A 57,238-nucleotide genomic window follows, 5' to 3' on the forward strand; every position below is an offset into this window, starting at 1 on the left:
GACGCTCACTCACCGCCTACGACCACTGACACCCCTTGGAATTTGTCATCTAGGCTCGCCCCGTGACCACCCCGACCGAGACCGCCGACCCCGAGGCCGTCGTCCGCGCCCTCGCCGCCCGCGCCCGAACGGCCGGCCAGGATCTCGCCCTGGCCACCCGTGCCACCAAGGACGCCGCGCTGGCCGCCATGGCCGAGGCGCTGATCGACCACAACGACGAGATCCTGGCCGCGAACGTCGAGGACGTCGCCCGTGCCGAGGCCGACGGGACCGACCCCGGGATCGTGGACCGGCTCCGCCTGACGACCGAGCGGCTCGAGGCGATGGCCGAGGGGCTGCGCCAGGTGGCGGGTCTCCCGGACCCGGTCGGGGAGGTCGTCCGGGGGAGCACCCTGGCCAACGGGCTGGAGCTGCGGCAGGTGCGGGTGCCCTTCGGTGTCGTGGGGATGATCTACGAGGCGCGGCCCAACGTGACCGCCGACGCCGCTGGCATCTGCCTCAAGTCGGGCAACGCCGTGCTGCTGCGGGGGTCCTCGAGCGCCGCGTCGTCCAACGCCGCCATCGTCGCCGTCCTGCGACGAGCCGTCGAGGCGGCCGGGCTGCCCGCCGACTGCGTCCAGCTGGTGCCGGCCGACACCCGGGCGACGGTGAGCGCGCTGATGCGGGCGCGCGGCCTGGTCGACGTACTGATCCCGCGAGGGGGAGCGGGGCTGATCCAACGGGTGGTGGAGGAGTCCACGGTGCCGGTGATCGAGACCGGGGTGGGCAACTGCCACGTGTACGTCGACACGGCTGCCGACCTCGACCAGGCGCTGTCGATCGTGCTCAACTCCAAGACCCACCGCACGAGCGTCTGCAACGCGGCGGAGTCGCTGCTCGTGCACGCGGATCTGGTCGAGGACTTCCTGCCGCGAGTCGTCGTGGCCCTGCAGGAGGCCGGTGTGACCGTCCACGGCGACGCGGCGACGGTGTCCCTGGCCGGGGTCGTGCCGGCCACCGACGAGGACCACGCCCGCGAGTACCTCTCCCTGGACATGTCGGTGGCGGTCGTGGCTGACGTGGAGGGCGCGATCCGGCACGTGCGGCGGTTCTCCAGCGGTCACACCGAGGCGATCGTCACCCGGGACCAGGCCACCGCTCGGCGGTTCGTGGCCGCCGTGGACTCGGCGGCCGTCGTGGTCAACGCCTCGACCCGGTTCACCGACGGTGGGGAGTTCGGCTTCGGCGCCGAGATCGGCATCAGCACCCAGAAGCTGCACGCTCGCGGACCGATGGGACTGCCCGAGATGACGTCGACGAAGTACGTCGTGACCGGCGACGGCCACGTCAGGTGAGGGCGGCCGCGGACCCCGGGTAGGGTCACCGCGTGGCCGAGCATCAGGGACTGTCCGTGCACGCCGACCCCGCGGCTGAGCGGCTCTGGACCGGAGCCACGATCATCACGTTTGTGCGCACGATCGCCTCCTTCGCGCTGTGCCTGGTCGGGGTCTGGCAGGAGGAGCTGGTCTGGCTCGTCGTGGGGCTGGGCGTCTACTGGGTCGGGGACATGGCGGACGGCGCCTACGCCCGTCGCTTCGACTGCGAGACGCGGATCGGCGGCGTGATGGACATGCTGTGCGACCGGCTGAACTGCGCCGCCTTCTACCTCGGGTTCGCCGCCCTGCAGCACGAGATGATCCTGCCGGTGGCGGTGTACCTCTTCGAGTTCATGGTGATCGACTTCTTCCTGTCGCTCGCCTTCCTCGCCTGGCCGATCCGCAGTCCCAACTACTTCTACGTGGTCGACGCGCGGATCTACCGCTGGAACTGGTCCAAGCCGGCCAAGGCGGTCAACTCGTCGCTCTTCGCGGTGCTCCTCCTGATCACCGGCTGGTGGTGGTTGGGCCTGATCATCGCCAGCGCCCTGGTGGTGCTCAAGTGCGTGTCGCTGAAGTGGCTGCTCGAGCTCGGGCTGCCTGTCCCGGAGCGCGCCCCCGCATGATCCTGCTGCTGACCACCTTCGTGGTCGCGCTGGGGTCGGCGTTGCTGCCGTTCATCAACATCGAGATCTACCTGGGTGGGATCTCCGGTGCCTCCGGGGTGGCCGACGTGACCGGCTGGGGTGCCGTGGGGATCGCCTTGGTGGCCAGCGCCGGCCAGACCGCGGGCAAGGTCGTCTGGTACGAGGTCGCTCGCCGCGGCATCGACACCGACTGGGCCCGCAAGAAGCTGTCCAACAACAAGCTCCAGGCCGCTCACGCCCGGTGGACCGAGCGGATGGAGGGGCGGCCGTGGTACGCCGGGGTCGTCATGCTGCTCGCGGCGTCGGTGGGGATCCCGCCGTTGCTGGTGATGGCGGTCGTGGCGGGCGCCCTGAAGATGCCGCTGTGGGTCTTCGTGCCGACGGTGTTCGTAGGTCGAGCCGCGCGGTTCTACCTGATCCTCGTGGGCGTTGACCTCCTCTTCCACTGACCCGTATACGCTGAGCGCCATGTCGCTGAGCTTGATCACCACCGCAGTCCTCCGTGCCTCCGAGGAGGCCGGCGACCCGGCCGTTCCGCCGTGGGTCATCGGCGCCATCGCCCTCGGCATCCTGCTCGCCCTGCTCCTCGGTCTGATCGCGTTCGGTGGAGGACGCGAGCACAGCTAGTGGTCCGTCAGCCCTCGTGACCCACCGTGCGATTGCGCGACGCCGGATCGGCGTCATGGGAGGCACCTTCGACCCCATCCATCACGGACACCTGGTCGCGGCCTCCGAGGCTCAGTCGTGGTTCGACCTCGACGAGGTCGTGTTCGTGCCGACCGGGCGCCCGTGGCAGAAGTCGGACCGCGTGGTCTCGCCGGCCGAGGACCGCTACCTGATGACGGTGGTCGCCACTGCGGCCAACCCCCGCTTCCGCGTCTCCCGGGTCGACATCGACCGAGACGGTCCGACGTACACGATCGACACGCTGCGCGACCTCGCCGTCGAGCTGCCCGATGCCGATCTCTACTTCATCACCGGCGCCGATGCCCTCGGCGACATCTTCAGCTGGCGCGATGCGGAGCGGGTCTTCGACCTGGCCCACTTCGTCGGCTGCACCAGGCCAGGGGCCGAGCTGGATCCCGCGACGGTCGACCTCATGCCGCACGACCGGGTCACGCTGCTGGAGATCCCCGCCCTGTCGATCAGCTCCACCGACTGTCGCCAGCGACAGCGTGAAGGCCGGCCCGTCTGGTACCTCGTCCCCGACGGGGTCGTCCAGTACATCACCAAGCACCGCCTCTACCCCATGGAAGACTCCTGATGACCGCCACTGACCATGCCCTCGAGCTCGTGCACGCCGCGGCCCGCGCCGCGGGCGACAAGCTCGCCCAGAAGATCATCGCCTTCGACGTCAGCGAGCAGCTGGCGATCACCGACGCCTTCGTGCTCGCCTCGGCCACCAACGACCGCCAGGTGAAGGCGATCGTCGACGAGGTCGAGGACAAGCTCCGAGAGATCGGTGCCAAGCCGATCCGCCGCGAGGGCGAGCGCGACGGGCGCTGGGTGCTCATCGACTACGGCGAGATCGTGGTGCACGTCCAGCACGAGGAGGAGCGTGACTTCTACGCCCTCGAGCGCCTCTGGCGCGACTGCCCGGTCATCGAGCTGCCCGCCGACGTCGCGGGTCCCGCTTCGCCCTCGGGAGCGCCTGACGGTGGTTGAGGTGCGAGCGAAGCGAGTCTCGCAACCTCGCACCCTGATCCTGCTCCGCCACGGCCGTACCGCCTGGAACCACGCCGGGCGGGTGCAGGGCCAGCTCGAGGTCGATCTCGACGATGTCGGCCGGGAGCAGGCCGAGCGGGTGGCCGACGTGATGGCCACGCTCTCACCCAGCCTGCTCTGGTGCTCCGACCTCGCCCGGACGCGCCAGACCTGCGCTCCGGTGGCCGCAGCGACCGGCCTCGTGCCGACGTACGACGCTCGCCTGCGCGAGTTCTTCTTCGGCGAGCGCGAGGGCCTGACCCACGGGGAGTACGCCGCGGCAGCCCCGGAGGAGTTCGAGCAGTTCCGGCGGGGGCACTACGACGCGTGTCCGAGCGCTGAGCGCACCTCCGCGGTCGAGATCCGGACGACCACCGTCCTGGGCGAGCTCCTGGCCGTCACCGAGCCCGGGGGGACCGCCCTGGCCGTCTCGCACGGCGCGGCAATCCGGGTGGCCACCGGTGCGCTGCTGGGCTGGCCGGACGACGCCTTCCACACCTTGCGGGGCCTCGACAACTGCGGATGGGTGGTCCTCCAGGAGCACCTGGACCTCCACGGGGTCGGCGCGCTGCGGCTGGTGGCCTACAACCGCACGGCCTGACACCCCGTTGATGGGGGGCGATTTCGCTTCGCGCGACGCGTTGGCTAAAGTACTCCGAGTTGCCCCACGGGGCAGCGGTTCGGGGCTGTGGCGCAGCTGGTAGCGCACCTGCATGGCATGCAGGGGGTCAGGGGTTCGAATCCCCTCAGCTCCACCGAGAGAAGTGCAGGTCCGAGGCGGTTTCCGGTCATCACCGGGGACCGCCTCGGACATTTTTGGGGCCAGGTCGGTCACCGATCGGTCACGGGACCGCGCAGGTCGTGCAGCCGCGTCCGGCGCACGCCGACCTCCCCTGGTCGGCCGGTGAGCCGTTTCGTGCCGGCGACCGCTGCCCGGCTCGGCAAGACCCAGTTCTAACCGTGCGCCACGTTGGCGCGGGGGTGGTCCACGGGGGCGCTGCGGCGCAGCTCCTCGGGGAACGGTGCCGGCCAGTGGTCGTCCTTGGTGACGGCGGGGAAGACGCGGTGCACGACGAGCCCTTCGTCGGTCTGCTCGCGCCAGGCCAGGCTGAAGGTCGTCTCATCGCGTTGGATCGGGGCATCGAGTGCCACCCGTCCCGGGTCGATGTCGTGGGCGATCAGCCACCTGGCGACGGCATCGCGTCGGGGCTCGTCGAGCTGCTCGAGAGGGCGGTGCAGGGTGAGCTGCGTGTCGGTGGTGTCGACGTCGTTGTCGAGGTGTGGGGGACCCTCGGTCATTGAGATTCCTGTCGATTGAACTCTGAACAGGTCAGGCCCATGTTGAATCACCGCGGCGGACCCGAAACGCAGATCGTGTGGTAAATCGGTGGCAACCCGAGTTGCCCGCTCACGAAGTGACCTACCCCACCCTCATCGGTCTAGTCCAATGGTCGCGGGGAGGCCGAGCTCCTCGGGGCCGCCGAGGGCGTGAGACCCGCGCAGGCCCGGAGCTGTTGGCGGACGTCGGCGAAATCCTCGACCGCCTGGCCCGCGATCGGTCGCGGGATGCCGGCGGAGTCGATGACCGCGGGCTCCCACTCGGACTCGGTCACGGTCGCGCGGCCCGCTCGTGAGGTCGGCGGGTCGACGGTCAGCGTGAGCACGCCCGTGGACGAGGTGTCGGGAGTCTGGGTGTACCAGAGGTAGTTGCCGAGCCCGTAGGCCACGTAGCCCTCGGTGCGACCGCCGAGGTAGCCGTCGCCTTGCAGGCGGTGGGCGTGGCTGCCGACGACGATGTCGGCGCCGGCGGCGACCACGCGTCGGGCGAGGACGCGTTGGGACTCGTCGGGGCACCGCTCTCCTTGGATGCCCCAGTGGAGGTAGACGAGAACGACATCGGCCGCGGCGTCTGCTGCGGAGACGGCCTCGAGCAGGCGGCGCGGTCGGATCGCGTCCGCAGTGCCGGGTACGCCGTCGGCGGCGGCCCACTGGCCGGTGCGGTCTGCCGTGGGGTCCAGGTCGGCGACAGTGGCGCCGACGGTGGCCACGACCGTGTGGTCCACGGCCGTGAGCGCCGGGCGGAAGGCCTCGTCGATGTCGGCGCCGAGGCCGACGACGGCGAGAGGCGGCCGGGCCGAGCGCGCGGCGTCGATGGCGTCGAACGTCTCCGCCAGCGCGTCTCGTCCGAAGTCGAGAGCATGGTTGTTGGCCATGGTCGCTACGTCGACGCCGGCGCGGGCCAAGGCGTCGAAGGCCGTCGGCGGTGCCTGGAAGGTGAACCGCTTGCCCCGCTCCGGCTGACCGCCGGTGCCCACCGACGTCTCGAGGTTGACGACGGCCACGTCCGCAGAGGCCAGGGCGTCACTGACGGGCAGGTGGGTTCTCCCCGGCGCGTCGAGGAGGCGACGCACCGTGCCCTCGAAGTGCACGTCGCCGGCCACCGCGATCGTCAGGGGAGTCGGGTCGGGGAGACCCGGCACTGTTGCTGACCCGGACGGAAGGACGGGGGTCGACGGGGGAGCAGGCGGTGCTGGGGACGGAGCTGCCACGGGCGGAGTGCTCGACGAGCACCCCGCGAGGGCCACCAGCAGCAGGGGAGCGAGCGCCCGTCTCGCCGTCGAACCAGCCGCCAGCCGCATGGGGTCGACCCTACTCGTGGCCACGGCACCGAGCCGGGCCGTGGATCTGCTCGCTGGTCGAGACCGAATGTAAACACTCGGTTTCAAGAGGCCTCTTGAATGAGATTGTCAGGCATTCTGACGATTCGCTCCGAGGTGGTCATCCCGGGCGCACCACTCCCACCAAAGAATCGAGCTCATCAGTGAGGAACTCCCGCGTTCTCATCGGCGTGACCAGTCTGGCCGTCGCCGCGACGACGGTGCTGGCCGGGCCATCGGTCTCAGCCGAACCGGGCGAGGCGCCTGCCACCCAGCAGGCCACCGCCGAACCGCCGTCCCCGACCAGCGGTGGTCGCGGAGCCGGCACGGCCACGGCCGTCGAGCCGCTCAGCACCGCGCAGCTGATCCGCCGGGCAGCCGAGACAGCCGTCTCGGGCGACCCCATCGTGATGCCGCAGTCCTACCCGTACCAGCCCGACCTCAGGATCTACCGCGACAACGACGACGACGCGGCGCACACCGCCGAGCTGCTCGGCCACCCCGACCTGGCGCCCCGCCTGCTGGACCTGATGTCACGCAGCGACCGGATCTCGACCCAGGTGGTCGGCCAGTCCAGCGAGGGGCGCGATCTGTACCTCGTGACTCTCACCGCTCCGGAGACGGCGGAGGAGACCGCCGAGCAGGCGGCCTGGAAGAACCTGATGAAGGACGACCCGGACGCTGCCGCGGCGAGCACCGAGCTGCTGAACAACTACAAGACCCCGATCTGGATCAGCAACAACATCCACGGCAACGAGTGGGAGGGGACCGACGCCGCCATGCAGTACGTCGAGTACCTCGCCACGGCGCCGCTCGTGGAGGTCGGCAGCATCCTGGCCAACAACCGGGTCTACTTCTCGCTCTCGCTGAACCCCGACGGCCGCACCAACGCCACCCGCGCCACCGCGATCGGCCTGGACCCCAACCGCGACATGATCACCAACGCGACCCCGGAGACGAAGTCGTTCATCCGGACCGCCCAGGCAGTCCAGCCCATCTACGCCGCCGACTTCCACGGGTACACGAGCGTGCTCCAGATGGAGCCCTGCGGTCCACCGCACGGCTCCAACTACGAGTACGACCTCTACATGCCGCACAACTATGCGCTCGCTCTCAAGGTCGAGAAGGACGTCGTCGACGCCGAGATCCCCGGCAACACCTACTTCAACGTCGACACGCGCCGGGTCGTGTCGGAGAACACCGGGCCGGAGACCGCCCATATCAAGATCCCCTACCGCGACACCCCCGACGGGTGGGACGACTTCCCGCCGATCTTCACGGCCCAGTACGCGGCGTTCTACGGCGCCGCCTCGGCCACGGTCGAGCTCCCCCTGAGCCGCGGAGCCGGCGGCGGTCGCCAGAGCCCGGAGCGTGCCGTGGTCAACACCGCGGTCGCCGTGCGGACGATGAAGAGCATCGTCGGCTACATGAACGTGGCCGGCCACGCCAAGGACATGATCAAGGGTCAGATCGAGGTCTTCCGTCGGGGTAGTGCCGGTGAGCCCAAGCAGGCTCTGACTCTGGACGACGTCGACGGCGTGCCCGGCCCGACCGAGTGGAAGCCGCTGTGGGACGTCGCCGACGACCAGGAGCCGGTGACGCTGCCGCGCGCCTACGTCATCCCCACCGGCGAGGGTCAGCGCTCGAGCAGCGATGCCTCGAGCCTGGTCGAGCAGCTGCTGACGCACGACGTCGAGGTGAGCACGCTGGACGCCGACGCCACCGTGGACGGGACGACGTACCCCGCTGGGTCCTACGTCGTCGACATGCACCAGCCCCTTCGTGGGCTGGCGAACGTGCTCCTCGACCTCGGCGAGGACATCTCGGCCAAGGTCCCCTCGATGTACGACATCTCCGCGTGGAGCTACTCGTACACGTGGGGCGCCACCGTCGACAAGGTCGGTCTGACCGAGGACGGACCGATCGGCGCCACCACGCCGATCGTGGAGGTCCCCGTGGATGCATCGGTCCCGACCACGCCCGGCTACCTGACCTTCGACGTGGCCGGCGTCTCCGACTACGAGGCCCTCAACGCCATCCTGGAGGAGGGCGCGCCGGTCTCGATGCTGGCCGACGGGTCGGCCGTCGTCGGGCCCGAGTCGTACGACGTGGCCGCAGCGGCGGCCGCAGAGTTCGACATCGCCATGGAGCCTGCGACTCAGGCGGACCTCGCCGCGCTGGGCTCGGAAGACACCAAGGCGCTGACTGACCTCACGATCGCCTACTCCGGCAACCAGGACGACTACCTGTCGCTGACCCAGCTGGGCTTCGACGACCTCGTGCCCGTCTCCCCGTCGAGCCTGAACTCGAGCCCCGAGGTGCTCGACGACGTCGACGTCGTCTGGGTCGGAGGCACCTTCAACCCCGGTGTCGGATCCGTCGGGGAGTCTGCGCTGTCGGACTTCCTCGACGACGGCGGCGCCCTGGTCGGCAAGGAGGGCGGCAACGGCAACACCGGCCTGTTCGGCTTCGCGAGCCGGGTCGGTCTGATGAGCGGTACCCGCATCGACGGCAACCGCTCGGGCAACGGCATCGTGGCGGTCGACACACCCGCCGGGTCGGTGCTCTCGCCGTACGCCCAGGACTACGCGTTCATCTACCCGGCCTACTCCTACGCCGACCTGGGTGAGGGCACGGTGGTCGAGCAGACCTACGACGCCGAGACGCCGTACCTGGCGGGTCACTGGCGCGCCACGAACGACACCAACGGTCCGGAGTCGGCGGCGGGCAACGCCGCGGCCGTCTCGGCCACCGACGAGGAGACCGGCGCCAAGGCGTTCGTCTTCGGGACCTCGCCGTTCTTCCGCACCCACCCCAAGGGCGGGCTGAGCTCCGCGGCGCGGGCGCTGTTCTGGGCTGCGCCTGAGGGAGACCCGGTGCTGGCTCCGACCGACACCGGTGTGACCGTGGCGCCTGTCGAGCCGGTGACCTACCCGGGTGCAGCGACTGTCGAGGTGACGGTCGCAGCAGGTGACGGCACGACGCCCGGCACCGTCGAGCTGGTGGCTGACGACGACGTGATCGGCACCGCGGAGGTCGCCGACGGGACGGCGAGCATCCCGGTCACCGGACTCACCCCCGGGACCACGGAGTTCGTCGCGGAGTTCACCCCGAGCTCTGCGACCTTCACGCCGTCGGCGAGTGACGTGGCCAGCATCGAGGTCGCCAAGGCGAGCTCGACGCTGAAGCTGAAGGCGAAGAAGGTCGCCAAGAAGGGTCGCAAGGTGCGGGTGACGCTGTCCCTCACCGTCCCGGACGTCTCGACTCGCGGCAAGGTCACGCTGATCGACAACGGCACGAAGCGTCGTGTGGTCACCGTGGAGTCCGGCGCGGTCAAGGTCGTGACGCTCAAGCTGGGCAAGGGCAAGCACAAGCTGCGCGGCGTCCTGGCCGCCACGGGCCTGGTGAAGCGCTCGACCGACCGGACGCGGATCACGATCCGCTAGCCGCCACGCGGTCAGCAACCGCCCGTCAAGGGGCCGGCACCCTCGGGGTGTCGGCCCTTTCGGCGTGCCCTACCGCCTCCGCCAGCTCGCGGTGGCGAGCACACCAGCAAGACTGGCCCCATGTCCCGGGACTCGCTGCTTCGACTGCTCGCCGACCCCCCGAGCCTTCCCGTCGCCGCCGGACTGGAGCAGGTGACGGCGGCACTGACCGACAATGGGGCCGCCGTGGTCCAGGCGCCGCCGGGCAGCGGCAAGACCACGCTGGTGCCACCGGCGGTCGCGCTCGCGGTAGCCGGACGGGTCGTGGTGACCCAGCCACGACGCCTCGCCGCCCGCGCGGCGGCGGCGCGGCTGGCCCACCTCCTCGGCGAGCCCGTGGGTGAGACCGTCGGGTACGCCGTCCGAGGCGATCGACGTGGGGGACCGGCCACGCAGGTCGAGTTCGTCACGACGGGGGTGCTGCTTCGTCGCCTCCAGCGCGACCCCGAGCTGCCCGGGATCGGGGTCGTGATCCTCGACGAGGTCCACGAGCGCCGGCTCGACGCCGACCTGACCCTCGCCCTCCTGGTCGACGTGCGCCGCCACCTGCGCGAGGACCTGCCGATGGTCGCGATGTCGGCGACTGTCGAGGCCGAGCGCACGGCCCGGCTGATCGGTGGTGACCGCCCGGCGACGGTGGTCACCGTCCCCGGCTCGCTGCACCCCGTCGACGTCCGCTGGGCGCCGCCACCTCCCGGCGTACGTCCCTCCGACGACCGGGGGATCACACCGGCCTTCCTCGACCACGTCGCCTCCACCGTGCGTCGGGCCCTGGCAGCGACGAGCGGAGACGTGCTCGCCTTCCTGCCCGGTGCCCGCGAGGTCGACCAGGTCGTCCGACGCCTCCAGGGCGAGCCGGACATCGACGTCCGACCGCTGCACGGCCGCCTCGCCGGCGCCGATCAGGACCGGGCCCTCACCCGGGGTCCGCGCCGTCGCGTCGTCGTCTCGACCGCCGTGGCCGAGTCGTCGCTGACCGTCCCCGGCGTCCGCGCCGTCGTCGACGCGGGCCTGTCCCGGGAGCCACGCACCGATCACCGACGTGGACTCGCCGGTCTCGTGACGGTGCGAGTCAGCCGAGCCTCGGCCGAGCAACGCGCCGGTCGCGCCGGACGTGAGGGTCCGGGGGCCGCCTACCGTTGCTGGACCGCGTCCGAGCACCCCCACCTGCTTGCCCACCCGTTGCCGGAGATCACGACCGCCGACCTCACGTCCTTCGCCCTCGAGGCAGCGGTGTGGGGCGCCCCGCGCGGCGAGGGCCTCGCCCTGCTCGACCCACCGCCGCCGGCTGCTCTCAACGCGGCGCTCGGCATCCTGATCGACCTCGACGCCGTGGGCCGCGACGGAGCCGTCACCGAGCGCGGGCGCGCGATCGCCCGTCTGGCTACCGACCCACGCCTGGGCCGTGCGCTGCTGTCCGGCGCCCCCCTGGTCGGCGCCCGGCGGGCCGCCGAGGTCGTGGCCCTGCTCGCCGAGGACGTGCGCGCGCCCGGAGCCGACCTCGTGGCCGCCTTGCGGGGCCTGCGGGCCGGGGGCAGCGGAGGGGAGTCCGGTGCGTGGCGGACCGCCGTACGGCGCCTGCTCGGCTCCTTGCCCGATGACGTGCGGGCGCACCAGGGGGAAGGTTCGCTCGGTGACGACCTCGCGGTGGGTGCGGTGGTCGCCCTGGCGCACCCTGACCGCATCGCCCGGCGGCGTCCGGGATCGCAGTCGTTCCTCATGGTCTCCGGGACGGGGGCGGTCCTGCCGGGCGAGGCGACAGCGCTGAGTGGGATCGAGTGGCTGGCGATCGCCGATGCCGACCGCCGTCCCGGTGCCCGGGAGGCGCTCGTGCGGTCCGCGGCGCCGCTGGAGGAGTCGCTGGCCCTCGAGGCGGCGGCCGGGCGCTGGCAGGAGGTCGACGAGGTGCGCTGGAGCGAGGGGCGGATCATCAGTCGGCGCGTCACCCGGCTGGGCGCGATCGAGCTGAGCAGCGGCCCGATCGCCGACCCGGACCCCCTGGCCGTCGCCGCCGCCGTGAGTGACGGGCTCGCCCGCGCCGGGCTCGGGGTGCTGCGCTGGACCGACGGCGCCGCTGCGCTGCGAGCGAGACTCGCGTTCCTGCACTGCACGTTCGGTGAGCCCTGGCCCGACGTCGGCGACGAGGCACTGCTGCGGGGCGTCGAGACCTGGCTCGGCGCCGACCTGGCGCGCGTGCGCACCACCGCCGACCTGCGCCGGGTCGACGTCCACTCCGCTCTCCGGCGGCTGCTCCCGTGGCCCGAGGCGGGTCGTCTGGACGAGCTCGCGCCGGAGCGGCTCGCCGTGCCCAGCGGGAGCACCGTGCGCCTCGACTACGGCCCGGACCAGCCGGTGCTCGCCGTCCGCGTCCAGGAGATGTACGGCGCCGCCGCGACGCCGCGGATCGCGGACGGCCGGGTGGCGGTGCTGCTCCACCTGCTCTCGCCCGCCGGCCGGCCGGCCGCGGTCACCGCCGACCTCGAGTCGTTCTGGACGACCGGCTACCCCGGCATGCGTGCCGAGCTTCGCGGCCGCTACCCCAAGCACTCCTGGCCCGAGGACCCGGCGACCGCGGCGCCGTTGAAGGGCACCAAGCGCCGCGGCTGATGCTCCACCGCCCTCAGCTGACCGACAGCTCCGACCAGTCGACGTTCGCGGTGCGCTCCTGATACTCGCTCACCCTGCCCGGCCAGTTGGTCGTGATCCGCGGACCGTCGACGTACCAGCTCTCGCAGCCGGTCCACGCGGTGTCGGCGAGCCGGGTCTGCATCTCGGTGTCGTAGGCGTGGTAGACCTCCTCGCGCACCTCGACACGCCGGGCATCGGAGTCGGCGAGGCGCCGTGCGACCTGGGCGACGTAGGCGGCCTGTGCCTCCATCATCCCGATGATCGAGCTGCCGCCGAGGTTGGTGTTGGGGCCGTAGATCGCGAAGAAGTTGGGGAAGCCGGGAACGGCCAGACCGAGGTGGGCACGAGCGCCTCCCGACCAGGCCTCGTGCAGGTCGGCGCCGTCGGCCCCGGTCACCTCGATGTCGGCGAGGAACGCGGTGGCGGCGAAGCCGGTACCCCAGATGATCACGTCGGCCTCGTGGAGCGCACCGGTGTCGTCACGCACGCCGGTCGGCTCCACGGCGGTCACGCCGTGGGTGACGACCGCGACGTGGTCGCGGTCCAGGGCCGGGTACCAGTCGTTGGAGAAGAGGATCCGCTTGCAACCGATGTCGTAGTCGGGCACGAGCTTCTTGCGCAGCGACGCGTCCTTGACCTGACGGCGCAGGTGGAGCTTCCAGGCGGTGCCCATCGCGGCCAGCAGCGCCTTGGACCAGCGCACCTGTCCGCCGAGCGCGGCGTTGAGGAGCTCGGTCAGCTTGAAGGTCGTCGCCCGCTCGATCGTGAGCAGCCGCGGCCAGCGGTCGAAGGCGCGGTGGTGGCGCGGGCGGTACTCCTGGTCGGGCTTCGGCACGACGTACGGCGCCGAGCGCTGGAAGACCGTCATCTCGGCCACCCGGTCGACGATGCCGGGCACGAACTGGATCGCGCTGGCACCGGTGCCGATCACGGCCACCTTCTTGCCGGCCAGGTCGATGTCGTGGCGCCACTGGGCCGAGTGGAATGCGGGGCCGGCGAACGAGTCGGCGCCCGGCAGCCGCGGGATCACCGGGTTGGACAGCTGGCCCACCGCGGAGACGACGAGGTCGGCCTCGTACGTCGTGCCCTCGGACGTGGTGACGGTCCAGGTGGCGCCGTCCTTCTGCAGGACGCACGAGCTCACCGAGGCTCCGGTGACGACGAGGTCGGTGAGGCCCTCGCGCTCGGCCGACTCGCGCAGGTAGGCGAGGATCTCGGGCTGCTTGGAGTAGCGACGACCCCAGGCCGGGTTGACCGCCCACGACCACGAGTACAGCGGCGACGGCACGTCGCAGGCGGCGTCGGGGTAGGTGTTGTCGCGCCACACCCCGCCGACTCCGTCGGCACGCTCGAGCACGGTGATGTCGGTGACTCCCTGCTGGCGCAGGGCCCGGGCGGCACCCAGCCCCCCGAAGCCGGCTCCGATGATGATGACGCGAGGGCCTGATCCACGTGCGACGCTGCTCATGACTCGAACCTAGGCGCTGGTCCGGGGCCGGGGCAGGCCCGCCTGGTCGGACGGTTGATAATTCCGGACATGTCCTCGTCGTCGCCGCGGCCGCAGCGCCTGGACCCGGTCGCCGAGGACTGGGACTTCCCTCGCTCCTCGACAGGCCTACGGGTGCTGCTCGCCTTCGCTCGCGAGGCCGGGCTCTCCCCGCGCGCGACCATGGTCGGGACCGGTCTGGATGCCGGGGACGTGCTCGCCACCGGTGGTCGGGACCGTGCCGTCGAGGTCACGGCGGCGCAGGAGTTGCGCGTGGTGAGGACCCTGCACCGCACGCTGGGCGACGTCGGTGCACTCGTGGGCGAGCGCTACGAGGCCGCGACGTTCGGTGCGTTCGGCTACGCGATGCTGGCCAGCCCCACTGTGCTGGACGCGATGTCGGTGGCGGTCAGCTTCATCGACCTGAGCAACGCGTTCGCTCTCCCTCGGGCGGAGATCCAGGGGGACCGCGTGGTCGTGACGGTGTCGGGGGACGGGCTGCCCGGCGACGTGCGCCGGTTCCTCGTCGAGCGGGACGCCGTCGCGGTCCGGCGCGTGCTCGAGAGCCTGGTGCCGGGCGGGGTCGGCTCGACGCTCACGTGGGGAGACTCCGCGGCGTCGATCGAGTTCGGCGCCGATCAGCTCGATCGTCCGCTGCCCGAGCGGAGTCCGCAGCGGCGGGCTCTCGCCGAGCAGGTGTGCGGCGACATCGTCGGGGCCAGACGGGCTCGCACCGGACTCGCCCAGGACGTGCGAGTCCTGATCACCCAACGCCTCGAACGCGGGGCACCCATGGACGAGGTCGCCTCCGCCCTGGCCGTGAGCGAGCGGACGCTGCGCCGACGACTACGGGTCGAGGGCACCGGATACCAGGAACTGCTCGACGAGGTCCGTTCCTCGATGGCCTCGGCCCTGCTCAACGGTCGATCGACGATGCCCGTGGCGGTCGTGGCGGCCCGACTCGGGTACGCCGATGCGGCGGCTCTCGCGCATGCGCGGGCGCGCTGGCGCCGTACGGGACGAGCGTGAAGGACTGCGGACGGCCAGTCGTCGGACGCCGTTCACCTCACGGCAACCGTGGACACTCCGAGGCTCAATATTTTCGCCGACATGACCCCCCTTGAGCCCACGACCGAACGTCGTCTCATCCCCCTGACCCCCCTCTCCCCGAGCGGCCCGCACGGGTCACGCAGCAACATGACGTGCTTCTTCCGGTGCGGCAACGCGTGCGACCACCCCGAGCCCAACCGGACCGAGAACGGTCACATCCAGGACGAGATCGCCAAGGCGGTCCAGCGCCGCACCGTGCTCGGCGGCGCCGCCGCGGGTGCCGGTGCGCTCGTGCTCGGAGGACTGCTGTCACCGGCCGCCGCGGCCACCGGCACCACCGTGGTCACCGGACGTCCCGGAGGCTCCGTGGACGCGCGCGCGACCAAGCCGGACCTGGCCAAGGCGACCTTCCGCCCGGTCAAGCCCAACAGGCGGGATGCGGTGGTGACGGCGCGCGGCTACACCAGCTCCGTCGTCATCGGCTGGGGTGACCGCGTCGTACCGGGGGCCCCGCGCTTCGACGCCTACAAGCAGACTCCCGAGGCCGCGAAGATGCAGTTCGGCTACAACTGCGACTACGTGGGCGTGCTGCCGCTGCGCGGCGACCACGCACTGCTCGTGGTCAACCACGAGTACACCGACGAGAACATCATGTTCCCCGCCGACACCTACACCGACGCCGAGATCAAGGCGATCGCGATGAGCAACCACGGAATGTCGGTCGTGCGGATCAAGCGCGGCAAGGCGCCCGGTTCGTGGAAGCAGGTCAAGAACCTGAAGAAGTGCCCGGAGAACAAGCGATACCACATCGAGACGCTCTTCAAGCTCGACGGACCTGCTGCTGGGGACGAGCGCCTGCAGACCTCGGTCGACCCGACCGGCACGCGCGCCCGTGGCACGCTGAACAACTGCGCCGGGGGGACGACCCCGTGGGGCACTGTGCTGTCGGGTGAGGAGAACTTCAACCAGTACTTCGACGCCTCCGATGGTCTCGACGAGCGCTACACCGCCGAGTACGCCCGGTACGGGATCACCGGAAGCGGCCGCGGCTGGAGCGAGGTCGACCCCCGCTTCGACCTGACCAACGAGCCGCACGAGGCGCACCGCTTCGGGTGGATCGTCGAGATCGACCCGATGAACCCCAAGGTCACCCCGCGCAAGCACACGATGCTCGGACGCTTCAAGCACGAGGGCGCCAACATCATCATCTCGAAGACCGGGCACGCGGTCGCCTACATGGGCGACGACGAGCGCGGCGACTACCTCTACAAGTTCGTCTCGGCGAAGAAGTTCGACGCGCGTAAGTCGCGCAAGGCCCACCGCCACAACAAGGAGCTGCTCAGCCAGGGCACGCTCTACGTCGCCAAGCTGCTCGGCGACGGCTCCGAGGACGGTCTGTACGACGGCACCGGCCGCTGGATCAAGCTGACCACCGACACCGAGTCCTTCGTGCCCGGCATGTCGGTCGCCGACGTACTGATCTTCACGCGCCTGGCCTCGGACCTCGTCGCGCCGACCAAGATGGACCGTCCGGAGGACGTCGAGCCCAACCTCGTCAACGGCAAGGTGTACGCGGCACTGACCAACAACTCCAACCGGGGCAGCGCGGCGATGCCGGTCGACGAGGCGAACCCTGTCGGCAGCTCGATGGTGCGGGCCTCCCTCGACGCTCCGCTCACCGAGGCCTCGGGCAACCGCAACGGCTACGTCCTGGAGATCTCGGCCGTCGAGGGCAACCACTCGCGCAACGACTTCACCTGGGACCTGATGCTCGTCTGCGGCGATCCGTCGGCGGCCGAGACCTACTTCGGCGGGTTCGACAAGTCGAAGGTCAGCCCGATCAGCTGCCCCGACAACGTCAGCTTCGACAGCGACGGCAACCTGTGGATCTCCACCGACGGCAACGTCCTGGGCTCCAACGACGGCATCTTCCGAGTGCCGGTCTCCGGGCCCAACCGGGGCCAGGTCCTGCAGTTCGTCACCATGCCGCTGGGCGCCGAGGCGTGCGGGCCGCTCATCACCGACAACAACCGGTCGCTGTTCTTCGCGGTCCAGCACCCGGGCGAGATCGACGGAGCGACGTTCGAGAGCCAGGCCAGCACCTGGCCGCACACCAACGACTACCCGCGACCCGCCGTCTGCGTCGCGTACAAGGACCGCTGAGCACGTCGGGCGGCCGGGGTGATCAGGTGATGGTCATCCCGCCGTCGACGGCGAGGGTCTGCCCGGTGACGTAGCCGGCCGCGTCGGAGGCCAGCCACACGATCGTGGCTGCGAGCTCCACCGGGTCGCCCTTGCGTCCCATCGGGATCCGGGCGCCCATCGAGTCCAGGTAGCCGTCGGGGTACTGGTCGGTCATCTCGGAGGTGAAGAAGCCGGGCGCGATGGCGTTGACGCGGATGCCCTTGCGCCCGGTCCACTGCTGGGCCAGGTCGCGCGTCATCCCGATCAGGCCCGCCTTGGAAGCCGCGTAGGCGGCCTGGGGGAGTCCGGCCGTGGTCAGGCCGAGGACCGAGGAGATGTTGATGATGCTCGAGCCCGGCTGCATCACGCGCCCGCAGGCCTGGGCCATCCAGTAGCAGCCGTTGAGGTTGACGTCGATGACCTGACGGAACTCCTCGGGAGTCTCGCGGGTGGCCGGGACCGCCGTACCGATGCCGGCGTTGTTGACCAGGATGTCGACGCGGCCGAACTCCTCTATCGCCAGCGCCACCAGGTTCGAGCAGGAGTCGGGGTCGGCGACGTCGGTGGCCACGGTCAGTGCACGACGCCCGGCGCCCTCGACGAGCGCCGCGGTCTCGGCGAGCCGGTCGACGCGGCGCGCCCCGAGTGCGAGGTCGGCGCCCGCCTCGGCCAGGCTCTGGGCGAAGGCGACACCCAGGCCGCTGGAGGCGCCGGTGACGACGGCTACCTTGCCGTCGAGACGGAACAGGTCGTTGACAGTGTGTTCAGGCATGTCCTGATCGTAGGGTGACCCATTCCGAGCTGACCCTGACCTCCCACGGCGACGCTCCGTCCGCGTGGCACCACCGAGCCGGGAGCGAGGCGTGGACGACTCCCGCCGGGCGCCCGTGCGTCGTGATGGCCCACGGCTTCGGCGCGACCAAGGACGCCCGTCTGACGCCGTTCGCCGAGCGGTTCGCCGCGGCCGGCGACACGATCGCGCCGCCGTCCGCGGTGGAGCGGGTCGCCCGCAGGGCGCGGGGGCGGGTCGAGGTCGAGCGCTTCGACGTCGGCCACTTCGACATCTGCGTCGGTGAGGTCTCCGAGAAGTCGGTCGCCGCCCAGGTCGCCTTCCTCGACTCCGTGCTCACGCGCTAGCATGTGCTCATGAGCACGCCCACCCTGCTCCTTGGACAGCCGCGCTGATCACTCGTTGATCGCGCGGCCACCCCTCCATGCGAGGGGTTTTTTCATGTCCAGAGCACGTACGTCCCAGATGCAGCGCCCGAGCAGGAGAAACCGATGGCCGAGCAGCCCGCCAACGCCGAGCAGTCCACCGCAGAGCAGCCCACGTCGTACGACGCCGCGGCGATCGAGCAGAAGTGGCAGCAGGTCTGGGACGACCTCGACCCGTTCCGGGCCGACGACGCCGCGGTGGCCTCGGGCGAGAAGCAGGGCCGCTACGCGCTGACGATGTTCCCCTACCCGAGCGGCGACCTGCACATGGGTCACGCCGAGGTGTTCGCGCTGCACGACGTGATCGCGCGCTACTGGCGCTTCCGCGGGTTCGAGGTCCTCAACCCGATGGGGTGGGACTCCTTCGGGCTGCCCGCCGAGAACGCCGCCATCCGCAACGACGAGCACCCGGCGACGTACACCTACGCCAACATCGAGACCCAGGCGGAGTCGATGCGCGCCTACGGGCTGTCGTTCGACTGGTCGCGACGCCTGCACACCTCCGACCCCGAGTACTACCGGTGGACGCAGTGGCTGTTCCTGAAGTTCCGCGAGCGTGGCCTGGCCTACCGCAGGAAGAGCCCGGTCAACTGGTGCCCCAACGACCAGACCGTGCTGGCCAACGAGCAGGTCGTCGACGGCGCCTGCGAGCGCTGCGGTGCCGTGGTGACCAAGCGCGACCTGACGCAGTGGTACTTCAAGATCACCGAGTACGCCGAGCGTCTGCTGGCCGACCTGGACACCGTCGCCGACGACTGGCCGAACCGCGTCGTGGTGGCGCAGCGCAACTGGATCGGGCGCTCCGAGGGCGCCCACGTGGACTTCGCCGTCACCGGTCGCGACGAGCCCGTGACGGTCTACACGACGCGCCCCGACACGCTGTACGGGGCGACGTTCATGGTCGTCGCGGCGGACGCCGACCTGGCCGCCGAGATCGTCAGCGACGAGCAGCGCCCCGCCTTCGAGGCCTACCGCGACGAGATCCGCAAGGCCTCCGACATCGACCGCCTGGCCACCGACCGGCTCAAGAGCGGAGTCGACCTGGGAGTCACCGCGACCAACCCGGTCAACGGCGAGGAGGTGCCGGTCTGGGCCTCCGACTACGTGCTGGCCGACTACGGCACCGGCGCGATCATGGCGGTGCCCGCCCACGACCAGCGCGACCTGGACTTCGCCCGCGCCTTCGACCTGCCGGTACGACGTGTGGTCGACACCGGGGAGGAGAACCCCGAGGAGAGCGGCGTCGCGACGGCCGGTGACGGTGCCTACGTCAACTCCGGCCCGTTGGACGGGATCACCGACAAGGCGGCCGGCATCGCGACCATGATCGAGGTGCTGGCCGAGCGCGGCACCGGCACGAGCACGGTCAACTACCGGTTGCGCGACTGGCTGCTGAGCCGCCAACGCTTCTGGGGCTGCCCGATCCCGGTGATCCACTGCCCGTCGTGCGGCGAGGTCGACGTACCCCTGGACCAGCTGCCCGTCGAGCTGCCCGAGCTGAAGGGTGCCGACCTGAAGCCCAAGGGCGTCTCGCCACTGGCGGCCGCCGAGGACTGGGTCAACGTCGACTGCCCGTCGTGTGGCGGTCCGGCCAAGCGGGACAGCGACACGATGGACACCTTCGTCGACTCGTCGTGGTACTTCCTGCGCTTCACCTCGCCCGGCTTCACCGAGGGTCCCTTCGACCCCGAGAAGCTGGCGACCTGGGGCAACGTCGACCAGTACGTCGGCGGGCTGGAGCACGCCGTGCTGCACCTGCTGTACGCCCGCTTCTTCACCAAGGTGCTGCACGACATGGGCATGCTGGACTTCGTCGAGCCCTTCCAGCGCCTGCTGGGCCAGGGCGTGGTCATCAACGAGGGCAAGAAGATGTCCAAGTCGTTGGGCAACGGCGTCAACCTCGGCACCCAGCTGACCGAGTTCGGCGTCGATGCCGTGCGTCTGACGCTGGTCTTCGCGAGCCCGCCCGAGGACAACATCGACTGGGCCGACGTGTCCCCGGCCGGCTCGCAGAAGTTCCTCCAGCGGGCGTGGCGGCTGAGCGGCGACGTCACCTCCGAGCCGGGAGTGTCGTACGCCGACGGCGACGTCGCGCTGCGCCGAGTCACCCACCGCACGGTCCACGACGCCGAGGGCCTGATCGAGTCGCAGCGCTTCAACGTCGTCGTCGCCCGCGTCATGGAGCTGGTCAACGCCACCCGCAAGGCCGTCGACTCCGGCGCCGGTCCGGCCGACCCGGCCGTGCGCGAGGCGGCCGAGGTGGTCGCGGTGCTGCTGTCGCTGGTCGCGCCGTACGTCGCCGAGGAGATGTGGGAGCGCCTGGGCCACCAGCCCACCATCAGCCACGCGCCGTGGCCGACGGTCGATCCCGCGCTGCTGGTCGAGGACACGGTCACGGCCGTCGTCCAGATCCAGGGCAAGGTCAAGGCACGGCTGGAGGTCGCACCCGCGATCACGGCCGCCGACCTGGAGTCGCTGGCCCTGGCCGACGACACCGTGGTCGCCGCGATCGCCGGCCGGGAGATCCGCAAGGTGATCGTGCGCGAGCCGAAGCTGGTCAACGTCGTCGTCTGAACGACCTGCGTCGGTGCTGGCCGAAAACGTTCCGCTGCGTCGATCCACGTGTCATCCTTTCCGGGCGCGGCGCCGCCGAGCGATGGCGGTGGAGGTATGCGTCGTGGGGTTGAACGTGGGTCGTCACCGAGCCGGGCTGGCCGTGGCGGCAACGCTGCTGCTCGTCCAGGGCTGCTCCGGCTCGGACGCGGATCCTGCTGCGGAGGCGGGTCCGGCTGCCGCAGGGGCGGCATCGTCCCCAGGCTCCGAGGCGGCGCCCCCGGGCACGGGTGCGCCATCGCAGAGCGGGGTGAGGAGTGACGGTCCGAGAGGCGCGACGTCGTCGCCCGGTTCCGGGGAAGGATCGACCGATCCTGGCCGTACCGCCCCACCGGGGACGCCCGACGAGGTGGATCCTCCGGGGGAGGGGCAGGTCGGAGCCGAGACCGTGAGCGGGACGGTCGTCTCGGCGACCGAGGGACGTGCGACGGTCCAGGCGAACCGCTCGGAGGTGGTGGTCGTCTGGGGTCCCGCCGTGGAGATCGTCCGACTCGGCTCACTGGACCGGAAGAAGATCAAGGTCGGTGCCTGCGTGCTGGCGCTGCCCCAGCGCGGCGACGGCGTGCAGGGCCAGGACTTCTCGGCCGGGCTGGTGCGGGTGCTGGCGAGCTCAGGACGGTGTCAGGGAGCCCAGGGCGGTGCTGACGGCCAGGACGGTCGCGACCCCGGTGGGTCGGTCACGATGGATGGTCCGGGAGTCGTCGGTGCCGTCACCGAGGTCTCCGGCACGACGTTGGTGGTGCGCCCGTCGTCGGGGCCGTCGGAGAGTCTGGTCACCGTCACCACGACGAGCCAGACCCGCTACACCAGCGCTGCCACGCAGGATGCCGCCCCGGCCGGCACCACGATCGAGGCGGGGGACTGCCTGACGGCGTACGGCGCCGCGAGCCCCTCGGGCGAGGGAGTCCGCGCGACCCGACTGCGAGTGAGCGACCCGGGCCCGGGACGTTGTCCCGAGGTGTCGGTGTCCTGAGCCGGGCACCGTACGGCTCAGGACACGGCCGGCTCCGGCTGCGGGGGAACGACGAAGGCGTTGTTGACCGCGTCCGACCCGTGCTCGGCCAGCTCGGGGAACCGGATGCCGGGCAGGAGAGCGACGTCGAAGATCTCCTCGACCAGGTCCTCGAAACGGATGAAGCCCACCGTGGCGCCGGTCTCGACGTTGACGACCCAGATGCCGCACTGACGGTCCTCGAGGCGAGCCGTCAGAGGGAGGCCGCCGAAGGTGTTGGCCTCGCGCACCTCGGACAGCCCGATGAAGGCAAGGGGGCCGGCGAACGCGAGCCCGCGGGTGAAACCGGGCAGCTGTGCGACGGTCTCCACGGTCCCGCTCGCGAGGTCCACCGTTGCCAGGCTTCCCTCGCCCGACTCGAGCACCCAGAGGCGGCCGTTGTGCCATCGCGGTGAGTGCGGCATGGAGAGGCCGGTGACGGCGATCTCGTTGGAGTCCACGTCGATGATGACCCCGCCGTGCGCCTTGTCAGCACGCCAGCCGCCGGCGGTGTCCGTCGTGCCCAGTGCGGTGACATGGGTGATCCTGTCGTCGCGCACCGCAAGCCCGTTGAGGTGGCAGCGGTCCTCCGGTGCCAGCGCGCTGATGAAGGACGGACGCCACCGGGGGACGAAGCTGTGCTCCCCGTCGAGAGTTGCCAGGCACGAGAATCGGGTGGCCACCACCCAGAGCTCGTCGCCGGCCCAGGCCACGTCGTGGATCCTGATGTCGCCGGTGTAGGCCGTGGAGCGTGGCACGAAGCAGGCGTCGTGGCGTCCGGGCGGCGAGAGCCGCTCGGTGAGCTGGGGGAGGTTCTGGTAGTTCATCACCTGGGTACGCGTGCCCACCGCGAGGCGACCCTTGCGGTAGGCGATTCCCATGGGACTCTCGAGCGGACGGAAGTGCGTGTTGAGCTTGCCGTCCAGCGCCCGCACGGCCACGAGCTTGCCGGTCTGGTAGGTCGAGGCCAGGAGGCTCGTGCCGAGGGAGTCGAGGAGCTCGGGCATGTTGGCCGTGTTGACGCTGCGGTACGGCGACGTCGGTGCCGGTGGAGCATCGTCCAGGCGGGGGCGCAGGGTGATCGGCGAGGTCAGCGCCGCGCGGCCGCGGCGCGCCGCGTCTGCGGTGGCGGGGAGCACCCGCTCCAGCAGGTCGGCGTGCTGGCGCCACTTGTCCGGCGCCGGCGGCGTCAGGGTGTAGCGCGAGAGGGGCAGCTGGTCGTCGAGCTGTCGGTCCCACGCGATGTCGAGGAACTGGCACAGGCGCTCGGTCTCGGCCTGCGGGTCGGCCAGGAACTGGTGATAACCCACCACCGCCCACTGCGTCTGTGGCAGGTGCTCCAGGTCCGTCAGCAGGATCTCGGAGGCCATCCGCCACTGCTCGGCGACCACCTCGGGCAGCTGGGCCCCGGCGAGCTTGCGCCACTCGGGGACGAGCAACAGCGACCACGGGGGGCCCTGCCACTCGGGCAGGTCGGGATAGGTCACGAAGCGCCGCGACTCCCAGGCAGCGATCATGCTGCTGAGACTCTCGGCCGGGTCGCGCTGCACGAACACGAAGCGAGCGTCGGGATAGGCGGCATGCAGGAACGGCACCCGCAGGGAGTTCTTGGGGGTCTTCTCGAGCAGGCGCAGGCCGGTCGCGCCGGGCTCCGGGGGTTGTCCGTTCCGGTCGCGGAGGCCGCGCAGGAAGTTGGCCTCGAGCTGCGAGATCACCTGTGGCTTGGCGTCCTGGAGCCCCAACCGGTTGCTGTCCCATCCTCGGGAGGCAGGGTGCAGGGCCTCGACGCTCTCGATGGCGGCGTGGCTCTCGTCGCCGATCGTCCACACCGAGGGGGACAGGGCCAGGGTCTCGAAGAGCAGCGTGGTGCCGGATCGAGGTGGTGCCACGATGAAGATGGGCCGGTCGAAGGGCCGCCGGCGACCTCGACGGGAACGAGCAGCACCGTCCATCGGGCGGCGTGCAGCCGGGGTCCCCGGCTGTTGGCCTGCCTGTTGGCCCGCGTGCGACTCCGGCTGGGGCGGCTCCGAGGCCGGCGGAGCCGCGAGTCCTCGCCCGGCGTCGCTACGCCGGGCGGTCTCGGTGCGGGGTCGGATGGCGGGCTCGATCACCACCTGTCGTGCCACGACGACCGGGTCGGTGCCGTTGTCCAGTCGCAGCTGGCCGGCGAACTGCGCGAGGTCGCGGGCGAAGCCGTCGCGAAGCGCCTCGAACTGCCCGACGGGGCCGTCGTGCTCGGCGGTCTCGGCCCACAGGGAGCGCCACTGGTGGACGAAGCGTCTGCACGCGTCGCCGAGGCGAGATGCTGTCGGGTGCTGTGCGTCGAGCCCCTTCAGGACCAGCTCCTCCACGTGCTGCTCGACCTCCCACGGAGTCATCAGCGAGGGGAAGTTGTGCCGCTCGATAGCCAGCTCGGGCACGGACCCGGGCACGTGCTGGACCAGGCGCGGCGCGAAGCCGTCGTTGCCGATGGCTGTCTCGAACGGGCGCGCGCCCTTGCCGACGAGATCCCAGAAGTGCGCGGAGCCCACGGTGTCGGCGACGAGGTGGATGCGACGGTCGCCGGTGTTGTTGACGACGTTGTGCGGTCGCCAGGTGTCGAAGATCCACGACTGCCCGGCCGGCATGTGCAGCGACTTGTCGGCGCAGTGGAACGAGATCGACTCACTGGTGAGGATCGGCACGTGGATCCGCACCCGCTCGGCCCAGTAGTAGTTGGTGTCCACGTGCAACGTCGCCTCGGTGTTGCCGTCCAGGCGCATCAGACGCGCCCGTCCGATGACGGTCTGGAAGCTGGCCAGCACCTGCTGCAGGTACTCGAGGTGCGCGAGGTTCGGTGTGGGAGCCATGGCACCGCGCGTCGCGTCGTTGAGGGGGTCGCCGTCGACGGCGAGAAGCGGGAGCGCCCAGTTGCCGGGGTTGCCCTGGGGATGCGGTCGCCAGGCATCCTCGGGCACGGCGAGCACCTCGGTACGCAGCCGCTCGGCGTCGAAGTCGAGAGGGAGCCGGATGAACTCAGTGTCCAGTCGCACCGGCACAGCAAAGCACCATCCGTGCCCGGCCGTGCAGGAAATGTTCATTATCGTCACGGCGAGTCGAACGCAACCTCGCGCCGTGACTAGACCGGTAAAATTTCATCCTTGTCGGACCTAGGCATTCGGTGTCACGATCCGTCCGGCTCGTCGCCTGTGACGAGACCGCAGGTGCCGGACTCGTCCGAGCCTGCCATGGGTAGTCACGGAGGAATGTCATGACGAGCAGGTCCATGCACCGGGCGAACGAGCGCAAGCGCGCGAAGCAGGCCAAGCGGGCGAAGGTGTCTGCCGCCACGGCCGGGTTGATGGCGATCGGCACCGGGGCACCTCTCGGAGCCATGGTCCTCTACGCCGCGCCCGCCGAGGCGGCCGGCTTCAGCGTCACGAACACCGCCGACGCCGGGCCGGGCAGCCTGCGAGCCGCCGTCGAGCAGGCCAACGCCGCCGACGGTGCCGACGTCATCACCTTCGACGCCGTGGTGAGCGGCACGATCGCCTTGACCAGTGGCGAGATCGAGATCACCGACGACCTGACGATCGACGGCCCCGGGTCCGGGACCCTGAGCGTCGACGCCGGCGGCGACAGTCGGGTCTTCAACGTCATCAGCACCCGCGAGTGCGTGCCGGACGGTGGGTTCTACTACGGATACCCGACCTACGACTGCACGTCCGACGGGCCGGTCGAGGCCGTGGTCATCTCCGGGCTCACGCTCGAGGACGCCGCCGCGCCGTCCACGACGTACGACTACTACGGCTACACCTACACGATCGAGGAGAACGGCGGGGCGGTCTACGCCAACACGTTCTTCTACGGCAGCGACGGCTACTACGACGCCCAGCGCTCGGCGCTGGTGATCGACGACGTCACCATCACCGACTCACAGGCCGCTTCGGGGGCTGCGATCTACGTGCGCAACGCCACGCAGGTCACGATGACCGACTCGACGTTCCGTGACAACGACAGCTCCCGAGGTTCCGGCGGCGCGGTGCGCACGCGTTCGACCCGTGGTCCGGTCACCGTGTCGGGCTCGCAGTTCGACGGCAACTCCGCCCGATTCAACGGCGGCGGGCTGGAGACCAGCTCGACCAGCGGTGACGTCACCGTCACCGACACGACCTTCACCGACAACGTTGCCTCGAGTGGTGGCGCGCTGTCGGTGGCGCGCACGTTCGGCAACGCCCTCGTCCAGGACGCCGTCATCTCGGGCAACAGTGCATCCGACGGCAGCGGTGGCGGTCTGATGCTCTACGGGCTCTACCTGTACAGCGGCGAGAGCAACACCGCGGAGCTGGTCGTCACCGACACGGAGATCTCGGGCAACACCGCCTACGCAGACGGCGGCGGCGTGGCGCTGAGCGGCCCGTACTCCTCGGTGCTGCGGAACTCGACCTCGTTCACCAGCACCACCATCTCCGGCAACACAGCCGTCGGGACGCCGCGCAGCTACGGCGGCGGCGTCTACATCCCGCCGGTGTCGCGGTTCGGTGACCTCGAGCAGACCTTCACCAGCACGACGATCGCGGACAACACGGCCTCACGCGGCGGCGGCATCGTCGCTGGGGACGGGACGAAGGTCCTGCAGAACACGATCGTCGCCGACAACGCACCGAAGGACCTGACGCTCACCACCACCTACGCCGACCCGTTCGAGCTGGACTTCACCTTGATCGAGAACCCGGCGCGCGAGTCGACGGCCGAGGTGACGGTGGGCTCCAGCATCATCGGGGCCGACCCCGAGCTGGGACCGCTCACCGACAACGGCGGGGGCGTGCGCACGATGGCGCCTGCCGTGTCCAGTCCGGTCGTGGACGCGGGAAAGGCGTTCGGGCTGGCGTCCGACGCCACCGGTGGACCGCGGACCGTGGACATCGCGGCGATCCTCAACGCCGCCGGGAGCGATGCCACCGACATGGGCGACGTCGAGGTGCCGGCCAGCGCTGCTGTCCTGGTCGCCAACACGACCGCACCGTCGATCGCCGGATCTCCGGTGGTGGGGTCGACGCTGACGGCGGCGGGAGGCGTGTGGAACCCGGCCGACGTGACGCTGACCTATCAGTGGTTGCGGGGCGGGTCACCGATCGCTGGCGCCACCGACTCGACCTACACGGTGGTTGCGGGAGACGTGGGATCCACGATCTCGGTGCGGGTCACGGCCAGTCGCACAGGCTTCGTCGCTGCCGTCGCGGACTCCAGCCCGACTGCCGCGGTCACTCAGCCTCCGGTCTCCAACACGGCCGCGCCGACGATCTCCGGGACGCCCCGGGTGGGAGCGACCTTGGTCGCGTCCGGCGGGACCTGGAACCCGGCCGACGTCTCGCTTGCGTTCCAGTGGCTGCGTGGCGGGACACCTGTCGCCGGTGCCACGTCGACGACGTACGCGCTCACCGCAGCAGATGCCGGGTCGGGGATCTCGGTCCGGGTCACGGCCACCCGGGCGGGCTTCACTCCCCAGGAAGCGGTCTCGGTCACGACGGCGCTCGTCGCCAAGGGCACGCTGGTCGCTCCGGCTCCGACCATCAGCGGCACGCCGAAGGTGAAGAAGAAGCTCAAGGCCGTTGCCGGGGCGACGTCACCGAGCGGGGCCGGCACGTCCTACCAGTGGCTGCGCAACGGCAAGGTCATCGCCAAGGCGACCAAGTCGACGTACAAGGTCACCAAGAAGGACAAGGGCAAGAAGCTCAGCGTCCGAGTGGTCCGGACGCTGCCCGGCTACGGCGACGACACGCAGACCTCGGCGTCGGTGACCGTGCCCAAGAAGAAGAAGTAGCCGACAGGAGGGCGCTCTCGGGGCGCCGCACTATCCTGCGTCCATGCCAGGCTCTCGTTCGATCGCCGTCGTCACCGACTCGACCGCGAGCCTGCCGGAGGGACTCGCAGCCGAGCGCGGAATCGTCGTGCTGCCGCTGCAGGTCGTCATCGGGGCGGACTCGTTCGACGAGAGCTCGCCGGAGGCGACCCCGGAGCGAGTAGCCGAGGCGCTGCGCGACTACCGCCCGGTCAGCACGTCGCGTCCGTCGCCGGCGGCGTTCGCCGAGCTCTACGACCGGCTGGCACGCAGCGGCTCGAAGCAGATCCTCTCGATCCACCTGTCGGGGGACATGAGCGGGACGTTCGAGTCGGCGCAGCTCGCGGCGCGTGACGTCGGGGTGCGCGTGGTCTGCATCGACTCCCGCCAGGTGGGCGTGGCCACGGGGTACGCCGCGCTGGCAGCCGCCGACGCGGTCGGACGCGGTGCCTCGGTCGAGGACGCCGCCGAGGCCGCCCGGCTGCGCGCGGACGCGTCGTCGTCGTACTTCTACGTCGACACGCTGGAGTACCTGCGCCGCGGAGGTCGGATCGGGGCCGCCGCAGCGCTGCTCGGCGGCGCGCTCGCGGTCAAGCCGATCCTCACGATCGAGGAGGGCGTGGTGTCGTCGCTGGAGAAGGTCCGTACGTCGGGTCGCGCACTGGCCCGCCTGGCCGAGCTGGCCGTCGCGGCCGCGGGCGAGCAACAGGTCGATGTCTGTGTGGCGCACCTCGCCAACCCCGACCGCGCCGCGACCCTCGCCGAGGACCTGGCGACCCGCCTCTCCGACCAGCTGGGTGGGCGCGAGGTGTGGTGCGCCGAGGTCGGCGCCGTGCTCGGCGCCCACGTCGGACCGGGCACCATCGCGGTCTGCGTCTCCCCGCTGGTCTGATCGCGCGACCGCGAGCACGGACCACCCGACGGCTGCCCACGAGTCGTCCACAAGGTCCTCTCCTCGGCTCTTGTCCACAGGCGGATCGCGGGCGCTCGGACGAGGGACCTCGCGAACCTAACGTCGCCGGCATGCGATCTCGACGCCCCTCGCAGGAGCATGCCGACGCCGTGGCCCGACGACTCGCGGAGCTGACGGCGCACCTGGCCGCGTCGCGCGAGGCGACGCAGGACGGCGCAACGCCGCTGGATCCTGCGGTGGGCGACGAGTGGTGGTCCGACCACACGCGGGTGGCGCAGCGCCCTGCGCTGGTGGTCGTGCCCGAGACGGAGGAATGGACCCAGCCGGCCCAGCCTCCGAACCCCGCTCCGGAGCGGGCCACGACGCCACCCCCGGAGCCACCGACACTCCCGGTGCCGGGCCGGCACGCGGCCCGCCGTACCGCTGCCTGGGCGACCGACCTGGTGCCGGCGACGCTGCGAGGTCGCGTCCGGCTCGGTGCTCCGCACGTCGCGACCATTGCGGTCCTGGTCGCCGTCGGCCTGGCGGTGACCTGCTGGCTGGTGGTCAGCAGTGATCCCGAGCCGTCGATGCCGGTCGCCCTGCAGCAGGAGGCCGAGGCGAGCCCCGGCGTTCCCGTCCTGCCGCTCGACGAGACCGCGCCCTCAGCCCCAGGGGCTGCGCCGACGGCACAGGTGGGTGAGTCCGTGACGGTCGACGTCGCCGGTCGGGTACGACGGCCCGGCATCGTGGTGCTCGAGGCCGGCGCCCGCGTGGTCGATGCGCTCGACAAGGCGGGTGGCCCTCGTCCTCGTGTCGACCTGACGTCGCTCAACCTGGCCCGCGTCCTGGTCGACGGCGAGCAGATCGTGGTCGGCGACGAGGGTGGTGCAACGAGTCCGCCCGCGGGGACTCCACCGGTGGGCGCGGACGGAGCGCCGCCTCCAGCGGCGCTGGTCGACCTCAACCTCGCCGACCAGGCACTGCTGGAGACGTTGCCCAACGTGGGACCCGTGACCGCCACCGCGATCATCGCCTGGCGCACCGAGCACGGCGGCTTCACCTCGGTCACCGAGCTGCTCGAGGTCGACGGCATCGGCGACGCGACGCTCGCGCAGTTGACCCCGCTCGTGACCGTCTAGCCGCCCGTGCCCGACCTCGAGGAGGTTGCCGAGGCACCGGCTCCCACGAGGCCCGCGGATCTGCGGATGCCCGCACTCGCAGCTGTGGCCTGGGCGGGGGCCCTGCTCGCGCTGCTGACGCCGGTGCTACTCCTCGCAGCCCTGGCCATGAGCGGGGTGGGCGCCGCCGCGTGGGCCCTGCGATCTCCGCGCGATCGTGCCCTCCTGGCAGCCGGGGCACTGGTCGGGCTCGCGGTCCTGGCCTCGGCGGTGGTCCGCGCCGAGGCCGTGACCGGGGGACCTGTCGCCGACCTCGCCTCCGAGCGTGCCGCTGTCGACCTCGTCGGGGTGGTGCGCCAGGACCCGCGCCGGATCACCGGTCCCTTCGGCGATCAGGTGCTGGTGCGCCTGGACGTCCGGGAGGTGACCGGACGTGGACTGGTGCACCGACTCTCGTCGCCCGTCCTGGTGCTCGGCGACCTGGCTTGGCAGGACGTACCTCTCGGCTCGCACGTCTCCACTGCGGGTCGCCTTGCGCCGGCAGACGACGCGGACGTCGCCGCGCTGCTCCCCGGCGCTGCCGATCCCGAGGTCTTGGAGCGAGCCGACGTGTGGTGGAGAGGGGCCGACGCCGTGCGCGCCTCGATCCGTGAGTCGGTCGCTCACCGTCCCGACGCCCAGCGCGCCCTGGTGCCGGCACTCGTCGACGGAGACGACGGTGGCCTCGACCCCGGGCTCGAGGAGGATTTCCGCACCACCGGTCTCACGCACCTGACCGCCGTGTCCGGCACCAACCTCACGCTGATCGTGGGCTTCCTCGTCGTGCTGGCCCGCTGGGGAGGAGTCCGTGGACGGTGGCTCACCGTGATCGCTGCTGCGGGAATCGTCGGCTTCCTCCTCCTGGCTCGCACCGAGCCGAGCGTCGTCAGGGCGGCCGCCATGGGGACGGTGGGGCTGCTGGCCTTGACGACGAACGGGCGTCAACGCGCCCTGCGCGGTCTTTCGGTCGCGGTGGTCGCCTTGCTGTTGCTCGACCCTCGGCTCGCGGTCTCGCCGGGCTTCGCCCTGTCGGCCCTGGCGACGGCCGGCATCGTCCTGCTCGCGCCGGGCTGGCGAGACCAGCTGCGCTGTTGGATGCCGCTGCCGCTGGCCGAGGCGATCGCCGTACCCGCCGCCGCACAGGTAGCCTGCACGCCGATCGTCGCAGCCCTGTCTGGCCAGGTGAGCCTGGTGGCGGTCCCGGCCAACCTGCTGGTGGCCCCCGTCGTCGGCCCGGCGACCGTCCTGGGCCTGGCCGGGGGACTCGTGGGCCTGGTCGTCGGTCCGGCCGGCAGGTTGCTGGGGACGGGAGCGGGCTGGTGCGTCGGGTGGATCGTGCTGGTGGCGGAGACCGGGGCGGACGTGCCACTCGCGGCGTTCGACTGGGGGAGTGGCGCAGTGGCCCTGACGCTGCTCGTCGGCGTCTGCGTGCTCGGGGTGCTCGCGGTGCCTCTGGCGCTGCGTCGTCCCGGCGTGACTGCCCGTGTGCTGGTGCTCGTGGTCCTGGTCGTGGTGCTGGGACCGAGGCTGTCCCACCTGCCCGGCCTCTCGGGACTCCCTGGTGTGCCTGGGGGTCGGTGGCCGGGCGACGGGTGGGTGATGGCGATGTGTGACGTGGGCCAGGGCGACGCCCTGGTGCTGCGAGCGGGGCCCGGCGCGGCCGTGGTGGTCGACGTGGGCCCGGAGGCGCAGGCTGTCGACGCCTGCCTGGACCGGCTCCACGTCGAGCAGGTGCCACTCGTGGTGCTCACCCACTTCCACGCAGATCACGTCGACGGACTGTCGGGGGTCCTCGACACTCGGGAGGGCGACACCATCTGGACCTCGACGCTGCTGGACCCGCCGGCGGCAGTGGAGCGGGTCACCGCGCTGGCTGCCGAGACGGGCGTCGCCGTACGCACGCCCGACTCCGGTGCCGTCACGGTCGGCGACGTCAGCCTGCAGGCACTGTGGCCGCAGGGGGCCTCGCCACGTGCCGGCCCGGGCGACGGCAGCACCGCCAACGACGCCAGCGTCGTGCTGCTGGCCGAGGTCCGCGGCGTCACCATCCTGTTGACCGGAGACCTCGAGCCGCCCGGCCAGGCGTCGCTGGCGGGCACCTTGGCCCAGCTCGACGTGGACGTGCTCAAGGTGCCGCACCACGGCAGCCGCTACCAGGACCTGGACGTGCTGACGTCGGTGGGAGCCGAGGTCGCGCTGGTCTCGGTCGGTCAGGACAACGACTACGGGCACCCGGCTGCGGAGGTCGTGTCGACGCTGGAGGCATCGGGGGCCGAGGTCGCTCGCACCGACCAGGACGGCGACGTCCTCGTCGTGGCCGAGCCCTCTGGCGGTGTCGTGGTGCACCGCGCCGGGTGACTGTCGGCCGGGTGTGTCAGGCTGCCGTCATGCGGGCTGACGAGGTGCTGGGCAGGGTCGTCCTGGTGACCGGCAAGGAGGAGTTCCTCGGCGAGCGCACCGTGCAGGAGGTCAAGGCGACCGTCCGTTCCCATGACCCCGAGTCCGAGCTGTCCGAGGCCGATGCCGGCGACCTGACGCTCGCCACCCTCGGCGAGCTGTCGGCACCGTCACTGTTCTCCAGCGTTCGCTGCATCATCGTGCGCGCTCTCGAGAACCTGCCCGAGGAGTCGGTCGCCGGTCTGCTCGACTACGCGGCAGCGCCGGCCGAGGACGTCTCGCTCGTGCTGGTGCACGGCGGGGGCCAGAAGGGCTCGGGCACCCTGACCAAGCTGCGCAAGGTCAAGGCGGTCACGGAAGTGAAGTCGGAGGTCCTCAAGGCCTCGGACTACCCGGGCTTCGTGGCCGCGGAAGCGCGTCGCTTCGGCGCCACCATCGACAACGACGCCAGCCGAGCACTGGTCGACGCGGTGGGCCAGGACCTGCGCTCCCTGAGCTCGGCCGCTCACCAGCTCACCAACGACTTCCCCGGGGAGCGGCTCACGGCCGACAAGGTGAGCCGCTACTTCGGCGGGCGCGCCGAGGCCAAGTCGTTCGCTGTTGCCGACCACGCCTTTGGTGGCAACCGGGAGAAGGCGCTGGAGGAGCTGCGCTGGGCCCTCGACAACGGGACCGCAGCGGTGCTGGTGACGTCTGCGTTCGCCGGCAGCGCCCGCGGGCTCGCGCGGTACAAGGGAGCGCCGCGTGGGATGCGGGAGGCCGACCTGGCGCGCGAGGTAGGTGTGCCCCCGTGGAAGCTGCGCACCCTGCGCGACCAGTCCCGCTCGTGGTCCGACCAGGGACTGGCCGGGGCCATCCGAGCCGTCGCCAAGGCCGACGCCGACGTGAAGGGTGCCTCCAGCGACGCGGCCTACGCCCTGGAGCGGCTGGTGCTCACCGTCGCCGGCCTGCGCGACGGCCGGTGACCCGGGTCGCAGCACGCACCCCGCGTTGGTCGCGCTCCGTAGCCTGGCGGCACCCGCTCCCCAGACCCCGGAGGCCACCGATGCGTCGTCATCACACCGCTGCGGCGCTCGTGCTCGTCGTCGCGCTGAGCGGTTGCTCGAGCACGGGATCGGACGAGCCCGAGGCCGAGGCCGGCGCAGCCGGCCCGACGGCTCCCTCGTCGTCATCAGCCGAGCCGTCCGCGAGCCCCAGCGACCCAGGAGCCGGTCCCGACGCCGACCCGGAGCCGGAGGCGAAGCCGGCCCCCGAGGTCTCGGTGCTGGGCCTCAGCGAGCAGCGGCACCGAGGCGACCGGTTGCGTCTGGGTGCCGTGCGAGAGGAGACCGCCGCCTACACGTCGTACGACGTCACCTACCGCAGCCGCAGCTCGACCCGCACCGGACCGGAGTCCTACACGATCTCGGGAGTGCTCAACGTGCCACAGGGGCGTGGCCCCTTTCCCGCCGTGGTGCTCGCGCACGGCTACATCGATCCGGCGGTCTACGTGCGGGGCCAGGGGATGACCCGGGAGCGGGGCTACCTGGCGTCCCGCGGCTACGTCGCGCTGCACGTCGACTACCGCAACCACGCCGAGTCGACCGACGACCCGGACTACCAGCTGCGGATGCGGCTGGGCTACAGCGCCGACGTGATCAATGCCGTGAAGGCGCTGCGCGCATCTGACGACGTGCCGGTCGCCGACGACCGGATCGCGCTGTTCGGCAGGTCGATGGGCGGAGGAGTGGTCCTGAAGACGCTCGTCGCGGCTCCTGGGCTGGTGCAGGCGGCCGCGCCGTGGGCGTCGGTCTCGTCACTCGAGGCACAGAACTTCGACCAGTTCCAGCGCGACGACCCCGCCGACGACCCGCAGACCCGGGCGCTGGCCGAACGGTGGGGCCTGCCACAGGACAGCCCCCGCTTCTGGCAGCGCAACTCCTCACGTCCGTACGTCGATCGGATCACCGAGCCGGTGCTGATGGTGCACGGTCGCTTCGACGACACCTGCCCGCCCGGCTGGGCACGCGCGACCCAGCGCGCCCTTCGATCTGCTGGAGTCGACTCACAGCTGCAGTGGTACGACGACGGGCACGCGTTCGGACCTGCGTTCAACGCCGCGATGGACCGCACGATCGAGTTCTTCCGCGCCCAAGGAGTCTGACCGCGCGGTAGAAGCACGAAGGGCGCCGACTCCCCGAGGGGAGCGGCGCCCGAACGTGACGGACCGTGCTGGCGTGGACCAGAGGTCAGAGCGACGCGGCGGTCTTCGAGATGGCCGACTTGCGGTTGGCGGCCTGATTCTTGTGGATGACGCCCTTCGAGGCGGCCTTGTCGAGCATCTTGTTGGCCTCGCGGCCCAGGACGATCGCCTCGTCCTTGTTGCCGGCGTCCGCGGCCTCGCGGAACTTGCGCACGGCGCTCTTCAGGCCGGTCTTGACGGCCTTGTTGCGCTCGTGACGCTTCTCGTTCTGCTTGTTGCGCTTGATCTGGCTCTTGATGTTCGCCACGGGGTGGTTCGCCTCACTGCTGGATGGTCTGCGGTCGCTGGTGCTGGTGCTTCGAGTTCAGGGTGCGGTCGGCGCAAGGCTGCGGTGATCGCAGGGACCGGACACGCGACGGGCAAATCTAGCAGCGGGCCCGCTCCGCACCCAAATCGATCAGCGATCGGGCTCGGGCGGCCAGCCACGCCGCTCGCACAGCCACTCCCAGAGCACCTCGCCCTGCCAGAGCTGGTGGTCGCGGATGTGGGGGGAGGACGACGGCACCGGGTCGTCGGAGTGGGTCAGGAAGTAGCCGGTGAGCAGCGCGAGCACGATGTCGACTGCCTCGGGCTCGACGCCGGCGAACGTCGGGTGGGTGGCCAGCACTGCCTCGACGTCCAGGCCGTCGCCGCGTGGGCCGACGAGCAGGATCAGGGAGTCGAGCCAGGCCGCGCCTCGGACCGGCCAGTTCCAGCCACACAGCAGCACCCGGCCGTCGTCGGTGAGCAGGAGGTTGTCGTCGCGGACGTCGCCGTGCACCAGCGTCGAGCCACCGACGACCTCCGCGTAGCGCCGGGCCAACGCAGCGGCCTCGCGGCCATGGGGCAGGTCGAAGGTGGCCAGGGTGTGGCGCCAGGCGGCGGGCCACTCGCGGAAGTCGGTGACAGCGTCGTCGATCGTCAGACCGTGTGGTGGTGGAGTCAGGGTGTCTGCTGCTGCGGACAGCATGTCCAGGCAAGCGTCCAGGTCGTCGTCGGTCCACGGTCGGTGGGGCGCACGAGCCTCGACGTGCTCGAAGCCCAGCACGACCCAGTCGTCGGCGTCGTGCACCCAGGCCAGCCGGGTGGCGGGAGCCTCGGGGGGCAGCGCCAGAGCCTTGCGGCCTTCCTCCCGGTAGGCGGCCGCGAAGGAGCGCTGCGCCTTCACCGAGGCGGCCTTGACGAAGTGGAGCGAGCCGTCGGCGCACTCGAGCACCGAGGCGAACCCGGGGGTGAAGCCGGAGCGCTGGGACTCGGCCCGGACGACGGGTGCACCCAGACGGTCCTCGACGAGGGCGCGCACGGGCGGTGGCAGGTGGACCCACTCGAGGCGCTGGGCAGTGCGTCCGCTCGGCACGGCGGGGACGGTCGGGGGAGACACCGTCCCATTGTGGACGAGCCGGCGTCCGATCCACGCCTCACCCGCCGGGCTCCCTGGTAGAACCAGGACATGCTCCGCTTCTACGCCCTGGGCTCAGTCCTCATCCTCGGTCTGATCGCCACCCTCGCGGCCACGATGGGAGGCACCGGGATCTTCGTGCTCCTGGCGATCGCCGTCCTGCTGATCGCGGTCGGGGCCTACGACCTGCTCCAGAAGCAGCACTCGATCCTGCGCAACTACCCGATCATCGGGCACATCCGGTTCCTGATGGAGGGGATCCGCCCCGAGCTCCAGCAGTACTTCATCGAGCGCAACTTCGACGGGACGCCGTACGACCGCAACACGCGCTCGTCGATCTACCAGCGCGCCAAGGGCGTCACCGAGGAGCACCCGTTCGGCACCGAGCGCGACCTGTATGCCGTGGGCTACGAGTACCTCGTCCACTCGACCGCGCCGAAGCCGCAGATGGAGGCGCCGCCGCGAGTCCGCATCGGTGGGCCGGGCTGCACCCAGCCCTACGAGATCTCGCTGTTCAACGTGAGCGCGATGAGCTTCGGGAGCCTGTCGTCGAACGCGATCATCGCGATGAACAAGGGGGCGGCCGCCGGGGGGTTCGCCCACGACACGGGGGAGGGCGCGATCAGCCCGCACCATCGTCACGGTGGGGACCTGATCTGGGAGATCGGCTCGGCCTACTTCGGCTGCCGGACCGACGACGGCGGCTTCGACGAGCAGGAGTTCGCCGACAAGGCGGCTGATCCCCAGGTCAAGATGGTGCACCTCAAGCTCAGCCAGGGCGCCAAGCCCGGGATCGGCGGCGTGCTGCCCGGAGCGAAGGTGACCAAGGAGATCGCCGCGACGCGCGACGTCGAGGTCGGTCAGACGGTCATCTCGCCGGCGTACCACCAGGTCTTCTCCACGCCACGCGAGCTGGTCCGCTTCATCGCCCACATGCGGGAGCTCGCCGGAGGCAAGCCGACCGGCTTCAAGCTCTGCCTGGGTTCGCGGGTCGAGTTCCTGGCGATCTGCAAGGCGATGCTGGAGGAGGACACCTACCCCGACTTCATCACCGTCGACGGCGCGGAGGGCGGCACCGGAGCTGCGCCGGTGGAGTACTCCGACCACGTCGGCATGCCGTTGACGGAGGGCCTCACCACGGTGCACCAGGCGCTCGTGGGGGTGGGGCTGCGGGACCGGATCAAGGTCGGCGCCTCCGGCAAGGTCTCGACCGGCGTCGACATCGTGAAGCGGATCATCCAGGGGGCCGACTACACCAACGCGGCCCGCGCGATGATGATGGCGGTCGGCTGCATCCAGGCCCAGACCTGCCACACCAACACCTGTCCCGTCGGCGTCACCACTCTCGACCCCAAGCGGATGCGTGCGCTCGACGTGCCGGACAAGACGTCGCGCGTCACGTCGTACCACCACCAGACGGTCGAGCAGGCGATGCAGATCGTCGCGTCGATGGGCCTGAGCTCCTTCGAGGAGTTGCGACCCCACATGCTGCGTCGCCGGATCACCCACGGCCGGATCGTGTCCTACGCCGACCTCGTCGAGCCGATGGAGAGCGGGCAGCTGCTCACGGGCTCGGCCGGCTCCTGGGAGGACGACTGGCGGCGCGCCGACCCGGACACGTTCACGCCGTAAGCCGGCGAATGACCCTGCGGCAGCCCTGCGACAGCCCTGCGGGTGGTGTCGCTGTCGGCTCCTGGTGGCAGCGTGAGAAGCATGACGACTGTCGCGGAGCTGTTGATCGAGTCCCTCGCCGAGCACGGGGTCAAGCAGGTCTGGGGCGTGGTCGGCGACGCACTCAATCCGGTCACCGACGCCATCCGACGCGAGGACCGGGTCGAGTGGGTCGGGGTGCGCCACGAGGAGGTCGCCGCCTTCGCCGCGTCCGCCCAGTCCCAGCTGACCGACGACCTCGCCGTCTGCATGGGCACGGTCGGGCCGGGTGCGATCCACCTGCTGAACGGCCTGTACGACGCCAAGAAGTCCCACACGCCGGTGCTGGCGATCTGCGGGCAGGTGCCGCGTGAGGAGATGGGCTCGGACTTCTTCCAGGAGGTCGACAACGACGTCCTCTTCGCGGACGTGTCGGTGTTCTGCCAGACGGTGAGCAGCACCGAGCAGCTGCCCACGCTCGTCGAGCAGGCGGCCAACACGGCCCTGGCCGAGCGCGGGGTCGCGGTGCTGACCCTGCCCGGTGACGTGGGTGGGCTGGACCTGCCGCACGGCACTCCGGTGCCACGCTTCCTGTCGGGCCGCGCCACGCCATCTCCCGAGCCCGAGTCGGTGCGCGCCGCCGCCCAGGCCATCAACGCGGCTGACTCCGTGACGTTGCTGGTCGGCCAAGGCGCGCGGCACGCTCGTGACGAGGTGCTCCAGCTCGCCGAGCGGCTGCAGGCGCCGATGGTGCTGACCCTGAAGGCCAAGCAGGGCTTCGACGACGACAACCCCTACGAGATCGGCCAGTCGGGGCTGATCGGCAACCCGTCCACGGCGCTGGCCTTCGCGTCCTGTGACGTGCTGGTGCTGGTGGGCACCGACTTCCCGTACCCGGAGTTCCTCCCGGAGGGGAAGACCGTGATCCAGCTCGACCTGCGCGGGGCGCACGTCGGGCGTCGGACGCCGGTCGACCACGCGGTCGTGGGCGACTCGCAGCTGGCCCTGGGGGCCCTGCTGCCGCTCCTGGAGGCCAAGGACGACTCCGCCCACCTCGACCACGCCCGCCAGGCCTACGACCTCTGGCGCCAAGGTCAGTCGCGCTTGGCCGACCCTGCCTACGACCACAAGCGCGTCGGTCTGCTGCGCCGCAAGGTCGACAACCCCGATGCCCTCATCCGTCCCGAGCTCCTGGCCGCCGCGGTCGAGCGGCACGCGGCCTCCGATGCGATCTTCACCACCGACACCGGCATGGCGACCGTCTGGTTGAGCCGCTTCGTCAGGATGACCGGGGAGCGTCGGCTGCTCGGCTCCTACAACCTCGGCTCGATGGCCAACGCGATGCCGATGGCGCTCGGCGCCCAGGCGCTGGACCGTGCCCGGCAGGTGATCGCCCTCTGCGGGGACGGCGGCCTCTCCATGCTGATGGGCGACCTGATCACCGCGGTCTCGCACGATCTGCCCGTCAAGCTGGTCGTCTTCGACAACGGCCGCCTCGGCATGGTCAAGCTCGAGATGGAGCAGGTCGGGCTGCCGGAGTTCGGCACGGTGCTGCACAACCCCGACTTCGCCAAGGTCGCCGAGGCGATCGGTATGCACGGGATCCGAGTCAGCGACCCGAAGGACGTCGACGCAGCGGTCGCCGAGGCGCTGGCGCACCCGGGGCCGGTGCTGCTCGACGTGCTGACCAACCCGGACGAGATCGCGCTGCCGCCCAAGCCGACCCTCGAGCAGGGCTGGGGGTTCGCGATCGCGAAGATGAAGGAGTTCGCCGTCTCGCCGGAGTGAGCCGGCGCAGGTCCGCGCGTTTTCGAAGGTCGCCCCCGCGCGTGGAAGAATCGGGGGATCATGCCTGTCTCTGCGCCGAAGCCCGGCTACACCGATCCCGCGATCATCCGGAACTTCTGCATCATCGCCCACATCGACCACGGCAAGTCCACCCTGGCCGACCGAATGCTGCAGCTGACCGGCGTCGTCGACGAGCGGGCCGCCCGGGCGCAGTACCTCGACCGGATGGACATCGAGCGCGAGCGTGGCATCACGATCAAGAGCCAGGCCGTGCGGATGCCGTGGACGGTCACAGACGAAGCGGCGACCGGCCTGGACAACACAGGGCCGGGTACCTACGTGCTCAACATGATCGACACGCCCGGTCACGTCGACTTCACCTATGAGGTGTCCCGGTCGTTGGAGGCCTGCGAGGCCGCTGTGCTGCTGGTCGACGCCGCCCAGGGGATCGAGGCACAGACCCTGGCCAACCTCTACCTGGCCATGGGCGCGGACCTGCACATCATCCCGGTGCTCAACAAGATCGATCTTCCCAGCGCCAACCCGGAGAAGTACGCCGCGGAGCTGGCCGGGCTGGTCGGGTGCGAGCCCGAGGACGTGCTGCGCGTCAGCGCCAAGACGGGCCTGGGTGTCGAGGAGCTGCTCAGCCACATCGTCAACGAGACCCCGCCGCCCGTGGGCGAGGCCGACAAGCCGGCTCGTGCGCTGATCTTCGACTCCGTCTACGACACCTACCGTGGCGTGATCACCTACGTCCGCGTGGTCGACGGCAAGCTCAACCACCGCGACCGGATCAAGATGATGTCGACCAACGCGACCCACGAGATGCTCGAGGTCGGCGTCATCAGTCCCGAGCAGGTCAAGGCCGGTGAGCTCGGCGTGGGTGAGGTCGGCTACCTGATCACCGGCGTGAAGGACGTGCGTCAGTCGCGCGTCGGGGACACCGTCACCACCCAGCACCACGGCGCCTCCGACCCGCTCGGCGGCTACAAGCACCCCAACCCCATGGTCTACGCCGGGCTCTACCCGATCGACGGCGACCAGTTCGGCGACCTGCGCGAGGCGTTGGAGAAGCTCCAGCTCAACGACGCCGCGCTGACCTACGAGCCGGAGACGTCGGGGGCGCTGGGCTTCGGCTTCCGGATCGGCTTCCTCGGCCTGCTCCACATGGAGATCACCCGTGACCGGCTCGAGCGCGAGTTCGACCTCGACCTGATCTCCACGGCCCCCAACGTGGTCTACGAGGTGACCATGGAGGACGGCTCCCAGATCGAGGTGACCAACCCCAGCGAGTTCCCCGAGGGCAAGATCGCCGAGGTGCGCGAGCCCGTCGTCAAGGCCACGATCCTGAGTCCGAGCGACCACATCGGGACGATCATGGAGCTGTGCCAGACCAAGCGCGGCACCCTGCAGGGGATGGACTACCTGTCCGAGGACCGCGTCGAGATGCGCTACGTGCTGCCGATGGGCGAGATCGTCTTCGACTTCTTCGACCAGCTCAAGTCGCGCACCAAGGGCTACGCCTCCCTCGACTACGAACGCTCCGGCGAGCAGGCCGCCGACCTCGTCAAGGTCGACATCCTGCTGCAGGGGGAGCCGGTCGACGCGTTCTCGGCGATCGTGCACAAGGACGCCTCCTACGCCTACGGCGTGATGATGGCCGGCAAGCTCAAGGAGCTCATCCCGCGCCAGCAGTTCGAGGTGCCGATCCAGGCCGCCATCGGTGCTCGGGTCATCGCCCGCGAGAACATCCGCGCCATCCGCAAGGACGTGCTCGCCAAGTGCTACGGCGGCGACATCAGCCGCAAGCGCAAGCTGCTGGAGAAGCAGAAGGAGGGCAAGAAGCGGATGAAGATGGTCGGCCGTGTCGAGGTCCCCCAGGAGGCGTTCGTCGCGGCGCTCGCCACCAGCGGCCCGGCGGGCGACTCGCCGAAGAAGTGACCCGGTGGCCGTTGCGCCTCCCTGACGGGGTGCACGAGATGGCCGCCCGCGGTCCGGACTGGGCGGCGTACGTCGACCGGCTGCCACGCGTGGTGCGCGAGCTCTGCGAGGAGTGGCAGCTCGAGGTCGACGGGGCGTTGCTGCACGGCTCCACCGCCCTGGTGGTGCCGGTGGCCTCCCCGACCGGCCCGGCGATGCTCAAGGTCGCGTTCCCCGACGACGAGTCCGAGCACGAGCACCTGGCCCTGCAGCACTGGCACGGCCAGGGCGCCGTTCGCCTGCTGCGCGCCGGCCCCGGCCGCTCGGCGATGCTCCTGGAGCGCCTCGACACCACCGATCTGAGCGACCTGTGGGACGTCGAGGCGTGCGAGGTCGTCGGCGGCCTGTACTCCTCGCTGCACCAGCCCGCCCTGCCGCAGCTGCGCACGCTCACCTCGTACGTCGCCAGGTGGACCGACCGGCTGGCCGGGCTGCCGCGCAGCGCGCCGTTGCCACGCCGCCTCGTCGAGCAGGCGGCCTCGCTCGGGCGTGACCTCGCCGGTGACGCCGCCAGCGAGGGGCTGATCATCCACGGCGACCTGCACTACGAGAACGTCCTGGCCACGACCCGCCCCGACGGACCCGCATGGCTGGTGATCGACCCCAAGCCGATGAGCGGGGACCCGCACTACGAGGTGGCGCCGTTGCTGTGGAACCGCTGGGACGAGCTGGCCGACGGGTTCGGCGGCGTGCGCGAAGGGGTGCGGCGTCGCTTCCACGCCGTCATCGACGCGGCCGGGCTCGACGAGGAACGAGCCCGCGACTGGGTCGTCGTCCGGATGCTGCACAACGCGATGTGGGAGCTGGAGCGCCACGCTCACGACGGTGCCGCGCCTCCCGACGGCGGCTTCCTCACCACGTGCGTCACGATCGCCAAGGCCGTGCAGGACTGAAGGACTCGCCGCCGTGGCTTGCGCGCGGATCATGGACGGTGAGGGTCAGGGACTGTGAGGGACGCCACTGCGGACGTGAATATTTCGCTACGATCTGCGTCCAGCATGGGGATGCCTACCAACGAGTAGTCGACGTGATCTAGGTTACGTCGCACGCACAGTGATCGATCCGATCTCGCCCGAGCCAGGAGCACCATGCCCGTCAATCACGACACGTCCTTCGTCGACAACCTTCCGCAGAACGTCGCCGTTCTGTTCCTCGACCGGGTGGCGGCCTCGCCCGGCGCCGAGGCGTTCCGCTTCCCGCGTGGCGAGTCCTGGGAGTCCCTCACCTGGCAGCAGGCAGGCGACCTGGTCTCGCGACTGGCTGCCGGGCTGCTGTCGCTCGGGCTGAAGACCGAGCAGCGTGTCGGGATCGCCTCGAGCACCCGCTACGAGTGGATCATCGCCGACCTGGCGGTGATGTGTGCCGCCGGCGCGACGACCACCGTCTACCCGAGCACGAACGCCGAGGACACGGCGTACATCCTCGGGGACTCGGAGTGCCAGTTCGTCTTCGCCGAAGACGACGAGCAGCTCGCCAAGCTGGTCGCGCGGGAGTCCGAGCTCGGCGCCCTGCAGAAGATCATCACCTTCGACGGCACCGCCGACGGCGACAAGGTGATCTCGATGGACGCCCTGGCCGAGCTCGGTGACGCCTACCTGGCCGAGCATCCCGAGGTCATCCGCACCACGGCCGACTCGATCGCCCCCGACCAGCTCGCCACCCTGATCTACACCTCCGGCACGACCGGTCGGCCCAAGGGCGTGCGGCTGCAGCACAAGGCGTGGGTCTACGAAGGCGCCGCGATCCAGGTGCAGGGCATCCTCGACGAGAGCGACCTGCAGTTCCTGTGGCTGCCGATGGCGCACTCGTTCGGCAAGGTGCTCCTCTCCGCGCAGCTGGCGTGCGGCTTCGCCACCGCCATCGACGGCCGCGTCGACAAGATCGTGGAGAACCTCGGCATCGTGAAGCCGACGTTCATGGGCGCGGCACCCCGCATCTTCGAGAAGGCGCACGCGCGCATCGTCACCATGCAGGCCTCCGAGGGTGGTGCGAAGGAGAAGATCTTCAAGCGGGCCTTCGCCGTCGGTGCGAAGGTCGACGAGCTCAAGCTCGCCGGCAAGTCCGTCCCGCTGCCGCTCAAGCTGCAGCACGGCCTCTTCGACAAGCTGGTCTTCAGCAAGGTGCGCGACCGCTTCGGTGGTCGGGTGAAGTTCTTCATCTCGGGATCCGCCGCGCTCAACCCGGAGATCGCGCAGTTCTTCCACGCTGCGGGCATCCTCATCCTCGAGGGCTACGGCATGACCGAGAACGCCGCCGGCGCCACGGTCAACCACCCCGACGCCTACAAGATGGGCACCGTCGGCAAGGCGCTCCCGGGCAGCGAGGTCAAGATCGGTGAGGGCGACGAGGTGCTGCTCCGCGGCCCGCACATCATGGCCGGCTACCACAACAAGGACGAGGAGACGTCCAAGACGATCACCAGCGACGGGTGGCTGCGCACCGGTGACAAGGGGAGCCTGGACGCCGACGGCTTCCTGACCATCACGGGCCGGATCAAGGACCTCTTCAAGACCTCCGGTGGCAAGTACATCGCCCCGTCGTCGATCGAGGCCAAGTTCAAGGCCATCTGCCCCTACGCCAGCCAGTTCATGGTCTTCGGCAACGACCGCAACTTCGTCGTCGCCCTGATCACCCTGGACCCCGACGCGATGACGGACTGGGCGGCGGAGAACGGGATGGCGGACAAGTCGTACGGCGACGTCGTGGCCTCGGAGCAGGTCCAGGCGCTGGTCGCCGACTACGTCGAGCAGCTCAACGCCAAGCTCAACCGGTGGGAGACGATCAAGAAGTGGGAGATCCTCCCCGAGGACCTCACGATCGAGTCCGGCGAGCTGACGCCTTCGATGAAGGTCAAGCGCAACGTGGTCGAGGCCAACAACACCGACCGGATCGCTGCGTTCTACGGCTGAGTGCGACCTGTGGGCCGGCTCACGGCCGGCTCACAGAGCACGCACAGTCGCCGCGTCTTCACTGGGGCAATGACGAACCCGACCGACCCGGACCACGACCACTCCGGCCCGCACGAGCACGACCTGGGGCTGAGCCACGACCTGCCGAAGATCGTCGAGCGCGAACGGCGCTCCCTCGGCCGCCGCGGGTTGCTCGGCCTGTTCGGTGGACTGGGTGCGGTCGCCGTGGTCGGCTGCGCCACCGACGGCGGTACGGCGACCACGGCGACGGCGTCCGACATGGCGTCCTCGAGCGCTGGTGGTCCAGGAGGGACCCCGCCGAACGGTGGGCCGCCCGATGGTGGAGGCGCCCCAGGTGGTGACGCCGGCTCGTCGGTCGAAGTCGCTGATGGCGAGATCCCCGAGGAGACCGCAGGGCCCTACCCGGGCGACGGCTCGAACGGCGTCAACGTGCTGACCGAGAGCGGTATCGTGCGCAGCGACCTCCGGCGGAGCTTCGGCTCCGCCTCCGGCGTGGCTGAGGGAGTCACCACCATGGTGCGTCTCAAGGTCTACGACCTCAACGGCACCGAGGCGACGGCCCTGAGCGGAGCGGCCGTCTACCTCTGGCACTGCGACCGGGCCGGCAGCTACTCGCTCTACAGCGACGCGGCGATCGACGAGAACTATCTGCGCGGGGTCCAGGAGACCGACGCCGAGGGCAACGTCGAGTTCACCACCATCTTCCCCGCCGCCTACGCGGGACGCTGGCCCCACATGCACTTCGAGGTCTACCCCAGCCTGGCCGAGGCGACGAGCTCGGCCAACAAGCTCCGCACCTCCCAGCTCGCCCTGCCCGAGGACGTCTGCAACGACGTCTATGCCACCGCCGAGGGGTACGACGCCAGCGTCGCCAACATGCAGCAGACGCCTCTCGACGGAGACAACGTCTTCAGTGACGGCTACTCCTTGCAGATGGCCGCCGTCAGCGGATCGGTGGACGACGGCTACGTGGTGACGCTCAACGTCCCGGTCTGATGGGTGGTGGCCGCACCTCGGCTGGCGGTGGTGGTGCGGCCCCGCGGGGTGTCAGGGCACGAGCCCACCACGAACGCCCAGGTGAAACACTGCGTGAGTGCCTTCCGCCCTACCTGCCGGCGACCCTGTCCCCGAGGACGGGTCGCTCCCGGACTCGGCGCTGGTCGGCCTCCGAGAACAGCCACTCTCCTTCTACGTCCACGTGCCCTACTGCACGGTGCGCTGCGGCTACTGCGACTTCAACACCTACACCGTCGACGAGCTCGGCGGGGGCGTCTCGCGCGCGACGTACGCCCAGACGGCCATCAGCGAGGTACGGCGCGCCCGCGAGGCCCTGGGCGGGGATGCGCCACCCGTCTCGACCGTCTTCGTCGGCGGCGGCACCCCGACCCTCCTCAGCCCGGACGACCTGGGCAGCATGCTCGCCGCGATCGAGTCGGAGTTCGGCCTGGAGGCGCACGCCGAGGTGACCACCGAGTCCAACCCCGACTCCGTCACCCTCGCCGACCTGGAGAGGCTGCGAGCGGCGGGCTTCACCCGGATCTCGTTCGGCATGCAGTCGGCTGTGCCGCACGTGCTCGGTGTCCTCGAGCGCACCCACGACCCCGCGCGCGTGCCCCAGGTGGTGACGTGGGCGCGGGAGGCCGGCTTCGAGCAGGTCAGCCTCGACCTCATCTACGGCACGCCGGGGGAGAGCCTCGACGACTGGCGCACTTCCCTGGACGCAGCGCTGGCGTGCGAGCCCGACCACGTCTCCGCCTACGCCCTGATCGTCGAGGACGGCACCGCTCTAGCGCGCCGAGTGCGCCGCGGCGAGGTCGCGATGACCGATGACGACGACCTGGCCGACAAGTACCTCCTGGCCGACGAGCGCCTCGAGGCCGCCGGCCTGGGCTGGTACGAGGTCTCCAACTGGGCCCGCGACGAGGGTGCCCGGTGTCGTCACAACATCGCCTACTGGCGCGGCTCGAACTGGTGGGGAGTCGGCCCGGGAGCGCACTCGCACGTCGGGGGGACGCGGTGGTGGAACGTGAAGCACCCGGCCGCGTACGCCGACAGGCTCGCCCGCGGGATCAGCCCGGGGCACGGGCGCGAGGTGCTCGACGCCGACACGCGACGGGTCGAGCGGGTGCTCCTCGAGGTGCGTCTGCGTTCAGGACTGCCCCTCGACGTACTGGACGAAGCCGGGCGCGCGGCGGTGCAGGACGCGGTTGCCCGGGGACTGGGGGAGGTCCACGACGAACGGCTCGTGCTCACCTTGCGAGGAAGGCTGCTCGCCGATGCGGTGGTGCGCGACCTCCTCGGGTGAGACGTCCCTGGCGCCGACCCGTCACTCATGGCAGACGGGTCAGCGCGACTGACGCCGACCCGTCACTCATGGCAGACGGGTCAGCGCGATTGACGCCGACCCGTCACTCATGGCAGACGGGTCAGCGCGTTCCGTAGGCTGAGCGCGTGAGCAACCCGCCCCACGACCCCTACCGTCCGTTCGGCTCGCCCGAGGAGTCGGGAGAGCCGGGCGAGCCGGGTGAACCCGGTGGACCAGGTCCAGTCTGGGGGTCCTCGGGTTCCTACGAGCAGTACCAGCCCGGCCAGGCGTACCCGCCGCCTCCCGCGGCGTACGGCTACCCGCCCCCGCCGACCGGGCATCCGGGCTACCCGTCGGCTCCCTACGGCTACGGCGCGCCGTCGGGTGCGTATGGCATGACGGTCTCGGACAAGAGCAAGACGACCGCCGGCCTGCTCCAGCTGTTGCTGCCCTTCGTCGGGATCTGCGGAGTGGGCCGGCTCTACGCCGGGCACCTGGGGATCGGGCTGACCCAGCTCATCGGCATCTTCGTCTCGTTCTGCCTGTCGGCCGTCTTCATCGGGATCCCGTTCCTGATCGGCTTCTGGCTGTGGAGCGTGATCGACGGGATCGTGATGCTCGCCGGCAGCCAGAGCCTCGACGGCCAGGGTCGCCAGATGCGGTCCTGAGCGCCGCTGCCGTCGATCGGTCGAGACGTCAGTCGACGGTCACGAAGTCGATCAGCTCCTCCACGCGACCGAGCAGCGCCGGCTCGCAGTCGGCGAAGGAGTCGACGCGGGACAGGATCTGCTTCCAGGCCCGGGCGGTGTCGGCCTGCTCGGCGTGCGGCCACCCGAGGTGGGCGCAGACACCCTTCTTCCACTCGACGTCGCGCGGGATGTCGGGCCAGCGCTCCAGCCCGATCCGGTCGGGCTTCACGGCAGCCCAGATGTCGATGAACGGGTGTCCGACGACCAGGACGTGCGGACTGGTGACGGCGTCAGCGATCCGCTGCTCCTTGGAGCCGGGCACCAGGTGGTCCAGCAGCACGCCGACCTTGCGCGTCGGTCCGGGGCCGAAGCCGGCCAGGACCTCCTCGAGGTGGTCGGCTCCGTCGAGCAGCTCGACCACGACACCCTCGATGCGCAGGTCGTCGCCCCAGACCTTCTCGACGAGCTCGGCGTCGTGCTTGCCCTCCACGAAGATCCTGCTCGCTCGTGCGACACGGGCGCGCACGTCTCGCACCGCCACCGAGCCGGATGCGGTGCGTGTCTTGACGGGCTGGGCGACCGGGCGCTTGGGGGCCACGAGGATCACCGGCTTGCCCTCGAGCAGGAAGCCCGGGCCGAGCGGAAAGGTGCGGCGGCGCTGGCGCCGGTCCTCCAGAGTCAGGGTGTACAGGTCGCGATCGACGGCGACGATCTCACCGACCCAGTCGGTGGTGACCTCCTCGACGACGGAGCCGATCTCGGCGGGGGCCTCCACGGCCCGCCCGCGCTTGGGGGCGCGCCAGTCCCCGGAGAGGACGTCGCTGCCGTAGCGTCCGTGCATGTCGGTCACCCGACAACGCTAGGCGGGCGCGGCCCGCTCGCGGGGAGGGCGCGCCGGAGCCTCGGCGTGTGACGCTTCCTACTCCGCGGCGCTCGGGGGGTCCTGCGACTCGTCGGCCGACTTCCCCTCCTCGAGCAGGTCGCCGGCGCTCTCGCCGTCGTCGAGCCCCTTGGCCAAGGGGTTGTCGTCGCCGGCCACGAGGTCGTCGGGCAGCTGGTCGTCATCGATGCCGCTGCCCTGGTGCTCTGTGTGCTCCTGCTCGGATTCGCTCATGCTCGCGAACCTACGCTCGCCCCGGGGCGAGAGGTTCACCCGGCCAGATGAGCGGTCCTCGGGCCACACGGCTCAGATGAGAGGCAGCCGCTTCTGGCTTCGCGGCAGGTGCTCGTAGGCGCGCCGTACGGCGTCCTCGAGCAGGGCCGCCGGGAACGGCCACGACTCGGCGGTGCCCAGGGCCTCGTCGACGGGTACGCCGCGCCCCGCCAGGTCGCGGATCGTCTCGGCGAGGATGCCGATGTCGTTGCGCTGCTCCTCGACGAAGTCCCGGTCGACCAGGCCCCCGTGCCCAGGGACCACGACCGAGGACGACGAGGTGAGACCGAGCACGATGTCGAGTGTCAGGGGCCACTCCATGGGGAAGCAGTCGGCACCGAAGCCCGGGGTGTGCTCCCGTGGGCCGGACTCCTCGACCAGGTCGCCGGCGAGGAGGACGTCGACGTCCGGAACCCTCACGACGAGGTCGCCGGACGTGTGGCCCCGCCCGGGGTGCACCAGCTCGACGAACCGGTCGCCGAGGTCGAGGGCGACCGCGGAGGAGAAGGTGGTCTCGGCAGGGACGACGGTGGTCGCGATGACCTCGTCGCCGCGCGGTTCGTCCGGGCTGTCGGCGTACACGGCCTTGATCCGTTCGGCCGCCGAGCGCGTGCGCGCGGCAGCCTCCTCATGGGCGTGGATCGGTACGTCGGGCCCGTAGGCCGCGCGGAACTCGCCGTTGCCGAAGGTGTGGTCGAAGTGTTCGTGGGTGTTGACGATCTCCACGACGTCACCGACGCCGAGCGCGCGCACGTCGTCGATGACCTGACGGGCGGCGACGGCGGAGGCGTGGGTGTCGACGACCAGCAGACCGCGCTCGCCGCGCACGAGGGTGACGTTGGCGTCGAACCACTCGTAGCGAGCGACCCAGACCCGGTCGGCGATCTCGGAGAACGACATGGCCCCACCCTACGGAGGCCCGGGCCGCGGCACCCCGGGGCACCGCGGGCTCAGCAGAGTCCGGCGCTCAGCTCGCGGCGCAGCAGCTCGCCGAGCTCGGCGGGGGTCACCGCCGCGTGTGGGAACGCCACGTCACGGCCGTGGGCGCCGTCGGGGTCGACCCAGCGCACCTGCACCCCGCGAGTCGTGAGGTCGCTCAGGGTGACGCCGGCGATCTCGCGGATCGGGCGGTCCACGATCGCGGCCACGGCGTGGCGCAGCTCGTCCTGGTGGCACTGGCTCGCGTGCTCGACGCAGCGCTGCAGGAAGCCGCGGTTGAGGCGGTGCTCGGGTGCTGCGAAGTCCTCGACGGACAGCTGGACGGGAGCGCCGCCGGACGGGGGAGTGAGCGCGACGCGCTCGACCACCAGCACGACCACGTCGCGGGTCTCGCTGCAGCACTCACAGGCGTCGCGACCGCTACGGACCAGCCGGCCGCCGAGGGAGAGGATCGAGGAGCGCTCCGCGCTGCCGGGCGCGCCGACCCCGCTCTCCAGGGACAGCACCGCTCGCCGGCCGCGTCCCGATGCCGCGCGGGCGAGCAGCCGGTCGGAGGGGCAGGAGAAGGTTGGGACGCCGTCCTGGTCCTGCAGGGCGACGTCGTGGCACTCGGCCAGCACGTCGTCGACGCCGTCGACCGTCAGGTCCAGGGTCGCGGGGCAGGACAGGATGCTGCGGGCGGTCGCGGCAGCGGTGGTGGGTTCGACGCGCATGGTCACTCCTGATCCAGGGGTTAGGTTAGGCAACCCTAATGCACGACGTGCAGGTTCTCCAGGGGTGACGCTCAGGGCGCTAGACTTGGCACTCGCTCCGGCTGAGTGCCAGAGTCGAACGATCGAGACGACGATGACGAGGGGAGTCGGCATGCAGGAAGAGCGACGACTCGCCGTGCTGCGCGCCATCGTCGAGGACTACGTCGCCACCGAGGAGCCCGTCGGCTCCAAGGCGCTCGTGGAGCGGCACGGCCTCAACGTCTCCCCGGCCACCGTGCGCAACGACATGGCCGCCCTCGAGGACGAGGGCTACCTGGCACAGCCCCACACCAGCGCCGGCCGGGTGCCGACCGACAAGGGCTACCGCCTCTTCGTCGACCGGCTCACCACCGTCAAGCCGATGAGCGGCGCGGAGAAGCGTGCCATCTCCACGTTCCTGGACGGAGCGGTGGACCTGGACGACGTCGTCTCGCGGTCGGTACGGCTGCTCTCGCAGCTCACCCGCCAGGTCGCCGTCGTGCAGTACCCGACCCTCTCCCGCTCCACGGTGCGTCATGTCGAGCTGGTCGCGCTCGCTCCCGAACGGCTCCTCGTCGTGGCGATCCTCAGCACCGGTCGGGTGGAGCAACGGGTCCTGGAGCTCGACGCACCGATCGACGACACGGCGCTGGCAGACCTGCGCTCGTTGGTCGGTCGCGCCGCCACGGGCGAGCTCATCAGCGACGCCGTCCTCGCACTGGGCCTGCTCGCCGAGGCGCGCCCCGGCCCCGGGCCGGTCGCCGCCGTCGCCGAGCTGCTGGTCGAGGCGATGAGCGACCACCGCTCGCAGGAGCGACTGGTCGTCGGAGGGGCCGCCAACCTGGCCCGGTACGGCGACAGCTTCGACTCCGCCGTACGCCCCCTGCTGGAGGCGCTCGAGGAGCACGTCGTGCTGCTGCGACTGCTCGGCGAGGCCTCGACGTCGGGCATGGTCACCGTCCGCATCGGCGCGGAGGGTCCCATCGAGGAGTTCGCCTCCACCAGTGTCGTCACCACCGGCTACGGCCCCCATGACGACGCCCTGGCCACCCTCGGCATCGTCGGTCCCACGCGGATGGACTACCCCGGCACGATGGCCGCGGTGCGCGCCGTGGCCCGCTACCTCTCTCGCATCCTCGACGAGGGCTGATCGCCAGATCGGCGCCCGTCATCGACTGATCCACCCACGAACCAGAAGGAATCCCGTTGAGCCAGGACCCGTACGACCTCCTCGGTGTCGCCCGCGACGCGGACGCCGACACCATCAAGAAGGCCTACCGGAAGCTCGCCCGTCAGCTGCACCCGGACGTCAACCCGGACCCCGCCACCCAGGAGAGGTTCAAGGAGGTCTCGCAGGCCTACGAGGTGCTCTCCGACCCGCAGAAGCGCCAGGCCTTCGATCGCGGCGGCGACCCGTTCGGCGGTGGCTTCGGTGGCGCCGGCGGGCAAGGGGCCGGCTTCTCGTTCACCGACATCATGGACGCCTTCTTCGGCGGCCAGGGTGGGCAGGGCGGTCCCGGCGGGCGCGGCCCGAAGTCGCGGGTGCGCCGTGGCCAGGACGCCCTCATCCGGATCGAGATCGACCTGGCCGAGGCAGCCTTCGGTGTCTCGCGCGAGCTCAAGGTCGACACCGCCGTGGTCTGCACGACCTGCCACGGCGACGGTGCGGCCCCGGGGAGCCAGCCCGTGCCGTGCGAGACGTGTCGAGGCGTGGGCGAGGTCGCCCACGTGCAGCGCTCGTTCCTCGGTGAGGTGCGCACCCTGCGGCCCTGCGCTGCCTGCCGGGGATTCGGCTCGATCATCCCCGAGCCGTGCCGGGAGTGCTCGGGCGACGGGCGCGTCCGCTCGCGTCGCACGTTGACCGTCAAGATCCCCGCCGGTGTCGACACGGGCACCCGGATCCAGCTCTCCGAGCAGGGCGAGGTCGGGCCCGGTGGAGGACCGGCGGGTGACCTGTACGTCGAGATCCACGTCGCCGAGCACGACGTCTTCGTCCGTCAGGGCAACGACCTGCACTGCGCCGTGTCGGTGCCGATGACGGCGGCCGCTCTCGGCACCACGCTGACCCTGCCGACGCTGGAGGCCGACGTCGAGTCGGGCGCCGGCTCGGGTGTCGAGACCGAGTTCGAGCTGGACATCGCGCCGGGCACTCAGTCGGGCTCCGACCAGGTGCTGCGCGGGCGTGGCGTCCCCGGTCTGCGAGGTGGTCGCGGCGACCTGATCGTGTCGATCGCCGTCGAGACGCCGGGCAAGCTGGACGCGCGTCAGGAGGAGCTGCTCCGCGAGCTCGCAGCCATCCGCGGCGAGGAGAGCCCGGACGGTCAGGTCCGCGGATCGGCGCAGAAGTCGGTCTTCGGCCGTCTCTTCGGCCACTGACCCCGGCCCCGCCAGCCCGACTCCGAGAGCGTCCAGACCGATGTCCCTGCCGTTCCACCTCGTGCCCGACCTGCGTGGCGTCGCCGCCGGCTCGGTCGTCACGGTCGAGGGTGACGAGGCCCACCACGCGGTCGCCGTGCGGCGGCTGCGGGTGGGTGAGCAGGTCGCGCTGACGGACGGCGCCGGGGGGCACGTCGTCGGCGAGGTGTCCTCGACGGGGAAACGGGTCTTCACCGTCACGGTCGAGGCCGTCGAGGCGCACGAACGACCGGAGCCACGGATCGTCGTGGTCCAGGCACTGCCCAAGGGCGAGCGCGGTGAGCTGGCCGTCGAGGTGCTGACCGAGGTCGGCGTCGGTGAGATCGTGCCCTGGGCGGCGACCCGCTCGGTCGCGGTGTGGAAGGGCGAGCGCGCTGACAAGTCGCTGGCCAGGTGGCGCGCCACGGCGCGCGAGGCGGCCAAGCAGTCTCGCCGTCCGTGGCACCCGTACGTCGCCCCGCTCGCCACGACCGCCGAGGTCGCCGGGCGCGTGGCGGAGTCCGATCTCGCCGTGGTGCTGCACGAGGCAGCGGCGTCACCACTGTCCGAGGTGGCGGTGCCGGCGACGGGCACGATCCTCGTGGTCGTCGGCCCGGAGGGTGGCCTCAGCGACGTGGAGATGGCCACGCTCGCTGCGGCGGGCGGCACGACGGTGCGCCTGGGCAGCGAGGTGCTGCGGACGTCGACCGCCGGGGTCGCCGCGGTCTCAGCGATCCTGACGCGCACGCCCCGCTGGGGCTGAGCAGGACCGAGAGGTCAGCTCTCGATCCAGATCAGCTTGAGGGCGGTGAGCAGGTCGGACGGGGCGGCGAGCACGTCGCCGGGCGCATCGGTGAACGGTGCGTCGGTCACCCGGATCTGACCACACGCGAAGTCGTCGAGGACCACGCCGGTGACGTCGCCGCCGTCCTCGTAGGAGAGGAGCCACCGCCGACCGGTCTTGCCGGCGCAGTCCTTCTCCGCAGGCTCCAGCCCACCGAGCAGGTCGGAGATGTTGGTCAGGTCGTCGCCGGTGATCTCGACGGTGTCCCCGGAGCGGTTCCAGGTGGTCGAGGCGGCATCCTCTCCCTCGACGGGAGCGTAGAGGCAGACCGCTGCGGTGCCGGGCTCGCCGAGCTCGGGGACGGACGTCGCCAGCTCGGCGGAGCCGAAGGCGAGCGACGGAGGGCAGAGCTCACCGTCCTGGGAGTCCAGCTCGTCGGTCGGTGCGACCACCTGGGTCTCCGGGGTCTCTCCGTCGGGAGAGTCCGTGGAGTCGCCGCTGCACGCAGGCAGGACGGCGACTGCGAGGAGCAGGGCGGCGGAGGTGGCGAGAGTCCGGGGCGTCATCGCGCTCAACCTACCGTGATGGCCTTGGAATCCTCATACGGTCCGGGGCCTTCACCGGCCGACGGGTCGTCGGTGAGCGCCACGAACGTGTAGTCACCGGGCTCCAGCGAGGACACGTCGACCTCGGTCTCCCACGGGTAGAGCTTGTCGAGGAAGCCCTCGGCCGTGGCGAAGCCGTCGAGCACCGCGGAGTCGCTCCCGTCGCGGACCTCCCACAGCACGGTGGCCTCGAAGGAGCTCGCGACGCCGGAGGCGGTGAAGGTGCCGCTGAGCGCCGCCTCCGAGGTCGGCGTGGTCACGTTGACCAGCGAGAGCACCTCGAGCTGGGGCGAGGCCTTGACCCCGGCGTCGGTGGGCTGTCCGAGCAGGGCGACCGGCTGGTCGCCCTGTACCACCTGGACCGGGAGGCGGGTCTGGGCGATGCCCTGCAGCGTGTAGACCAGCGACTGCACCGCCAGCGCCGCGTCGGCGGGGCTGGTGGCCTTGTCGGCCGTGACGGAGTCGGCGCCGAGCGCGACTACGATCGCGTCGTCGGTGACCTCGATCGACGTGATGCCCAGGGGCGGCAGCAGGGTGCTGTAGTCGGGGTCCAGGGCGTCGCCGGTCACGAGCAGCGCAGCACCGTCCATCAACGGCGCGTCCGCGGAGACCTCGCGGAACTCCCGATAGAGCCTGGGGCCGGTGGGGGAGTCGCCGACGAAGTAGACGGGTGCCGCGACCGTGTCGCTGGACCCGCCGCCGTCGCCCGGCTCGCCCGGCTCGCCGGGCTCCGGCGTCGGGTCGTCGGTCGAGTCGTCGCTGCCGGTGTCCGGCGTCGCCGCGGGCGTCGGCTGCGGGTCGGCGGCGACCGGGTCGGTGTCGTCGCCACCGCCGCAGCCCGTGAGCAGGCCCAGGCCGAGGGCGAGCGCGGCGGCCGAGGTGGCGAGCGAGCGCAGGGAGTGCGGATTCATGGCACCCATCCTGTCGGTGCGGGTGGACGGATCGACGGTCATTCGACGATCACCGTGCGCGTGTCGGTGTCGGTGCCCCGCCCCTCCGTGCCTCCGGTGGGGTCGTCGGTGATGCAGGTCAGCGTGTAGGTGCCGGCCGGGACATCGGTCAGGTCGATGCTGAGCTCCCAGGCATAGAGCCGGGGCTCGATCCAGCCGTCCATCTGCGCGAGGGTGGCACCGAGCTCGGCGCCGTCCTCGGAGAGGAGGGCGCACTGCCCGGAGGCCTCGAAGCTGTTGCCGCGGCCGGTGACGGGCAACGTCTCGCCGCTCGTGAACGTCGAGCCCTCGCTCGGCTCGTCGATGCTCATGTGGCTGAGCACCTCGAGCTCGGGCTCCTTCGCGATCGGGGCGGTGCCACGGTCGATGGACTCGTAGCTCAGTGTGACCGGGAGGTCCGTCTGCTGGAGCGTCTGCAGCGTGTAGACCAGCTGCTGCCGGGCGAGCTCGTCGTCGACGGGAGCGGTGGGGGAGACGACCACCTCGATCTCTGTCTCCTGGACGTCGTAGGACAGCAGGGAGTCTGCGGGCCACAGCGTGCGGTAGTCGGGGTCGGTGGGCGTCGCCATCAGCGCTGCGAGCGGGCTCGCGCTCTCGACGTAGGACCGGTACAACATCGCGGCCGGGGCGTCCGGCCCGTCGGGACCGGGCCCGACGTAGTAGACCGGGTACGTCGTGCGCGCGGGCTCCGGCACGGGCGACGGGGATGCGGCCGGCTCCGCGGCGCGCTGGGGCGACGGCGAGCCGGCGACGAGGGCGACGGCGACGACCGACGCCACGGCGAGGGCACCACCCCCTGCGGCCCACCAGGAGCGGCGCCGACGGGTCGTCCGGCGGGTCCCCTGACGGATGGCGACCAGGCGGTCGGTCGGCTCCACGTCCTCGACCGCCGTGCTCAGGGCGTCGCGCAGGTCCTGGTCGTCGTTCATCGCTCGGATCCGTTCTCGTCGGTCATCTCGTCGGCAAGGAGGGTGCGCAGGGCGGTGGCGCCGCGGGAGGCGTGGCTCTTGACCGCGCCCCGGCTGATGCCCAGGGCGTCGGCGATCTCGGCCTCGGAGAGATCGAGGTAGTAGCGCAGCGCGAGCACCTCGCGCTGCCGGGTCGGCAGCTGGGCCACCGCGTCGAGCACCGCCCGCCGACGGGTCCCCGCCAGCACCGACTCGTCGGCGCCGGGCAGCGGCTCGACGGGCCGCTGCGAGGCCGCGTGCCGGTCGACGACCCCGCGATGGCGCAGCGCCGAGCGGGAGCGGTTGACGACGCTCTGGCGCAGGTAGGCCAGCGCCTTGCCCGGGTCCCTGAGACGTCGCCAGCGTCCGTGCAGCGCCACGAAGGCGTCCTGGACGACCTCCTCGGCGAGTCCCTGGTCTCGTACGAGCAGCACCGCGAGACGCACCAGGGCGCGCCAGTGTGCGGCGTACAGCTGCTCGACGGCCTCGTCGGCGTCCCAGGTGCCTGGAGGGTCCTGGGTCATGACGGTGTCGGTACGGCGGGCATCGGTCCTCACGCTAGTGGGACGCCTGAGCCGACCGTTCGGTTTACCCGGGACGGCACGGGTCTACCGTGGACACATGGACGACTGCCTCTTCTGCAAGATCGTCGCGGGCGACATCCCCGGCGAGATCGTGCACACGACCGAGAAGACCGTCGCCTTCCGCGACATCAACGGCCAGGCGCCGCTGCACGTGCTGGTGGTGCCGCGCGACCACTACACCAACGCGGCCGAGCTGGCGATGGGCGACCCGGAGACCTCGGCCGAGCTGGTCCGCAGCGCGCACGCGGTGGCCACCGCCGACGGCTACGACGACTACCGGCTGGTGTTCAACACCGGTGCGGGCGCCGGCCAGAGCGTCTTCCACACCCACCTGCACGTGATCGCCGGACGCGAGCTGAGCTGGCCGCCGGGGTAGTGGCCGCACTCGCACGCTCGTGCGGGTGTCCTCAGACGAACATGTAGCCGAGGCGCAGCACGGCGAAGAGCACCGGCAGCCCGAAGACCACCAGCAGCACCCACGCCGTGATCCGGTGCAGCGGCTTGGCGCCGTCGAGGTTGCCGGCGAAGTCGAGCAGGGCGCCCTCGGCCACGTGGTGGGTCAGCCCCATCCGCTGGGCGTGGCCGGGGAGGTGCTGCCCGGGGAACCAGTCGGGCGGGGAGTCGTCGTCGGGGGCGTAGTCCTCGTCGAACTCGTCCGCACGGCCGTCAGCCCTCATGCACCAACCGTACGCGACGGCCGGCTCCGGGCCCCTGCTTATCGACTGGGCCGAGTCCGAACGCTCCCGTAGCATGGAGCCGAACTGCAACCGACCGAAAGGCCGCCCGCCCGGGCACCCATGACCGACACGAACTCCGGAGACCTCCAGACGCGCCACACCGTGGTGGTCCCCAACAGCATCAACATGGTCAGCCTGCTCGGCCCGGGAGACGAGTTCCTCGGCAT

General features: G+C 70.9%; 49 protein-coding genes and 1 tRNA gene (1 of these 50 cut by a window edge). 34 read left to right on the plus strand and 16 right to left on the minus strand.

Going from position 1 to position 57,238, the window contains the following annotated elements; translation table 11 throughout:
• Positions 1 to 62: 62 nt before the first annotated feature.
• The 8 genes from Q1K33_RS03555 to Q1K33_RS03590 all read left to right on the plus strand — a co-directional run bounded on the left by Q1K33_RS03555 (position 63) and on the right by Q1K33_RS03590 (position 4,461).
• On the plus strand, positions 63 to 1,334 hold the full coding sequence (locus tag Q1K33_RS03555; RefSeq protein ID WP_300400667.1) for a glutamate-5-semialdehyde dehydrogenase: 1,272 nt from the start codon (positions 63 to 65) through the stop codon (positions 1,332 to 1,334).
• A 32-nt stretch (positions 1,335 to 1,366) separates the two neighbouring features.
• Positions 1,367 to 1,981: a CDP-alcohol phosphatidyltransferase family protein gene (locus Q1K33_RS03560; protein WP_300400670.1), complete on the plus strand. Its 615-nt coding sequence runs from the start codon at positions 1,367 to 1,369 to the stop codon at positions 1,979 to 1,981.
• Entirely contained in the window at positions 1,978 to 2,451 is a 474-nt protein-coding gene (locus Q1K33_RS03565; RefSeq protein ID WP_300400672.1) for a VTT domain-containing protein, read from the plus strand. The genes Q1K33_RS03560 and Q1K33_RS03565 overlap by 4 nt, the downstream gene beginning before the upstream one ends.
• Before the next feature lie 19 nt (positions 2,452 to 2,470).
• A complete protein-coding gene (locus Q1K33_RS03570) occupies positions 2,471 to 2,629 on the plus strand; it encodes a hypothetical protein (protein WP_300400674.1) in 159 nt (52 codons plus the stop codon).
• Between the two features lie 31 nt (positions 2,630 to 2,660).
• Positions 2,661 to 3,266, plus strand: coding sequence for a nicotinate-nucleotide adenylyltransferase (gene nadD, locus Q1K33_RS03575; protein WP_300400914.1), 606 nt, complete (start codon positions 2,661 to 2,663; stop codon positions 3,264 to 3,266).
• On the plus strand, positions 3,266 to 3,667 hold the full coding sequence (gene rsfS / locus Q1K33_RS03580) for a ribosome silencing factor (protein WP_300400676.1): 402 nt from the start codon (positions 3,266 to 3,268) through the stop codon (positions 3,665 to 3,667). Before nadD ends, rsfS begins: the two co-directional genes overlap by 1 nt.
• Position 3,668: 1 nt before the next feature.
• The gene (locus Q1K33_RS03585) at positions 3,669 to 4,307 is read left to right on the plus strand and encodes a histidine phosphatase family protein (protein WP_300400678.1); all 639 of its coding nucleotides are present in this window, start codon (positions 3,669 to 3,671) and stop codon (positions 4,305 to 4,307) included.
• 81 nt (positions 4,308 to 4,388) lie between these two features.
• Positions 4,389 to 4,461 (plus strand) — tRNA-Ala (locus Q1K33_RS03590).
• 199 nt (positions 4,462 to 4,660) lie between these two features.
• Here the strand turns inward: Q1K33_RS03590 and Q1K33_RS03595 are convergent.
• Complete coding sequence (locus Q1K33_RS03595; protein WP_300400681.1) at positions 4,661 to 5,005, minus strand: hypothetical protein; 345 nt, start codon at positions 5,003 to 5,005, stop codon at positions 4,661 to 4,663.
• 140 nt (positions 5,006 to 5,145) lie between these two features.
• Entirely contained in the window at positions 5,146 to 6,186 is a 1,041-nt protein-coding gene (locus tag Q1K33_RS03600; protein ID WP_300400683.1) for a CapA family protein, read from the minus strand.
• A gap of 368 nt (positions 6,187 to 6,554) precedes the next feature.
• On the opposite strand from Q1K33_RS03600, the gene Q1K33_RS03605 reads away from it, so the two are divergent.
• A complete protein-coding gene (locus Q1K33_RS03605; RefSeq protein WP_300400686.1) occupies positions 6,555 to 9,809 on the plus strand; it encodes a M14 family metallopeptidase in 3,255 nt (1,084 codons plus the stop codon).
• A gap of 120 nt (positions 9,810 to 9,929) precedes the next feature.
• Positions 9,930 to 12,455 carry an ATP-dependent helicase HrpB gene (hrpB, locus tag Q1K33_RS03610; protein ID WP_300400688.1) on the plus strand — a complete coding sequence of 842 codons (2,526 nt, stop codon included), beginning with the start codon at positions 9,930 to 9,932 and terminating at the stop codon, positions 12,453 to 12,455.
• Positions 12,456 to 12,468: 13 nt separating this feature from the next.
• Here the strand turns inward: hrpB and Q1K33_RS03615 are convergent, their stop codons facing one another.
• Positions 12,469 to 13,944, minus strand: a complete 1,476-nt coding sequence (locus Q1K33_RS03615) for an NAD(P)/FAD-dependent oxidoreductase (protein ID WP_300400691.1) — start codon at positions 13,942 to 13,944, stop codon at positions 12,469 to 12,471.
• 69 nt (positions 13,945 to 14,013) lie between these two features.
• On the opposite strand from Q1K33_RS03615, the gene Q1K33_RS03620 reads away from it, so the two are divergent.
• Positions 14,014 to 14,991 (plus strand): AraC family transcriptional regulator, encoded by a 978-nt coding sequence (locus Q1K33_RS03620; RefSeq protein WP_300400694.1) that lies wholly within the window; start codon positions 14,014 to 14,016, stop codon positions 14,989 to 14,991.
• An 81-nt stretch (positions 14,992 to 15,072) separates the two neighbouring features.
• Positions 15,073 to 17,175, plus strand: a complete 2,103-nt coding sequence (locus tag Q1K33_RS03625; protein WP_300400696.1) for a PhoX family phosphatase — start codon at positions 15,073 to 15,075, stop codon at positions 17,173 to 17,175.
• 22 nt (positions 17,176 to 17,197) lie between these two features.
• Here Q1K33_RS03625 and Q1K33_RS03630 read toward each other — a convergent pair whose 3' ends face one another.
• The gene (locus tag Q1K33_RS03630) at positions 17,198 to 17,968 is read right to left on the minus strand and encodes a 3-oxoacyl-ACP reductase family protein (RefSeq protein WP_300400699.1); all 771 of its coding nucleotides are present in this window, start codon (positions 17,966 to 17,968) and stop codon (positions 17,198 to 17,200) included.
• Positions 17,969 to 17,982: 14 nt separating this feature from the next.
• Between Q1K33_RS03630 and Q1K33_RS03635 the strand changes: the two genes are divergently transcribed.
• The 3 genes from Q1K33_RS03635 to Q1K33_RS03645 all read left to right on the plus strand — a co-directional run bounded on the left by Q1K33_RS03635 (position 17,983) and on the right by Q1K33_RS03645 (position 21,997).
• Positions 17,983 to 18,333, plus strand: coding sequence for a hypothetical protein (locus tag Q1K33_RS03635; protein ID WP_300400701.1), 351 nt, complete (start codon positions 17,983 to 17,985; stop codon positions 18,331 to 18,333).
• A 144-nt stretch (positions 18,334 to 18,477) separates the two neighbouring features.
• Positions 18,478 to 20,985 carry a leucine--tRNA ligase gene (leuS, locus tag Q1K33_RS03640; protein ID WP_300400703.1) on the plus strand — a complete coding sequence of 836 codons (2,508 nt, stop codon included), beginning with the start codon at positions 18,478 to 18,480 and terminating at the stop codon, positions 20,983 to 20,985.
• Between the two features lie 427 nt (positions 20,986 to 21,412).
• The gene (locus Q1K33_RS03645; RefSeq protein WP_300400706.1) at positions 21,413 to 21,997 is read left to right on the plus strand and encodes a hypothetical protein; all 585 of its coding nucleotides are present in this window, start codon (positions 21,413 to 21,415) and stop codon (positions 21,995 to 21,997) included.
• 17 nt (positions 21,998 to 22,014) lie between these two features.
• Here the strand turns inward: Q1K33_RS03645 and Q1K33_RS03650 are convergent, their stop codons facing one another.
• Complete coding sequence (locus Q1K33_RS03650) at positions 22,015 to 25,047, minus strand: TIGR03032 family protein (RefSeq protein ID WP_300400708.1); 3,033 nt, start codon at positions 25,045 to 25,047, stop codon at positions 22,015 to 22,017.
• A 233-nt stretch (positions 25,048 to 25,280) separates the two neighbouring features.
• On the opposite strand from Q1K33_RS03650, the gene Q1K33_RS03655 reads away from it, so the two are divergent.
• The 6 genes from Q1K33_RS03655 (at position 25,281) to Q1K33_RS03680 (ending at position 34,428) form a co-directional block, all read left to right on the plus strand.
• Positions 25,281 to 27,818: a right-handed parallel beta-helix repeat-containing protein gene (locus Q1K33_RS03655; RefSeq protein ID WP_300400711.1), complete on the plus strand. Its 2,538-nt coding sequence runs from the start codon at positions 25,281 to 25,283 to the stop codon at positions 27,816 to 27,818.
• Between the two features lie 43 nt (positions 27,819 to 27,861).
• Positions 27,862 to 28,728, plus strand: coding sequence for a DegV family protein (locus Q1K33_RS03660; protein ID WP_300400713.1), 867 nt, complete (start codon positions 27,862 to 27,864; stop codon positions 28,726 to 28,728).
• A gap of 131 nt (positions 28,729 to 28,859) precedes the next feature.
• On the plus strand, positions 28,860 to 29,870 hold the full coding sequence (locus tag Q1K33_RS03665) for a ComEA family DNA-binding protein (protein WP_300400716.1): 1,011 nt from the start codon (positions 28,860 to 28,862) through the stop codon (positions 29,868 to 29,870).
• A 66-nt stretch (positions 29,871 to 29,936) separates the two neighbouring features.
• Positions 29,937 to 32,246, plus strand: coding sequence for a ComEC/Rec2 family competence protein (locus Q1K33_RS03670; RefSeq protein WP_300400718.1), 2,310 nt, complete (start codon positions 29,937 to 29,939; stop codon positions 32,244 to 32,246).
• Positions 32,247 to 32,275: 29 nt separating this feature from the next.
• A complete protein-coding gene (gene holA / locus Q1K33_RS03675) occupies positions 32,276 to 33,250 on the plus strand; it encodes a DNA polymerase III subunit delta (RefSeq protein ID WP_300400721.1) in 975 nt (324 codons plus the stop codon).
• An 80-nt stretch (positions 33,251 to 33,330) separates the two neighbouring features.
• Complete coding sequence (locus Q1K33_RS03680; protein ID WP_300400724.1) at positions 33,331 to 34,428, plus strand: prolyl oligopeptidase family serine peptidase; 1,098 nt, start codon at positions 33,331 to 33,333, stop codon at positions 34,426 to 34,428.
• A gap of 85 nt (positions 34,429 to 34,513) precedes the next feature.
• Here Q1K33_RS03680 and rpsT read toward each other — a convergent pair whose 3' ends face one another.
• Together rpsT and Q1K33_RS03690 are read right to left on the minus strand one after the other, a co-directional pair.
• Positions 34,514 to 34,774 (minus strand): 30S ribosomal protein S20, encoded by a 261-nt coding sequence (gene rpsT / locus Q1K33_RS03685; protein WP_300400726.1) that lies wholly within the window; start codon positions 34,772 to 34,774, stop codon positions 34,514 to 34,516.
• 150 nt (positions 34,775 to 34,924) lie between these two features.
• Positions 34,925 to 35,887, minus strand: a complete 963-nt coding sequence (locus Q1K33_RS03690) for a hypothetical protein (RefSeq protein ID WP_300400728.1) — start codon at positions 35,885 to 35,887, stop codon at positions 34,925 to 34,927.
• Between the two features lie 69 nt (positions 35,888 to 35,956).
• Here Q1K33_RS03690 and Q1K33_RS03695 point away from each other — a divergent pair, with 69 nt between their 5' ends.
• The 8 genes from Q1K33_RS03695 to Q1K33_RS03730 all read left to right on the plus strand — a co-directional run bounded on the left by Q1K33_RS03695 (position 35,957) and on the right by Q1K33_RS03730 (position 47,226).
• A complete protein-coding gene (locus tag Q1K33_RS03695; RefSeq protein WP_300400730.1) occupies positions 35,957 to 37,537 on the plus strand; it encodes an FMN-binding glutamate synthase family protein in 1,581 nt (526 codons plus the stop codon).
• A gap of 81 nt (positions 37,538 to 37,618) precedes the next feature.
• Positions 37,619 to 39,343: a thiamine pyrophosphate-dependent enzyme gene (locus Q1K33_RS03700; RefSeq protein WP_300400732.1), complete on the plus strand. Its 1,725-nt coding sequence runs from the start codon at positions 37,619 to 37,621 to the stop codon at positions 39,341 to 39,343.
• Between the two features lie 60 nt (positions 39,344 to 39,403).
• A complete protein-coding gene (gene lepA / locus Q1K33_RS03705) occupies positions 39,404 to 41,284 on the plus strand; it encodes a translation elongation factor 4 (protein ID WP_300400735.1) in 1,881 nt (626 codons plus the stop codon).
• 38 nt (positions 41,285 to 41,322) lie between these two features.
• A complete protein-coding gene (locus tag Q1K33_RS03710) occupies positions 41,323 to 42,216 on the plus strand; it encodes an aminoglycoside phosphotransferase family protein (RefSeq protein WP_300400917.1) in 894 nt (297 codons plus the stop codon).
• A gap of 195 nt (positions 42,217 to 42,411) precedes the next feature.
• Complete coding sequence (locus tag Q1K33_RS03715) at positions 42,412 to 44,232, plus strand: long-chain fatty acid--CoA ligase (RefSeq protein WP_300400737.1); 1,821 nt, start codon at positions 42,412 to 42,414, stop codon at positions 44,230 to 44,232.
• Between the two features lie 69 nt (positions 44,233 to 44,301).
• Positions 44,302 to 45,249, plus strand: coding sequence for a 3,4-dioxygenase subunit beta (locus Q1K33_RS03720; RefSeq protein WP_300400740.1), 948 nt, complete (start codon positions 44,302 to 44,304; stop codon positions 45,247 to 45,249).
• 97 nt (positions 45,250 to 45,346) lie between these two features.
• The gene (hemW, locus tag Q1K33_RS03725; protein WP_300400742.1) at positions 45,347 to 46,558 is read left to right on the plus strand and encodes a radical SAM family heme chaperone HemW; all 1,212 of its coding nucleotides are present in this window, start codon (positions 45,347 to 45,349) and stop codon (positions 46,556 to 46,558) included.
• A 146-nt stretch (positions 46,559 to 46,704) separates the two neighbouring features.
• Positions 46,705 to 47,226, plus strand: a complete 522-nt coding sequence (locus Q1K33_RS03730) for a TM2 domain-containing protein (RefSeq protein ID WP_300400744.1) — start codon at positions 46,705 to 46,707, stop codon at positions 47,224 to 47,226.
• Positions 47,227 to 47,254: 28 nt separating this feature from the next.
• On the opposite strand, the gene Q1K33_RS03735 is transcribed toward Q1K33_RS03730, so the two are convergent.
• The 4 genes from Q1K33_RS03735 to Q1K33_RS03750 form a co-directional block, all read right to left on the minus strand.
• On the minus strand, positions 47,255 to 48,088 hold the full coding sequence (locus Q1K33_RS03735; protein WP_300400919.1) for a DUF3097 domain-containing protein: 834 nt from the start codon (positions 48,086 to 48,088) through the stop codon (positions 47,255 to 47,257).
• Positions 48,089 to 48,166: 78 nt separating this feature from the next.
• Positions 48,167 to 48,361, minus strand: coding sequence for a hypothetical protein (locus Q1K33_RS03740; RefSeq protein WP_300400747.1), 195 nt, complete (start codon positions 48,359 to 48,361; stop codon positions 48,167 to 48,169).
• Positions 48,362 to 48,433: 72 nt separating this feature from the next.
• Positions 48,434 to 49,300, minus strand: coding sequence for an MBL fold metallo-hydrolase (locus tag Q1K33_RS03745; RefSeq protein ID WP_300400751.1), 867 nt, complete (start codon positions 49,298 to 49,300; stop codon positions 48,434 to 48,436).
• A gap of 50 nt (positions 49,301 to 49,350) precedes the next feature.
• A complete protein-coding gene (locus Q1K33_RS03750; RefSeq protein ID WP_300400754.1) occupies positions 49,351 to 50,052 on the minus strand; it encodes a hypothetical protein in 702 nt (233 codons plus the stop codon).
• A gap of 151 nt (positions 50,053 to 50,203) precedes the next feature.
• Here Q1K33_RS03750 and hrcA point away from each other — a divergent pair, with 151 nt between their 5' ends.
• Genes hrcA through Q1K33_RS03765 form a run of 3 tightly spaced genes read left to right on the plus strand, consistent with a single transcriptional unit; the run spans position 50,204 to position 53,227 of the window.
• Complete coding sequence (hrcA, locus tag Q1K33_RS03755; protein ID WP_300400757.1) at positions 50,204 to 51,220, plus strand: heat-inducible transcriptional repressor HrcA; 1,017 nt, start codon at positions 50,204 to 50,206, stop codon at positions 51,218 to 51,220.
• A gap of 56 nt (positions 51,221 to 51,276) precedes the next feature.
• Positions 51,277 to 52,446 carry a molecular chaperone DnaJ gene (gene dnaJ, locus Q1K33_RS03760; protein ID WP_300400760.1) on the plus strand — a complete coding sequence of 390 codons (1,170 nt, stop codon included), beginning with the start codon at positions 51,277 to 51,279 and terminating at the stop codon, positions 52,444 to 52,446.
• 40 nt (positions 52,447 to 52,486) lie between these two features.
• A complete protein-coding gene (locus Q1K33_RS03765) occupies positions 52,487 to 53,227 on the plus strand; it encodes a 16S rRNA (uracil(1498)-N(3))-methyltransferase (protein WP_300400762.1) in 741 nt (246 codons plus the stop codon).
• A gap of 14 nt (positions 53,228 to 53,241) precedes the next feature.
• On the opposite strand, the gene Q1K33_RS03770 is transcribed toward Q1K33_RS03765, so the two are convergent.
• The 4 genes from Q1K33_RS03770 to Q1K33_RS03785 are packed head-to-tail and all read right to left on the minus strand — an operon-like array spanning position 53,242 to position 56,274.
• Positions 53,242 to 53,814 (minus strand): hypothetical protein, encoded by a 573-nt coding sequence (locus tag Q1K33_RS03770; RefSeq protein WP_300400763.1) that lies wholly within the window; start codon positions 53,812 to 53,814, stop codon positions 53,242 to 53,244.
• 5 nt (positions 53,815 to 53,819) lie between these two features.
• Positions 53,820 to 54,764, minus strand: coding sequence for a Gmad2 immunoglobulin-like domain-containing protein (locus Q1K33_RS03775; RefSeq protein ID WP_300400766.1), 945 nt, complete (start codon positions 54,762 to 54,764; stop codon positions 53,820 to 53,822).
• 38 nt (positions 54,765 to 54,802) lie between these two features.
• Positions 54,803 to 55,732 carry a Gmad2 immunoglobulin-like domain-containing protein gene (locus Q1K33_RS03780; protein ID WP_300400768.1) on the minus strand — a complete coding sequence of 310 codons (930 nt, stop codon included), beginning with the start codon at positions 55,730 to 55,732 and terminating at the stop codon, positions 54,803 to 54,805.
• Positions 55,729 to 56,274, minus strand: coding sequence for a SigE family RNA polymerase sigma factor (locus tag Q1K33_RS03785; protein ID WP_300400771.1), 546 nt, complete (start codon positions 56,272 to 56,274; stop codon positions 55,729 to 55,731). The genes Q1K33_RS03780 and Q1K33_RS03785 overlap by 4 nt, the downstream gene beginning before the upstream one ends.
• A gap of 97 nt (positions 56,275 to 56,371) precedes the next feature.
• Here Q1K33_RS03785 and Q1K33_RS03790 point away from each other — a divergent pair, with 97 nt between their 5' ends.
• Positions 56,372 to 56,710, plus strand: a complete 339-nt coding sequence (locus tag Q1K33_RS03790; protein WP_300400773.1) for an HIT domain-containing protein — start codon at positions 56,372 to 56,374, stop codon at positions 56,708 to 56,710.
• Positions 56,711 to 56,741: 31 nt separating this feature from the next.
• On the opposite strand, the gene Q1K33_RS03795 is transcribed toward Q1K33_RS03790, so the two are convergent.
• Positions 56,742 to 57,011, minus strand: a complete 270-nt coding sequence (locus tag Q1K33_RS03795) for a hypothetical protein (RefSeq protein WP_300400776.1) — start codon at positions 57,009 to 57,011, stop codon at positions 56,742 to 56,744.
• A 120-nt stretch (positions 57,012 to 57,131) separates the two neighbouring features.
• Between Q1K33_RS03795 and Q1K33_RS03800 the strand changes: the two genes are divergently transcribed.
• On the plus strand, positions 57,132 to 57,238 hold the beginning of the coding sequence (locus Q1K33_RS03800) for a PhoH family protein (protein WP_300400778.1). 940 nt of this gene lie beyond the right edge of the window; only the first 107 of its 1,047 coding nucleotides appear in the window; it begins with the start codon at positions 57,132 to 57,134; its stop codon lies off the right edge, out of view.

Source organism: Nocardioides sp., from assembly GCF_029937575.1.
Classification (GTDB): Bacteria; Actinomycetota; Actinomycetes; order Propionibacteriales; family Nocardioidaceae; genus Nocardioides.

What these genes read in the sequence shown, in the direction of transcription:
- Q1K33_RS03660 (WP_300400713.1), top strand. Translation starts at nt 27,862, where the DNA reads ATGCCAGGCTCTCGTTCGATCGCCGTCGTCACCGACTCGACCGCGAGC.
- lepA (WP_300400735.1), top strand. Translation starts at nt 39,404, where the DNA reads ATGCCTGTCTCTGCGCCGAAGCCCGGCTACACCGATCCCGCGATCATC.
- Q1K33_RS03620 (WP_300400694.1), top strand. Translation starts at nt 14,014, where the DNA reads ATGTCCTCGTCGTCGCCGCGGCCGCAGCGCCTGGACCCGGTCGCCGAG.
- leuS (WP_300400703.1), top strand. Translation starts at nt 18,478, where the DNA reads ATGGCCGAGCAGCCCGCCAACGCCGAGCAGTCCACCGCAGAGCAGCCC.
- Q1K33_RS03655 (WP_300400711.1), top strand. Translation starts at nt 25,281, where the DNA reads ATGCACCGGGCGAACGAGCGCAAGCGCGCGAAGCAGGCCAAGCGGGCG.
- Q1K33_RS03670 (WP_300400718.1), top strand. Translation starts at nt 29,937, where the DNA reads ATGCCCGCACTCGCAGCTGTGGCCTGGGCGGGGGCCCTGCTCGCGCTG.
- Q1K33_RS03735 (WP_300400919.1), bottom strand. Translation starts at nt 48,088, where the DNA reads ATGCACGGACGCTACGGCAGCGACGTCCTCTCCGGGGACTGGCGCGCC.
- Q1K33_RS03785 (WP_300400771.1), bottom strand. Translation starts at nt 56,274, where the DNA reads ATGACCCAGGACCCTCCAGGCACCTGGGACGCCGACGAGGCCGTCGAG.
- Q1K33_RS03715 (WP_300400737.1), top strand. Translation starts at nt 42,412, where the DNA reads ATGCCCGTCAATCACGACACGTCCTTCGTCGACAACCTTCCGCAGAAC.
- Q1K33_RS03770 (WP_300400763.1), bottom strand. Translation starts at nt 53,814, where the DNA reads ATGACGCCCCGGACTCTCGCCACCTCCGCCGCCCTGCTCCTCGCAGTC.
- rsfS (WP_300400676.1), top strand. Translation starts at nt 3,266, where the DNA reads ATGACCGCCACTGACCATGCCCTCGAGCTCGTGCACGCCGCGGCCCGC.
- Q1K33_RS03740 (WP_300400747.1), bottom strand. Translation starts at nt 48,361, where the DNA reads ATGAGCGAATCCGAGCAGGAGCACACAGAGCACCAGGGCAGCGGCATC.
- Q1K33_RS03750 (WP_300400754.1), bottom strand. Translation starts at nt 50,052, where the DNA reads ATGCGCGTCGAACCCACCACCGCTGCCGCGACCGCCCGCAGCATCCTG.
- Q1K33_RS03595 (WP_300400681.1), bottom strand. Translation starts at nt 5,005, where the DNA reads ATGACCGAGGGTCCCCCACACCTCGACAACGACGTCGACACCACCGAC.
- Q1K33_RS03695 (WP_300400730.1), top strand. Translation starts at nt 35,957, where the DNA reads ATGCTCCGCTTCTACGCCCTGGGCTCAGTCCTCATCCTCGGTCTGATC.
- Q1K33_RS03780 (WP_300400768.1), bottom strand. Translation starts at nt 55,732, where the DNA reads ATGAACGACGACCAGGACCTGCGCGACGCCCTGAGCACGGCGGTCGAG.
- Q1K33_RS03625 (WP_300400696.1), top strand. Translation starts at nt 15,073, where the DNA reads ATGACCCCCCTTGAGCCCACGACCGAACGTCGTCTCATCCCCCTGACC.
- Q1K33_RS03775 (WP_300400766.1), bottom strand. Translation starts at nt 54,764, where the DNA reads ATGAATCCGCACTCCCTGCGCTCGCTCGCCACCTCGGCCGCCGCGCTC.
- Q1K33_RS03630 (WP_300400699.1), bottom strand. Translation starts at nt 17,968, where the DNA reads ATGCCTGAACACACTGTCAACGACCTGTTCCGTCTCGACGGCAAGGTA.
- Q1K33_RS03665 (WP_300400716.1), top strand. Translation starts at nt 28,860, where the DNA reads ATGCGATCTCGACGCCCCTCGCAGGAGCATGCCGACGCCGTGGCCCGA.
- Q1K33_RS03790 (WP_300400773.1), top strand. Translation starts at nt 56,372, where the DNA reads ATGGACGACTGCCTCTTCTGCAAGATCGTCGCGGGCGACATCCCCGGC.
- Q1K33_RS03700 (WP_300400732.1), top strand. Translation starts at nt 37,619, where the DNA reads ATGACGACTGTCGCGGAGCTGTTGATCGAGTCCCTCGCCGAGCACGGG.
- Q1K33_RS03745 (WP_300400751.1), bottom strand. Translation starts at nt 49,300, where the DNA reads ATGTCGTTCTCCGAGATCGCCGACCGGGTCTGGGTCGCTCGCTACGAG.
- Q1K33_RS03720 (WP_300400740.1), top strand. Translation starts at nt 44,302, where the DNA reads ATGACGAACCCGACCGACCCGGACCACGACCACTCCGGCCCGCACGAG.
- holA (WP_300400721.1), top strand. Translation starts at nt 32,276, where the DNA reads ATGCGGGCTGACGAGGTGCTGGGCAGGGTCGTCCTGGTGACCGGCAAG.
- Q1K33_RS03615 (WP_300400691.1), bottom strand. Translation starts at nt 13,944, where the DNA reads ATGAGCAGCGTCGCACGTGGATCAGGCCCTCGCGTCATCATCATCGGA.
- Q1K33_RS03570 (WP_300400674.1), top strand. Translation starts at nt 2,471, where the DNA reads ATGTCGCTGAGCTTGATCACCACCGCAGTCCTCCGTGCCTCCGAGGAG.
- Q1K33_RS03565 (WP_300400672.1), top strand. Translation starts at nt 1,978, where the DNA reads ATGATCCTGCTGCTGACCACCTTCGTGGTCGCGCTGGGGTCGGCGTTG.
- Q1K33_RS03710 (WP_300400917.1), top strand. Translation starts at nt 41,323, where the DNA reads ATGGCCGCCCGCGGTCCGGACTGGGCGGCGTACGTCGACCGGCTGCCA.
- hrcA (WP_300400757.1), top strand. Translation starts at nt 50,204, where the DNA reads ATGCAGGAAGAGCGACGACTCGCCGTGCTGCGCGCCATCGTCGAGGAC.
- Q1K33_RS03795 (WP_300400776.1), bottom strand. Translation starts at nt 57,011, where the DNA reads ATGAGGGCTGACGGCCGTGCGGACGAGTTCGACGAGGACTACGCCCCC.
- Q1K33_RS03680 (WP_300400724.1), top strand. Translation starts at nt 33,331, where the DNA reads ATGCGTCGTCATCACACCGCTGCGGCGCTCGTGCTCGTCGTCGCGCTG.
- hrpB (WP_300400688.1), top strand. Translation starts at nt 9,930, where the DNA reads ATGTCCCGGGACTCGCTGCTTCGACTGCTCGCCGACCCCCCGAGCCTT.
- Q1K33_RS03765 (WP_300400762.1), top strand. Translation starts at nt 52,487, where the DNA reads ATGTCCCTGCCGTTCCACCTCGTGCCCGACCTGCGTGGCGTCGCCGCC.